Below are 56,446 nucleotides of genomic sequence, written 5' to 3'. Positions count from 1 at the left end.
GGAAATTGGCAAACGGCAGGCCGGAAATGATGACATCTGCCTTGCCAAGCTCCATCTCCTGCAAATATTGTCCGAGTCTCGTCGCTTCCTCCCTGACAGGAAGATCAGGAAAGCGTGATTGAAGGATGGATCGAAACTGGCTGTCACGCTCCACAAGCACATAGTCGGTATCCGGATTGATATTTTGATAAATGGTTTGGGTAAAAGCTCCTGTGCCAGGTCCCAGCTCCAGAATAACATCCGTTGAAGCCCAATTGACGCTGCTCAACATTCGCTCACATAAAAACCGCGAACTCGGGATCACGCTGCCGACACGCCCAGGCTCAGCGATGAACCTTCGCAAAAAGACCATGAAGTCTGCCAAGAATCGTACCTCCTAGGGGAAAAGCAGCCTGCTATACAGGCTGCCTGATTGACACACTCTATTCTACAACCAATCCCCCAGTTCCTGTCCAATCAAGATTGTTCCGGCTGGGCGGACACTGGTTTTTTCTGTTGAAGCGATGCCTTGATGTTTGCCAGTTCTGTATCCAGATCGTCTTTTTCCAACTCAGAAAGCGCGTTCTCCCAAGCGAGGTTTGTCTGGCGCCATTGACCGCTCATTTGCGCTTCGGCTTCCATGCGCAGCACTTTTTCCTCCATGCGAGCAAAGCCGCGGCCTGCGGACTGATTTCCGATTCCCACTACGGCATGATTCACTTGCTTTTGTGTACGAGCTACCTGTGCCCGAGCCATCAGCGTGAATTTTTTCGCACGCATTTTATAGAACTCTTCCTTCAGCTCAGCCAGCTTCTCGCGCATTTGCGTAGCTGCCTCGGATGCTGCCAAGTACAGTGTCTCATACTCTGCTGCACGCGCCTCGTATTGCTTTTTGTCTGCAAGTGCACGGCGAGCAAGTTCATCTTCCCCTTCTGTCAGAGCGAGCTTCACTTGACGATCGCGTTTGTCGATCAGTGTGTTCGCTTCATCCAGTTGTTGGCGGAATTTCTTTTCCAGTGCTACCTGACGGGCGACAGCCACTTCGACTTGTCCGATTTCCACTTCCATATCTCGCATGTATTGATTCAGCATCACTACCGGATCTTCCATGGAATCCAAAGCGTCATTCACCGAAGCTACTGTCAGGTCACGCAAACGTTTAAAAATACTCATGTTTATTTCCTCCTCATCATATCACATCGTGTTATTTCATCCAAAAGCTCTCGCGACTTGAGCAACTCTATGGCTGGCGACGGGTCACATCTTTTTCCCAGGCGTCCAGCGCGTCTTCTTTCAATACTTTTTGGGCCCACTGACGCTCCCAGGCAGGTGGCGCTTCTTTGGGGACATGACTGGGGCGCAGTAAGCGATACCCCAGATAAATCACACCAATGGCCAGTAAGCCGTGGAACAGCAGATGGAGCTTGCCAATCAGCATCAGGAACCCGAAGAGGAAGATCACGATTCCCCAGAAACGCGAACCGGATTGTCCCATAATCTTTCGAGCGCCGTACAGCATGATGACCCCGGGAATCAAAATCCCGATCAGGTCACCGAAGTCGATTCCGATTTGATCCAGCAGAACCAACCCGCCGATTAGCAAGAGAACCAGCCCGAGCAAAACCTTTCCAGACCGTTCACTCATTGCTCGCTTACCTCCTATTCTCTTGTGCATGTGGTGCTTGCTAACTTATGCCCTTATTGTAGCCCCCCGGATAGGCTTTCCATAACGGGCGTGCGGTTGGTTTTTCCCTCCGTCCTTGGACGGAGAGCACTTCCTGCCATAATCGGACGAGCCTGTTTTCGCCCCATTCCAACCGCTCTTGCAATGTCGAAACAAAACGTTACACCTTTAGACAGGATTTTGTGACAAAAATATGAACAAGCAGTCAAAAAAAAGGAAAAATCGGACAAGCAGCGAATCTTCGTAGAGTGCGTGTAAAAAAACATCGAAAAATAGCCGAATTCCGCATGTCGGAAACGGGGGAACCAGTTTTTTGGGGTGAATAGTTGCGTTAGGCAACTTAGGGCGTCCTTTCGACCGAACCCTTCAGCTAACTTCGTAGGCTCACGAAAGGAGCAGTTTCTTTTGCGCAAGGTGGTACTATCTTTATTTATGGCTGGATTGCTTGCTATGGGAGCGGGCGCTGCACATGCGGCGGAGAACACGACACTCGAAGAGGTTGTCGATGATCTGTACGGCGTTCCTTACAAATCTTCAGGCACATCCAAAAAAGGCTTTGACTGCTCCGGTTTCACACGCTACGTATTTGACGCGTTAGGTGTAGACCTGCCGCACAATTCTGCCTCTCAATATGAGTACGGTACAGAAGTTGCACGGAAAGACTTGCAACCAGGAGATCTTGTGTTCTTTAATACAAACGGACGAAGCATCTCTCACGTGGGCATCTACATCGGGGACGGCACATTCGTGCATTCGGAATCCGGCCGCGGAGTCGTCAACACCAAGTTGAACGACCCGTACTACTGGAGCAAGCGTTTTGTTGGTGCCAAGCGCATCAGCTCGCCTGTTCTGGAAGCAAAGGCGGACACTCCGAAAAAGGAAAACGCGGTGCAAGCTGCATCGTTGCCGGAAAATCAACCAAAAAAGAAGTAGTTCGGCAAAAACATAAGAGCCAGGGACAATCGTCTCTGGCTTTTTCTGACGAAATTTAGTACCAGGTCTAAATAGGTGCCCTTACTTATAAGGAAATAAGCATGAATGAAGGGATACTTGTTCCTATTCTGTGAAAGCATGTTATGATAGACAAGGCTGATTCTTTTTTTGCCATGACACTTGTCCACTTATTAATAGAAGTAACTGGGGGTAATTCCGGTGAAAGATCACATTTTAATCGTTGACGACAATCAGGAGATTATTGAACTGCTTGAAGATATTTTGGAAAACGAAGGCTTTCAGGTCTCCTCTGCGGAAAATGGCGAGGATGCACTTGCCCTGCTCAGCCAGGGAGAGCGGCCTAATCTCATTCTGCTCGATATCATGATGCCTAACATGAGCGGCTACGAGCTGTGCTCGCAAATCCGTCGCGAATGGGACTTGCCTATTTTGTTTCTCAGCGCCAAAAGCAAGGCCGTAGACAAAGTAGTCGGTTTTGAAATCGGGGCCGATGATTACATTACGAAGCCGTTTGACACGGAAGAACTGCTCGCCCGCATACGCGCCCATCTGCGCCGCTACGAGCGCATCCGCAAGCATACCGAGGAGCAGCCGGAAAAAGACGCCTCCGGTTCCCCGATCACGGTTTTGAAGTTCAAGGATTTGGAAATCCATAAAGAAACGTATTCCGTCTACGTCAACAACCAAAAGATCGAGTTGTCCACGAAAGAGTTTCAACTGCTGACTTTTCTCGCTGAAAATGCGGGTATCGTCTTCACGCGGGAACAAATTTACGACCGCGTCTGGGGCTATGGCTACGGCTCGCTCAATACGGTGACGGTACACATCAAAAACTTGCGCGAGAAGCTGGAAACAGAGCGGCAATTCATCAAAACTCAGTGGGGGACGGGCTACGTATTCATCGGGGAGAAGCTTTAGATGAGCCTCCGCAAAAAACTGTTTCTTTCTTTTATCGCGTTGATTACGCTCAACATCCTGCTGTTCAAGTTCGTTTTTCAGGACATCATCATCGACCAGTTGAAAAACGACCGTCACAACCAGTACCAGTCAGAAAAGGATGCGGCAGAAAAGGTCCGGGTCAACCAACTGCTGCGCTCCAGCAACTTCAAGGACCCGATCGAGCGCCAGGAGCTGGAGAAGCAGTTGCCAGAAGACGTCATGTACCGGATGGTCGTGAAGGACGCGAGCGGCAACACGATTTACCACAGGCCGTCAAAAGCCTACTCCTTGAAGCTGTCCCTCCCTTCCACCACGAAAAGCGACCTGAAAGTCGTGGCAGAATACCATTTTCAGCAAGAGCCTCCCCGTGAAGGCGAGATTGTCATCTATTTCTACACGGACGATTACGACATTATGGGCACAACCGGAGTCTCGATGATGCTCTGGTTTATTTACGGAAGCCTCGTGCTGGTCGGCTTGCTGTTGCTCACTCTGTTCGTCCGCTGGATTTTGCGTCCGGTTAGCGAACTGGCCCGTGTCACGCAGGAAATTCGCGAAGGCAAGCGGCTGGTGACGTTTACGTATCGCTCCCATGACGAGTTCGGACAGCTGTTTCGCTACTTTGGCGACATGGTCGATGAGCTGCGTTTTTCCGAAGAACGGCAATCGGAGATGATCGCTTCGATCGCCCACGATTTCCGCACGCCGCTGACTACGATCAAAGGGTACGCCTCCTATATCGGCTCTGGCCGCGTCACGGATTTGATGCGCATCCAGAAGCAAATGGGCAAGATCGAAGTGAAGACGAGCGATCTGGAAAAGCTGCTGGACGAGCTGCAAGACTTTACCGTTCAAAGCACAGAGGTGCGGCTCAACATTAGCCGCATTCACGTAAAAGGCTTTTTGAAGGGAATTATCGAGGACTACCTGGCGCGGGTGAAAGAAGCCGGATTGACTTTTCACTGGAAACTGCGCGTCTCCAATGAGCTGCACATCGAGGCCGATGAAACCAAGCTGCGCCGCGTCATGGAAAACTTGATCAACAATGCGATTCACTACAACAAACCGAATGGCTCGATTTTGATTACATGCGATCAGCGAGAAGGTCACGTGCTGTTCTCCGTAATCGACAAAGGCGAAGGAATTGCTGCCGAAGATTTGCCGAAAGTCTTCAACAAGTTTTACCGCGCGGAGAAATCCCGCAACCGCAACAACGGCGGCACAGGGCTCGGACTGACGATCTGCCAGAGCATCGTGCGCCGCCATGGCGGAGAACTCACGGTAAACAGCGAACAGGGAATAGGAAGCAGCTTCTCCTTCACCATTCCCTTTTTCCACGGATAGTTTATTTAGATTTATTGTCAGTTAATTTATTCTTTATATTTCTCTGTTAAAGTATTTCTTGTAAGCATGTTGCTTTCAGTGATAAATAACCCCCAGTTCGGTATCTGACACATCACGGCGAAACCGTAGTGAAAAGATGCCTCTTTTTTTTTGCCTTAATCCCGTTTTTCCAGGCGCATGGGCAGTCCGTTTTTCGGACGCAGCGTAACCAGCGGCTCTGGCTCCACTACCTGTCCAGGCTCGGCAAGCCGCAAGCGATATCGCTGCGCAATCGTCGCAAGCAACAATGCCGCTTCCATCAGGGCGAAGTTGTTTCCGATACAAACCCTTGGCCCGCCCCCAAACGGAAAGTAGGCATACGCAGGGTTGCGTTTCAGCAAGTCGCTGGCGAACCGCTCCGGGATAAACTCATCCGGCTTGTCGTAATACCGTTCCAGACGGTGCATGACAAACTGGCTCATCATCAGCGTCTCCCCCGGCTGATAGGTGTGTTCCCCGATCTTCACTTCTTCGACAACTTCCCGATTGATCGTCCAGGCGGCTGGATACAGTCTCAATGTTTCCGAAACGATAAGGCTCGTATAGGTCAGTTTGGGCAAATCCTCCACCGTAGGCAGTCTGCCTTCCAGCACGGTTGCCAGTTCTTCATGCAGCTTCTGCTCGACGTGCGGATGCGTAGCGAGCAAATAAAACACCCACGACATCGTGTTGGCAGTCGTCTCGTGACCTGCCACGAAAATCGTCATGACCTCGTCTCTTACTTGCTCGTCCGTCATGCCTTGACCGTCGTCCTCGTCTCTCGCAGCGAGCAGCATTCCCAACAAATCGTCTTGCTGAGCTTCCGGATTTTTTCGCCTTGATTCGATCAAAGAATAGATCGCTTCGTCAAGCGTCTCATTCGATTCCAAAAATTGTCGATTGCTTCTTGTCGGAACCGACAGCGGAATGTCGATAAAGGAAGCGGCTTTATTCGCCACATATTTCAGTCCGACGTCGATAGCATGGCCAATTTTGTCAGCGCCCTCCTTGATGCTTTTGCCAAACATCGTCTCCGTAATGATCGCCAACGTTACTTTCATCATGTCGTTGTGAATGTCGCGGACTTCTCCCATCTTCCAATCGTCCATCAGCTCGACCGCATGTCTCACCATCACCTGACCGTATCCGGCGATGCGCTCCCGATGAAAAGCCGGCTGCATCAGGCGTCTTTGCCGCAAATGCTTTTTGCCTTCACTGGTCAAAATCCCGTCGCCCACTACAGCTTTGGCGATCTGCAAGCCTTTGCCCTTCTTGAAGTGATCTTGCTTGGTAACGAGCACTTCTTTGATCTGATCGGGATTGGTCAGCAAGTAAACATGGCGCTTCGGACCAAAGCGAAAATGAACGACCTCGCCATGCTCGGCGACTGCTTCACGGATAAACTGGAGCGGGTTTTTGCGAAAAGCGAGCAAGTTCCCGGAAATCGGCAAACCTCTTGGTCCTGTGATTGTCACACCCATCTGAATCCCCCTCATGTGCTTTGGCTAGGTTATGGATAGTATCCGGCACGAAAAGGAGTTTATGCGAAAAAAAGCCACCCGAAGCAATCAGGTGGCAAATCAGGTATAGCTATTAGCGTGTAACAGGCTGCTCCGTACGCAGCAGACGAAAAGCGATCAGCCGCTCCCTCACCTTGATCCCGATCACGGCGGCGAGTACAGCTTTGATCACGCCTACAACCAAAAACGGCGTAGCGCCGAACGCAACCGCTTTGTCCCAAGGGATATCCAGAACGAATTTGAGCTGGACGGTTCCAAAAGCGAGTGTCACGAACATGCCGATGACGTTGGCAATAACGGCGCTTTTCAGAGTGAAGCCCATCTTTTCCAAATACCAGCCCGTCACAAAAGCAGTCGCGATGAATCCGAAAATGTATCCGCCAGTCTTGCCGACCAATACTTGCACGCCACCGCTCGCTTCCGTAAAGACAGGCAGGCCGACTGCTCCGAGCAGTACGTAAATCAAAAGCGCAAGTGTGCCGTAGCGGCTGCCCAGAATCGTCGCCGTCAAACCGACAGCCAGCGTCTGTGCCGTGATCGGAATGAGCGGCAAAGGAATCGTCACCTGCGACAGCACCGCTGTGACAGCAGCAAAAATGGCGGACAACAGGAGCCATCTCAAACGTTCGTTTCTCATGCGTAGTATCCTCCAATGTTAACTAAAAATATAATAAGGTTAACAAAATGATAATACGCACGAAGAAAAATGTAAATCCCCTATGTTTGATCGACATGTCGTTGCAGACCCGCAAGCGATTGAATCGTGTGCTCGATCAGCTCGCGCAGGTCGTCAATGTTGCCTTCGTCGATCTTGCGGTGAAAATCCAGGGTGATGTGGTTCGTTACTACCGTTGGCGGCCATTCGATCCGATGCTCCGGCAGTTTGGCGGACAGTGTTTGCGTAATGTAGGGGCGCTGACCCCAGATTTCATTGAGCAGCGTGGTGATTTTGTTCGCTTCGCTCGGAATGTCGTCCGGATTTGGCAGCTGCAAATGAAAATGAATGCAGATCGTGCAGCCGACATGCTCCACGAGCGGCTGTTCCAGCTGTTCCGAGGCGATGTCGCCGAGACTCGTGCGCAACTGCATTTGCGCCCGCACGGCTTTTTCGCCTGCCGCCTGTTCGGCCAGCTTGAACTCAATCTGGAACAGCCGCTGGAAAGTAGCCATATCCATGACATCTGATCGTCCGGTAATGGTGATCGCTCCGTCAAAATCGCGGTCGTACACCGCTCCTTCCAGTACCACCCGGATGTTGTCAAAGATGAGTGGATGAAACACGAAGCATCCTCCTTTCCTTTTCCTGACTTGATTGATATATCCTCGAACAGCTCTTCGTATCTAGCATGCCTGCTTTCTTGCGCTTTTGCAAGCGAGAGACGACTTCCCCATAGCGAAAAGCAACCCGGGAATGTTACCATGGAAAGGAACCAACGTCAGAGGTGACCCACATGTTTCTCATTGGAATTTTAGTCGTCGTTGCGATTTTCGGTGAACTCTTTCACAGATTAAACCCTTGGAAAAAGCCCGAGCCGGCCTATGACGAGCTGGTCGCCCAAATCAAAACAACTGATTGGTACAGAGAGCTTGCCAGCGACGAGGCTTGCCGCCGTGTGCTGGAGAACGATCCGCACGTCCAAGCCTATTATGCCAGCACTTACGAAGCCCAGCGCCTTTTGACACAGGAGGGCTTTCAACTGGGCCTGATCGACTACGTCAAGGAACAGGCCGCCAGCACCTCGCCCAAATCGCACTGAACGGCAAAGCGCCGCTGCCAGGAGAGCAGCGGTTTTTTTGTATGTAATTTTATCGAAACGTTGGGAGTGGAGTGGCAGGCAGGAAAAAACCATTGCCTGAGCAGTCCTGCCTGTCCTTTACTTGCCTTTGATTAAGAGGAATTTAATGACAATCGAGACAAAAAGCTTTCTTGAAAAGAAAAAGGTATACCTCCCTGGCTGCCGCCTCGTGGTATACCTGTTCTATCCTGTATTCATCTGCTTACCGTTTTTGGTGGTAGTGCTTGTAAGCATCGAAGGATGCCTCTTCTTGGCAAGTGAAGCACTCGTTTGCGTACGATTCAGCCTGTTCGTTGATGGTTTGGCCGCAAGCAGCGCAGCATTTTGCCTCGAGATTTCGGTAAAAAGAAGTGATTGGCGTCATAATTTTTAACCCCCCGTGTGTTGTTATCTGTATTGTATTACAACAGCACCTGTTTTATAAAAGTTTGTTATAATACATTATGACGCTTTATCTTCATCTCTCGCGCAAATGCTCCCGCTTGCTTCATTTTTCGCTGTATTCATACATTTTTGCAAATTCAGCTTCTGTTGTAACACAATCGCCTTAGATCAACAGGTTGAACAAATACGGATCGTTGGTAATCTCCACATAGCGGATGCCGTGTTGTTTCATCCGGCTGATCAGAGGCTGGTAGTCCTCCTGGCACTTCATTTCAATCCCGACGAGCGCCGGGCCGTTATCCTTGTTGTTCTTCTTCGTGTACTCAAAGCGCGTGATGTCATCGTGCGGGCCGAGCACCTTTTCCATAAACTCGCGCAAAGCTCCGGCGCGCTGCGGGAAATTAATGACGAAATAATGCTTCAGCCCCTCATGCAGCAAAGAACGCTCTTTGATCTCCTGCATCCGGTCGATGTCGTTGTTTCCTCCGCTAATGATACAGACCACATTTTTCCCCCTGATTTGGTCCCGGTAGTAATCAAGGGCGGCAATCGACAAGGCACCGGCAGGCTCTACCACGATCGCACTGCTGTTATACAACTCCAAAATCGTCGTGCATACTTTGCCCTCCGGCACCAGCACAACATCATTCAACACATCGCGGCAAATGCTCATAGTCAGTTGTCCCACCTGCTTGACTGCGGCTCCATCCACGAACTTGTCGATTTCATCGAGCGTCACGACGTCATCTCGCTCCAACGCCGCTTTCATCGACGCCGCTCCCGCAGGCTCCACTCCGATGATTTGCGTATTCGGGCTGATTCCTTTTACATATGTGCCTACCCCGGCAGCCAGACCACCGCCACCGATGCTCATGAACACAAAATCCGCAGGCTCTTCCAAATCGTTCATGATCTCCAGCCCCACTGTTCCTTGTCCAGCCACTACCAGCGGATCGTCAAACGGATGGACAAACGTCCGGTCTTCCTGAATGCAATATTTCATCGCTTCTGCGAACGAGTCGTCAAATGTATCCCCGATCAGCACAACCTCCACGTAGGAGCCGCCGAACCGTTTGACCTGGGACACTTTTTGCCGCGGCGTTGTCGTCGGCATAAAAATCGTGCCGAGGATTTGCAGATGCTGGCAAGAGTAGGCTACCCCTTGCGCGTGGTTGCCCGCACTCGCGCATACAACGCCGCGCTCCCGCTCCTGCAAAGACAAGCTCCGCATAAAATGATAGGCTCCGCGAATTTTAAAAGAACGGACGACCTGCAAATCCTCCCGCTTCAAATACACGTTGCAGCCATAGCGCTCAGACAGGACATTATTTTTTTGCAGCGGCGTCTTCTCGACAACATCTTTTAACCCGTGGTTGGCAACCACAATCTCTTCCACTCTCACTATAGACATATCTCTCTTGCTCCTCCCAAACGTTGGTTGTCTCTTTTTTCACTTGCCCAGTCAAAAGAAAAGCCTTCACCTCGCCAGCGTCGCTTAAATGCGCACGGCTGGCTGAGGCGAAGGCATCGCGGTACCACTCAGCTTCTCTGTCTTCCTCACGAAAAACAGACTTAATAGAAGTTCCACGATGGGAACCCCCGTCCGGGTAACGGAGACGAATCCGTTGTCCTCTACTTGCAGCTTTTTGCGACTGCGTTCTAGGGCACTGCTCCAAGGTGATTTTCAAAACAGGCTGGGCGTCCGTTCTTTCAGCACGGGGAACGGCTCTCTGCACGCTGCTCTCTGCTCCTACTCTTCCTTTTCTACGCAACTGATAACAAACTATTCAAATTATTAGTTACAAATTATAATGCGAGTCTGTTTTCTTGTCAAACAAAACCGATATTCCATTCAGTCTGGTTGCATGCAAAAAGAAGGAGAAAGCCCGCTTGCGAGTGGCTCTCTCCTTCTTTTTGGTGCGTCGCAAATTTATACCGCTTCGTAAATCGCTTCGTAGCGCTTGCCGATTTCTTCATCAGTCAAGCCAGCTTCACGCAGGCGTCCAATCAGTGCATTTGCCCAGATTTCTGTGCGTTGCGCCATTTTTGCGTATTTTTTCGCTTCCTTCACTTTGCGCTTGGAGCGATCTTCACCGTTCGATTTGAGATTGTCCAAGATAAACAGCATGCGCATGCTATCTTCCTCGTTCAACTCTTTCCAGTTGTCGTTCAAAAACGCGACTACTTGTTTGTAGTACCCGTCAAACTCATCAAAGGAAATCTCGGTATCCATGTTGAGATACTCTTTCATTTTGTCGAATAGCTCTTGCATCTAGCGTCACAACTCCCTCAGTATTCTCCGCCCCATTATAACAAAAACAAGCCTGCACAGGAAGTTGCCATTATTTGTGAACATATCGGCAGATCCGATCTGCGCCCTCCCCATGCAACAAGTCCGGGAATGGACTATAATGAGGAGATACTGAAATGCTCTGAGGAGAACAAAATGACTACATCGAAAAAGGAACAAGAAACAAGCATACGCGTCGGTCAGCAAATGACGCTCACCATAAAAAGCCTGGGGATCAACGGCGAAGGAATCGGTTATTTCAAACGAAAGATCGTATTCGTAGAAGGAGCGCTCCCAGGAGAGGTCGTGCACGCAGAAGTGACGGAAGCGCGGGAAAAATTCGCGACAGCCCGGCTGCTTCGCGTGGTGGAAAAATCAAAAGATCGCGCCACTCCTCCCTGTCCGGTGTACAAGGAATGCGGCGGATGCAGCTTGCAGCATCTGGACTACGCGGCACAGCTTGCAAGCAAGCAGGAAATCGTCATCGAGTCGCTGCGCAAGTACGCCCGCCTGCCTGAGCCGCCTGTCGCCCCGACTATCGGGATGGACAATCCGTGGTCGTACCGCAACAAGGCACAATTCCAGGTCGGCAAGCAAAACGGGAAGCTCATCGCCGGACTGTACCAGACAGGCAGCCACAAGCTCGTCGATCTGGAAGGCTGTCAGGTGCAACATGAGGCGACGACGAAGATCGTGCAAGTCGCTAAAAAAATCATCGAAGAGCTGGGCATCCCTGTGTACGACGAAAGAAAGCGGACAGGCGTCATCCGCACGCTCGTGGCGAGGGTCGCTTTTGCCACAGGCGAGACGCAGTTGACGCTCGTAACGGCCACAAAAGAAATTCCCCGCGTCAAAGAGCTGCTCCTGGAGCTGCGCACCCGCCTGCCCGAGCTGGTCAGCATCGCGCAAAACGTGAACGCGCAAAAAACATCGCTTGTCTTCGGCGACCAGACGCTCTCCCTGTGGGGCAGACCTTCTATCGCGGAAAAGCTCGGGGAACTGTCGTTTGATTTGTCCGCCCGCGCCTTTTTCCAACTGAATCCGGAGCAGACGCAAAAGCTGTACGATCAGGTCAAAAAGGCGGCTGCCTTGACGGGCAAGGAACTGGTGCTCGATCTGTACTGCGGCACCGGAACGATCGGCCTCTGGCTCGCCCCGCACGCGCGCGAGGTGCGCGGCATCGAGCTGATCCCGGAAGCCGTAGAAGACGCCAACCGCAACGCCGTGCGCAACCAGGCCACAAACGCAAGCTTCCACGTAGGCCGCGCCGAGGTGCTCATGCCGAAATGGGCCAAGCAAGGCACGCGCCCGGACGTCGTCGTAGTCGACCCGCCCCGTACCGGGCTGGATGACGCGCTGATCCGCTCTTTGCTGGACGTGCGGCCGAAGAAGATCGTGTACGTGTCCTGCAACCCATCGACGCTGGCGAAGGACATTGCGAAGCTGATGCAGCGGTATGAGTTGAAAAGCGTGCAGCCGGTGGATATGTTTCCGCATACGGCGCATGTGGAGTGCTGTGTGTCGCTCGTGAAAAAGCATTGATTCGAAAGCCACATTTACCTAAAAACAGAGCACGTTTCTGAATGTTGACAAATCATTCTTGTTCTTTCTCTCTGTATTCTTTTAACGAGGTTACTTTATATTATAAGTTAAGTTTCTTTGCAAGAATAAAATTCAAGCGGTATTCATTATTTCCATGAGCCACGGCTGACGGAGGGAAATGAGATGAAAGAGAGTAGCATCGAATCGATGCTTCAGTATTCGAGACCCGAGGCGATCCGCTGGTTGGAGAAAGAGATCGAGCATTACAGCAGGGAAGACTTGAGCCGCGGGCAATGGCCAGAACCGGAATTCGACGAGATGAAAAGAAATTGGGCAATCGATTTACTTCTGCTTCGATGGCTCCAGCATTCCGTCGTTTCGGACGACCCGCGCCATCGCCTTGAACTAGAACGCCTGCTTGAAGATTATAATCGACGACACCCGGCAGCGGATTTGCAATTGGATTCGCTTCTTACTCATGGAGCGGTACGAGTTGTCTGGGACTCCTTTAGTGTGCCGCGTAGTATCATTTTCACCCGGGGACATTCCGGTGGCAATTATTCACATTTGGCGGATTTTCTTAAGCAGCTTTCTAAAGTACGGTATTCCGATGAATGCACATTGATTCTACTAGATCCGGAATCAAGTTTGAAAGCACACCGTTCCTATTATAGGCAGACGCCGGATCTCACATGGTTTGAGGAGCAAGAGATTCTGATCCCTCATCAAGGGAGTTACGCGCTGAACGGCAGGTCGGGCCTAATTCACTATTTCGGCGTGTTTCTCTTATCCCGTATGTGGGAAGAAAAGGTAGCGGGTCCCGCAGACTGCGATGAGAGACTGAATTGGTGGATCCGTTATGTCGAATCGATTGATTTTTCCGGGGCTTTGCTGAAGAACCTCTCCCAGCAAAGCCGAGAAGAGTTGCTGGACGCGTCCGTCAATCGACTTCTGCAAGAAGATGATTTGATCGGGTGGGAGAACGAACGAAACAAATGGGTGAGCGAGAGGTTAGACGATTATTCCGATCCTCGCTGGCACGAATATGTTGGCCATCTCTCCCTTCCAGAGGGTGAAATCGATAAACTCTTCTGGCACAAAAGTTCGGACGAGGCGGCTATTACCATGCACGATCCCCGCCAACCTCTGAGCATGCTGTTCCATTGGATCGTGGACGGGGAGTCGATCGGGGGCTTCGGCTCGGATCGTCCCAAAATGCGCGGGTTGCTCACCCACATAGAAAACCGCCCTTTTTTTTATTACCAGCTGAGTCATATTCCTCCTGTGGCGATTCCCGCAATCCTCACCGACCCGGATTTGGCGTCAATCGGAATGGTGCTCTTAGCTAAGTGGGAACCGCACGACCCAAGACATGGGTATTCCAGGGGGACGGAAAATGAAACCCGGCTTGCAGAGCTGCGTATCTGGTCCGACGCACTGCCTTATTTCTTCCACTCCATCCGCATGCTGTATCAGCAGCCTGATCAAGCGGCTCGAATCCTCGAACAAGTGTTGACCTGGTTTGAAAGCGAGATACGGAGGCAAAGCCCTGTTTTGCACCATCGGGCACCGGAAGTAAAGCGCAAGCTCGAGTCGAAACGCGAAGTTTTGAAAGATAGGCTGCAACGGCAATTCGTGAATCGGGACCCTTGGTCCTGGGATGCGGCCATTCTCACGCATTGGACGGATATCCTGCTCGTCAAGACGGAAAAAACTGATGTTCCTTTGGCCCATCCTTCCATACCCCAATTGCTATGGCTGGGTCAATTGAGCATGTTGGGTGCTCCAGTTGAGAACGTGGATGAAATCATGAGCCGACTGATCCGCTATTATAACGAAGCCTACCTAACATGCCGTGACGAATGGGCTTGGATCACAAAAATCGATGGCATAATGAGGGATGAAGGATGGCTGTCCGTTTTGCGATGGGCCGCAGTTCAGGCTGATAACGGCAATTCGGAACATTTCGTTGAATTGTTGCAGCCGTTCTCTGTGGAGTTACTTGCAGCTCAGCAACCTCAAACCGATGAAGATAAATACAAATGGAACCGATCCGTAAGCACTGCGATCTCCGTCCATCTGGACCGCTTGACCCAATGGATGCGAACGGCGAACGAAGCGTTGGACGAAAGACGCGCCCAAGAAGTTCATAACGCTTTTGCCAAAATGCTTGTGGAAGGGATAAAGCGGCATCATGGTGTTGTATTCAATCCCTTCAGCCGCTCTCTCGGTGATAACGTGGTCTTTTTCAGTCAGCCTGCGGACGTCGTGAGTTCGGTGGGAGAAGCCCTGAATTCTCTGCCGGACAAGTTGCGGGAATCGACGTTGAGCGAACTGATCGAAGCCGGGAGTAATATGGGATTGTTGGCCAAGCTATATAACCATTTAGGGAGAGATCGGGACAAGCGCCTTGTTATGGAAGCAATCCGCGAGTTGAAGGATGAGACCGGGGCGGAAGACTACCCATGGATCAACCAAATCCAGGTGAAGGTCATTGAACTTCTTAATACGAGAAACCCGGAATTGGCCGAGATCGCGCAGAAACATCTCGATCGAATGTATAACTTCATGGAGCGGAGAGGGCGAAGGCCGGAAGATGACTGGGTGCTTCGGGAGCAGCTCCGGGTATATCTGATTAAGAGAGAGTACGAGAAGATCCGGTCTTACGATCCAAGCGGCGAAGATTCCGAGGCAAGACGTGACCTCATACGCTATTACCATGCATTATCACTTTTGGATTCGGATCCCCCGACCATAGACACCGCAATCGGGATTCTTCGCGGGTTACTGAAGAAGTATCCATTGAATGTCTCCTATATGGTTAATTTGTATTATGCCTGCGTTTTGGCGACCATTCACGCATATGAAAATGACACTGAATCTTACCCCAGCAGGATTGAAGAAGCGGATAAGGTTTTAGCGGATTTTCAGGGTTTGCCGGAAAAGATTGCTGAGTCCTACTTTTCCTACGTGCAGACCACCCGATTGATGTTCTACCGGGCCGTTCGAGATTCCAGGCGCTTCTGGCAGATATATTACCCGCTTGCAGAGCAAGACAAATATTCTCTCCCCATCGGAATATATGCCGTACTGATGTATATGGAAGAGAAAAGGTGGGAGTATGCCGCCCAGGTTTTGGAGGATTTGAGGGATCGGCATGGGCATTTCGAGCAATATGATCAGCTAAAAGAGGATATTAAGTCGCAAGAAATTATTGAGACGGCAGCCACTCCTAAAGTGGAACCTATGTTGGACCTTAATCAATGGCATTCCATCGGACAAGCGTTTCGAAATCTGGGTCACTTGTCGCCAGAAGATCAAGTCAACGCCATGAAACTTGGGACCGGCGTCCGTCTGGAAGAATTCATTCTGGAAAACGTGCTGGACGTCTGCCGTGAAGTACAGAAGTATTCTCCCAGCATTACTCCTTCCGCGGAAAAGCAGGCCGAGGAAGACCGCTACACGGATTTGTTCGTGTTGCTGTTCAATCAGAGGATGATGGGCTTGAACTGGACGGCGTTTTCTCAATCCCGAGGCGGCTATACCGGAAAGCCGATGAGCGACCGAGGCGGGATAGGGGAACGAGATATCGTCATTCAGAACGGAAGTCGCAAGGAGTTGATGCTAATCGAGGCATTGAATTTATCAACTGCCGATAAGAATAGCATCGAGGAACATTCCCTGAAAATTTTCGGTTACGATATCACCCGGAACTACTCCTATTTGGTCCTTGTTTGGGGATTTAGCGATAATCCGGATCGGACCTGGACACGTTACCGGGAAATTATCCGTTCCCGGTCCGATGGTCCATTTTCCGTTATGGAATCTGGAGATGCGGTGGAGTTTTATCCGCGGGTTAGTTTCCAAGGTGTGAGGGCCTTTTGTTCGATTCATAATACCGACATGGAGGGCATGCGGGCAAAGGTCGTGCATCTGTATGTTGATATTAAGGCAGCGATGCTGAAAGAGATTGCCAGGAAGGCGCGTGAGTGAGACAACATCAAAAAGAATGGTTTGGACGGTTGGTATTAACGGCGACCAACATGATCAACGTCAGCCAGTTGAAAAAGCTTCCGATGTTACGCTACTCACCCGACACATGTGGAGAGTGTGACGTTGCTTACATTGAAATAAACTACATAACAAGGCCAAAACATTTGATATTTAGCCTTGTTTTTCTGTAAGGTTCTATAGGAACCAAACAGTAAATGACCACATTCCGCTTCTATTCAGTAAATCTTAATCATCGTCTGGAAAGTCTTCGTTAGTTGGACAAGCTTTAAGTTCGCCTTTAAAGCTTCCCTCACTAATTCGTTTAGTTGAAATAGATTAGCACTCCATAAATATTTATATAATTATTAAAGGCAATTAGTCCGATAAAAAGTATGAACGACTATTATTAACTAGAAAACTGAAAGGACATTATAATGCTATTGAAAAAGATACAGATTGGATCTGAAAATAATTTTAATGAATTCCCATTAGAAATAGAATTAGAGGGCTCTCAATATTTCTTGACAAAGGATGTAACGGGCTACAAATTATTGTCTACCACATGCCCTCATGCAGGTGGGAAAGTCGTGCACCAAGACTCGTGCTTCAATTGTCCGATACATGGTTGGAAATTTGATTACTCCGGTGAGTCCATTAATGTACCTAGTCAAAAGTTAGGTCATTATAATGTCTTCGTTGAAAATGGCGTGCTTTTCGCTGAAATTCCACAGCCCATAATCACCAATAGACCAAAACAAAACACTTCATTAGAACATGACTTAATCGTAAGGCTTCATTCTCATGCCTGTCTGGAGTTCACGTATAATGATTTCTCGTTGCTTACCGACCCTTGGCTAGTAGGACCTGCTTTTTTAGGAGCATGGCTTCAATATCCTAGTCCGATTGTAGACGCAAATGCATTAACGCCATCTGCAATATGGATTTCACACGAGCACTCCGATCACTTTCATGAACCAACTCTAAAATATTTCAATAGAAAAACACCAATATATTTCCCGGATTTTCCAAATAAAAGACTAGAAGAGAAGCTAACACAATTAGGTTTCCTAAACATCTATCCGATGCAGTTTGGGAGGACCTATCAGATAGGCACTCATTACAAAATTACGTGCTTCGAACCTTCCAGTCTATGGAACGATGCGATCCTGCTAATTGAGATCGATGGATTCAGGGTTCTGAACCTTAATGATGCTGGACTGAATCCGAGGATTGCCCAATATATTGGACCGGTTGACGTTGTAGCTTCCGGATTTTCGCCAGGAGCATCGGGATATCCTTTGACATGGACACATTTGGATGAGGCAAAGAAAGACCAAATATTAGAGAACTCAAGGCTTGGCTTGTTAAAAATGCTTACACAAGCTGTCGATCTTTACGGAGCCAAATCACTCATCCCTTTTGCATCACATTTTAATCTGTGGCATCCAACTCATCGAAATTATGTAAAAAAGTTGAGAAAAAATACTGTGATGGATGTTGTTGAAGCTTTTAAAGATACTGCAATCAATGTCATAGATTTATTGCCTGGTGATTATTGGAATGTAAAGGAAAATAATGTGACTTATGCTAAACGAGACCGTTCTAAATTATATGATCAGGCAGAAGTTTTGGCTTATTTAGATAAAACATATCGTGATGACCACTTTTTAGAACATCATCCGAATGATTATTCTATTTCAACGACAGAAGTAGAAGACTATTTTATGCTTTTAAATAAAACGAGTGAGATTGCTTACTGTGAGGACCTAAGAATATGCGTTAAAGTAACGAATATTGAATCTAATCAACACTGTTTTGAAGTTTATTTAGAAATCGAAAAAGGAATTTTAAAAATTCTAAGATCAGAGAGACAATATGTAAACTTAACGATTGAACTTCCAGCAAACATATTGAAGAAAATTATCGCTGAGAATTTATCATGGGATGAGGCTCATATTGGGTATTGGTGCAAATTTAGTCGAAATCCAGACATTTACCACGCTGGTTTTTGGCGTTTGTTGCAAACCCCCTATCTTCGCAAAAGCCCGCAAATATGGAAGAGCTTTCATCCCCGAACGATTACAGGGGATACGGTGATCGCAGATGTATTGGAGTTTTACGGGGATGATGCGGATAGAATCCTTCGGCGATATGGCTTATATTGTTTAGGGTGCCATCATTCTACTAGCGAGTCTATTTCAATAGGAGCAAGAAATCACGGGCTGAATGATGCTGATATAGATAAGATGCTTCTTGAATTGAAAAAGGCTTTCTTACCGGAGGAAAAGTAAATGGATAACAAAATGAGAGAGTGGGATAGCTCTTACTTAAATCGTGATAATTTTGTATTTTATCCTCACGAAGAGGTAATTCGGTTTACATCTAAATATATACTCAAACAAGTCGGGTTAAATGAATTTAGGTTTGTACGTCCTCTTAGCGGAAAACCAAGTGTATTAGATGTGGGATGCGGCATCGGAAGACATGTTTTTTATTTTCATACAATAGGTTTTGATTCGTATGGAATAGACTTGTCAAACGAGGCAATCAAAGTTGCAAGAGAATGGGGCTCAAACGTAAATATACCTGAAGTAGAAAATAGAATTATACAAGGTGATATACAGAATATGCCATGGGGGGACGAGACTTTCGACTATGCGGTTAGTCATGGGGTATTTGATAGTACTTATTTTATCATTGCCAAGAATGCGTTTAAGGAAACCGCAAGAATCCTTAAGAAAAGTGGCCTATTTTATTGTGACCTTATTTCAGGAGACGATTCTAATCATGCCCGAGAATTCTGGGGCGAAGAAGTGGTTGAAGCGCAGCACGAAAAAGGAACGATTCAAATGTATTATAATTACTCTAAGATTCAAGAGCTTGTCCAGGATGATTTTGATGTTTTAGAATTAAATCTTATCCGACGAGAAAATATTTTGTCCGGATCATTCCATTCAAGATACCATCTTGTGCTAAGAAAAAAGGATAAGTAGTGATGCAGTATCTAACGGCGCACAATAGAGAATATTGATTACAGACAAATAAAAGTAAATTGTTCAGAAATGGCGCATGTGGAGGCAGTGACGCTGCTGACATTGAAAGAGTTGAAAAAGATAAGGCCAAATTCCCTTGATGAACCGGGAATTTGGCCTTATTCATTTGCTAATGTATTAAGATCGATCTAGGAAGAAAACAGGCGTTGACCACAACCTATTGCATCGGATTGGCAAGGTTATTCACGAGAATTTGAGCCTGGTCCCCCAGCTTGATCGTGCCGGGACATTCGACGGCACAAACAATCCCTCTGCGCTTGAATGCCGCTTTTACAAAGCGTCCGGCCAATTTTGGGTGTGCCTCTGCATCGTAATTTTTTTGAATTTCTTCTCCGGGATGGACACAGGGAAGATTTTCTCCCATACAAATAAGACCCGCTCCACTCGGCAGCAGGATTCGCGAGCCCATCGTCAGGCTTGTCAAATCAGGAAATCCGCTTATCAAAAGATTAGCCCCCAGCCACTCGGGCAAAACAAACGGAACTTTCAAGTTTTCGGCGATGATGGCGCAATCCTCTTGGGACACCACCGTGATTTGGCGACGGTTCAAGATTTCGGTTCCACGCGGATACATCGTCTGACGGGAGTCTGCTCCGAAAGTCACGCCAAAATGTCGGTCACCCGGTATGCCTCCGAACTCCAGCTTTGTCTCGGGGATACGGCGTGTGACGAAAGTCTCGGGATTGTCAGCGATAAGTATAGCTTCAACTGATGCTGCGTATGTTTTCATACAATTCTCCTCTCAGTGATCGGCGATTATGCTCCGAATGCTTGCCGCAAATGTTTGAATATTTCCCCCACAGTCTTCTGGCTAACCCCTGTTTCGCCCCATTCCTCACAGTGTATCATGAATGGCTCCTTTTTTAGGAAGAAAAAGCATAATCGTGAAACGATACTCCTCCCTAAGACTGATACAAAATTACATCGGGTGCAGGATGTCCCTCCAACAAATTGGTATATTATGGATTCATATGCATTATTCATGGAGGGCACTCAATGAAACAGCTAATCCAATTCAAAGCCGTCACAAAAGAATACAAAATCGGCGAAGTCCCGATCAAGGCGCTAAACGGGGTTGATTTTTCCATCGCGGAAGGCGAATTTGTCGTGGTTCTAGGGGCAAGTGGCGCGGGAAAAAGCACGATTTTGAACATACTTGGCGGCATGGATACCGCTACTTCTGGCCAGGTGTTTGTCGGCAACCAAGAAATTACGAGATTCGACGAGACAAAACTAACGCAGTACCGGGCTGAAAAAGTTGGCTTTGTGTTTCAATTTTACAACCTGATCCCCAACTTAACTGCGTTGGAAAACGTTGAATTTGCCACGGAAGTATGCAAAAACCATCTGAAGGCCAAAGACATTTTGCAGCTGGTCGGATTAGGCCATCGGCTCAAAAACTTCCCTTCGCAGCTCTCTGGCGGCGAACAGCAAAGAGTTGCCATTGCTAGGGCTGTTGCGAAAAACCCGCTGCTGCTGCTCTGCGATGAACCGACTGGAGCTTTGGACTATGAAACGGGCAAATCCGTCCTGAAACTCCTGCAAAATTTGAACCAGGAAACCAAAAAGTGCGTCGTGCTGGTCACGCATAATTCTGCAATCGCGCCGATGGCCGATAAAATCATCAAGGTAAAAAGCGGAATGATCGAGAGCGTGACCGTTAATCATCGCAAACAAAGCGTTGAAGGGATCGAGTGGTGATGATGAAATTATTTTGGAAGCTAACAAGGGATATCAGGCAATCCATCGGTCAATTTATCGCCTTGATCTTGGTCGTAGCGGTTGGAGCTTTTTTCTATGCGGGGCTGACCACGTACAGCGATAATCTGAGCGCTTTTGTGAACAGCTATTTCAAAGAACATCATGTAAGCGATTTATATGTGTCGTACAAACAAATCTCCAAAGACGAGTTGGCCGATTTAAGCAGCATTGCCGGAATCAAGAAAATCGAAGGACGCTACACCTTTGACGCCACACAAGTGATTGCAGGTCATAACACCTCGCTAAAAATTCACTCCATCCCTGTGCGAAATGAAATAAACACGCCCACTTTGATTGCAGGGCATATCCCGGACAAAAAGAATGAAATCATGCTAGACTCCCATTACGCCAAAGAAAATCAGCTGCAGATCGGTGAGCAAATCCATCTACGTGCGAACGAAAAAAGTGTGAGCTTTACCATCAGCGGCTTGGGCGAGAACGTCGAGCATGCGAAAAAGAACGACATTCAAGATCACCAAGCGTACGGAATCGGCTATATTGCCGAAGCGACGATACCCGAAATCGCAGGCGGCTTTTCTTACAATGAGGTGATAATCGATGCGCAGGATGGCTACGATATCGACAGCTTGGGCAAGTCTATTGAAGCGCAGTCCAATCCCCTTGCTTATGTGGATCAAATCAGTAAAGAGCGGACTTTCAGCTACTCAAAAATTAATCAGACGATTCACAACAACAACTTGATGAGCAAAGTTATCCCTTTTGTACTGTTTTTGATTGAAGCTATTATTCTTTTTCTGACCATGTCGAGACTGGTTGATTCGCAAAGAAATCAAGTTGGCATTATGAAAGCCTTGGGTGTCCCGACAAGAACGATCATGCTTCATTACATGGGGTATCCCGTCCTGGTCGCTATCGCAGGTTCCATCATCGGTTGCGTCGTTGCCGCTATTGTTTTCGTTCCCTTAGTAACTGCTTCGAGCGCGCGAGCCTACTCTCTGCCTGGTATCACCTACTCCATGTCTGTTTTTTCTGTCCTCCCGCCCCTCCTCTTTTCCAGTGTTTTTGGCATGTTGTCCTGTTATTTGAGTGGCAGAAGCATTTTAAAAGAACGTGTAGCCGAAGCCATGCGTCCCAAACCGCCCAAAACGATGCAACAACTGTGGATAGAAAGGTTCCCGGGTGTTTGGAATCGGCTGTCCTACAGCTACAAGCTCATTTTGCGAAATATATTTTTAAACAAGCAAAAGGCTTTGGCAAGCTCGATTGGCGTTGTGATCAGCACGGTGTTACTGATCGCTGCTTTCGGCACGCAGACAGCTTTGCTGCAAGTAGCGAGCCAAATCGAAGAGGTTTACACGTACGACTTGCGCGTAGATTTTGCAAAAGGCACATCCCTTGATCAGCTAAAGTTGCCTCCTGGCAGCAAAAACGGCTATTTTTTGGCAACTTTTCCTGTTGCGTTTAGAAAAGGCACTGAAACAGAAAATGCCACTTTCGTTGTTACGGAAAAGAGTAACAGCCTGCTTCATTTCTTCGACGAAAAAGGGAATAAAATTTCTCTGGAAGATCACGGCGTTCTCGTACCCAAATCGTACGCGGACAAATACCGTATTTCCGAAGGCGATACCATCCAAGTGCAATTCACCGCACCCGAGTTGAAAAAAATGTGGGTAGATATGAAGGTTTTACATGTATCAACACAGTATTCGAATCCGGCGTTTTACAGCACGCCAGCCTATTTGCAGAGCTTTGGCATAGATTACAATCCGAGCACGCTTTTGGTGGAAGGAGCCAGCCCGACAAACCTGGCAACGGTTCGCACCTTTTTTGAACAGGATCATCGGGTAGATGCGATTGCGGATAAAAACGATCTGAAGAAATCGGCACAATATATTTTGCAACAAAACAGTTTTGTCTTTATCCTGTTTATCGTTTGCGCGATCATCCTGTCTTTTGGCGCCATTTACACCATATCCTCCATCAACATTTACGAACGGAACCGCGAGCTTGCGACCTTGAAAGTATTGGGCTATCCGAAACATAAAATCAACCGGCTGATCTTTTGGGAAAACATGATCCTGACCGCCTTTGCGGTCATTGTCGCTCTGCCGCTCAGCGGCTATGTTTATCGGATGATCGTGAAGGCACTGTCCAGCAGCCATCAACAGATTCCTGATCAATTGAATGTATTTGTGCTAGTCGCTTCTGTTGCGCTTGCGTTTTTGCTCACGCTTTTGTCTAACTTGCTGCTGAAACGGAAGGTTGGCAGGATTGATATGATCGGGTCGTTGAAGAGTGTGGAGTAAAAAAGAAAAGGGGGTCGTTGAGATGAAATTAGCAAGTTATTGTCTGATTTTGTTACTCTTGATTGGATGCGAACCAAAAGAAAATACGAATCCCACCTCGCCTGTTCATATTGTAGATCGGGACCAGCTGGTCGAGCGGTTCCAGTTGATTCATGACTTTAATTCTGTCGAAGAATTTGACACAACCAAGCTGAAAAGCCTTGAAAACGATCCCGATCGCAAAGACTACAAAAAAGTATTGCGCACTTTTATCTCTGAGTATTTTCAAAAAGAAATGGAGTCATTTCAAACTATAAGCAAAAGCGAAAATCAGCGGCATATTTTAGTCATCACGAAAGACGGCTGGTTATATAGCGTCAGCTTAAAACAGCGGGCGGATCACAATGATATTTGGACAGTAGATATGTACGGCGATCTTTCGCTGGCTGGCCTGCAACAGTCCTAGAAGATACTTTGCCGGGAGCGTCCGAGTTTAACCAAGCTATTCCCAAACAGTCATAACCGTTTTTGGTTGACCGCAAGCCGTCACATCCAATTTCATGAAAAATACCAGATATTTCTCACAGAAAAAAGCCCAAGCATGATCCCCTGCTTGGGCTTCTCGATCCCCCATCACTTCCGATACTTCGCCACCAGCATATCCGCGATTTCTTCGGCTTGGGCAATCGTCGTGATCGGGTCCCAATAGGAGTAGCGCTCCGATTCGAACCAGTAGACCTTGCCTTCTTTGACCGCTTTCAGCTGCTTCCACATCGGGTTCGATTCAAACTGGCGGTTGTCTTTGCCACTGACGATAAAAATGTGGTCGCCAGCGTATTTGTCCAGCACTTCCTCGGAGATGGACAGTTGCTGGGTGTCGCCCCACAGCTCCTGCTTCACGATCGGTGGCGGGTTCAACTGCAAAATATCGTAGATCGCCTGTCCACCCCTGCCCCATCTGTTGCCGAGAATGCGGAAGTCGGATTCCCAGCGCATGAGCGCAAAAGTCTCTCCGGCGGGGAACAGCCCCTCGACTTTCTTTTTCGCTGCTTCTGCCCGGCGGTCGTATTCGGCCAGCCACGCTTCCGCCTCGGCTTCACGCCCCAACAGCTTGCCGTAATAGCGGACTTCCTCATGATCGTTTTTGAACGTCCCGAACGGAACGGCAACGGTAGGGGCAATTTTCGCGTACTTCTCGTATTCGCTCTTGTCGTTCGTATCAATAATAATCAGGTCGGGAGACAAAGCAACGACTTTTTCCAGCGATACCGTCCATTCCTCACCGATGCTTTCGACACCAGCCACATCCTGGGAGATGAACGGGTTGTCAATGTAAGGCTTTAGTGCGCCGACTGGTGTTACTCCCACAGCTAAAATCGACGACAACAAATTGTTCGTGACAATTCGGTTCGCCTTGGCGGGAATCACTACGTCTCCGAAAATCGTGCTGACCGTTTTCGTTTGCGCCACCGCCTGCTCTGCCGATTTTGTCTGCGCCTCTGCACTGCTCGCGTTTTGACTGCTGACAGGCTGGGCATTCAGGCTTGCCCCGCCCGAGCACGCGGACAGGAACAGCAGCAGGCTCAACAGTCCGGATAAAGGCAAGGAAGATCTCGTCATTTTGTACATGGAGGAAGGGTCCTTTCTTTTCACAAGATAATGATAATGATTCTCGTTATTAACATCATCAATATACCAGTGAGCCGAAAGTGGGACAATAGACGATTCTGACCTTGCAGATGGATTATGCTGACGTTGGGACATTTTAAATTCGATTGGCGACAGTCCTGTGCGTTTTTTGAACAAACGGCTGAAATAATACACATCCTCGTACCCGATGCGCGAGGAAATTTCTTGCAAGGAAGCGTCTGTTTGCGAAAGCCATGTTTTCGCTTGCTGAATGCGAATCTGAATCACGTATTCGATGACGCTTGTTCCTGTACGACTTTTGAAGCGTCTTGCCATGTATCCAGGACTCAAACCGAACATGTCTGCCAGAAACTCGACTGTGATCGGTTGGGCAAAATGCGTTTTCATATACGTCATGGCTTGTGTGACGGGATCGGTTGTCGTGACTCGGTTGTGATCGTCCCGCAGTTGTCCGTATACTTCCAACAGAAATTGATAGAACAACGACTTGATGCGCAATTTTTCCCATTGGCCCTCTTGCCCGACAAGTCCCTGCATATTTTGAACGATATCAAGCAACGCGAGAGGTGAACGCGGCTCCATGGCAAATGGGGCATGAAAAGGCCGATGTTGTTCCAATGCCTGAAGCAGCTCGCTTTTGCAGGAGAGCGGCATTGTCGCCTTGTAGCAAATCAGATAGTATTCCAGTGCCTCAAGCGTCTGGACGATCTCCAGTTGTGTCCCTTTGCCACCGTGCACAACCTTGAACGGTGCAAACATTTGCAAAACCCCGTCCACGGCTGCATAGGCGCGTCCACGAGTGACCAGGAGAAAAAAGCTGGCGGGCAGCCTGTAGGCAGATCGCTTCTCGTGCGGGTCCAGCATCACCTGCCGGACATCCAGTATTTTGACAGTAGCGTGATCCCAAAGCCGCAAATGCTCGTCTATATCCACCAAGGCCCCTCCCCTCAAGTCCACTCGTGTTTCTGTCTGTTTTGCTTCTTAGTCTACTAGACCTTAGCCAGCGCTGTCCAATTGATTGTAACAGCGGCTGATTGGCTGCTCGCATCGCCCAACACAAAGAAAAGGCCAAGCACCGTTGGAAGCGGGGGCTTAGCCTTTTTCTGCATGCATACTTATAGCCTTACAGATTTTCACCAAAGAACGCCGTCAATTTCGTTACCGCTTGCGCGACATACTCAGGAATGTCGTACATCGCGATATGTGTTGCGCCGTCTACCCAAAAGAGTTCTTTCGGCCCATTCGACAAAGCGAAAAATTGCTCGCTGTAGCTGCGCGTATCTGCTTCGCTTCCTGCAATCAACAGGAGCGGCTGCGTCAAAAAGGTGCCGATATTGGTCGTTGCCGAGAACGCCATGAGCTTGTCGAGACTGCTGAACAGGAAGCGGTTTGTAGAATTTGGGTGTTGCGCACGAGGAGTCCGGTAGTAGTCGTAAGCTTCCTGCATGAGCACGGAAGTTGCTTGCGCTCTTTCTTCAAGCGAGTTCGGCGCCCAGTGCAAAAACATCGCTTCGGTGCCTGTTGCTTCTGCCGTGCGCTGTTTCCCTACTGCTTCGAGTGTTTGCAATGCCGCGGCACTGTCTTCCCCGCGGAACATCGCACCGATATCGACCGCACTGACCGTCGTCACCGCTTTGATCCGGCGTTCTGTTTGCGCCGCCGCTACGGCATAACCGCCGCCTGCGCAGATGCCAAGCGCCCCGATTTTTTCCGCATCGACAAACGGAAGCGTGGTCAAATAATCTACCGCGCTGCGAACATCCTCCACTCTGGCAAAAGGATCTTCCAACAGGCGCGGCTCGCCACCGCTTTCCCCTTGATAAGACGCATCAAATGCCAGTGCAACATATCCTTGCTCGGCAAGCTTTTGTGCATACAGGCCAGCCGTTTGTTCCTTGACGCCTCCGCCTGGATGCACAGTCACGACCGCAGCATACTTTTTCGCTTCGTCAAAATCGGTTGGCAAGTACAGATCGCCTGCCATATGCAAAAGACCATTTTTAAAAGTGATCGATGTTTTCATGTCGAAGTCTCCTTATCGTTCGTCTATTATAGAAGGTTTTTATTTGAATACAGTCAAGCTCTTCCAGCGCCCTTCCTTCCGTCAGTAACTTTCGTGCGGCAAAAGATAATAAACGTTGATATATTATTAAACATATGTCTATTATTATAAATATGTCTAGCAAATCTACAATTGTTAGATTCCTGCCGTTTGTTTAGTACTGAACAAATCGATATCATTTGTACATGATCGATAGAAAGATGGGTGACAACTCATGGCGAAGGTGGATAGACGCATCCTCAAAACACAAGAAGCCGTAAAAAAAGCGGTCATTGAGCTGATGGCGGAAAAAAGTTTCGATGCCATTACCATTCAGGACATTTCCGACAAAGCCAACGTAAGCCGGGGCACGATCTACCTGCACTACATGGACAAGTACGACTTGCTGGACAAGCTGATCGAGGCCCACATCGAACAGCTCCGGACACTGTGCGAATCTTCTTCCGAACTGGAGTTTATCGAAGCCACCGAAATCTGGAGCAGATACTTTGAAGAACACTACGCTTTCTTTTCGCTGATGCTCACCAGTAAAGGAGCACCTTATTTCCGCACGCGATTTCTGGACTATCTCATTGATGAAGTAAAAAAAGAAGTGAATGTAACCGAGGGGAAAAATCAGGGGTTTGATCAAGGAGTGATCATTCAGTTTGTAGCTTCCGCCCTGGTCGGGCTGGTGGAATGGTGGTTTGCAAATAATCGGCCTGTCTCGCAAAAGGTTTTGGCTGAACAAATGGGGAGATTGTTGGAGCGGAATTTGTGAGGAAGCGACTTGAAAATGTTGCTGCTGGCTCCTGCGCAGGTCGCCCGTATCCACTCTTGCCCTTGCAGCTATAAGAAAAAGGGAAAAGCAGAAGCCGTCCTCCTGCCTTTCCCTTTTTCTCTGCCAAACTCAATTGCGGCTGGCGTGAAGCTCATCCAGCCATTTCTCAAATTTATTTCCGCTCCATATCTCGTGCGTAACAAACTCTCCGTTGTAGAACAAGCCGAAGGTCGTCCATATCGTAGGGGCTTGTTGCGCCTCTGCCCTGGTGGTAATCCGCTCAGCACGGAAAGGAACATTTTTTCGGCTCGCCACTTTCGCAAGCTCATCCAATACGCCCACAGCAAACGGACATTGCGCCGTGTAGAAAATGACCACGCCTTTCTGCTGTAAAAAAAGCGGTTCCCGCTTCGCAAAAGCTGGAGCGGCAGCCTGCTCGTTCCACTTCCAAGCCAACAATTGAAAATACGGCTCCGCTTCGTCGACGACCGCGAATCCCATATGTGTAAAGAAACGCTTCTCGCTTAAATACGGGTAATTTTTCCGCCCCGCGACATGCACGATGCCGTCCATCCCTCGGCTGACGGCATCCGCTCTGCAATGATCCAGCAACTGCTTGGCGTATCCTTTGCCTTTATACCTGCCTGAAACCCACAAACAGTTGATATACATGTAATTGGGCGCTTCAATCGGTGCCCAGGCCATTTCCGCAGGCAAGTATTCAATAAAAACCTTCGCCCGTTCGTTCAGGCGGTAAAAAACGAGCCCTTCTTCCATGCGCGCGGTCAGCCAGTCCTTTTTTTCCGCAACTGCCTGCTCGTATTGTTTGGCACCCAATGCACAGCAGATGTGTTCAGACTCTATGTTATGTTTCGTCAATGACAGAAACTCCACCGTAATCCGCCTCCCTTGTTTCGCTCCTCATCCATGAGTGGCTAGTCACGAAATGAAAGACTAGAACGAAAAGCGATATGGAAATACAGGGATATTTTAACATAGAGCGAAGCCATCTGAAATCTGCTGCGCAAAGACACGGGGCACCGCGAAATCAATCCATCCATGTATGCTGGAGGGGAACCATCTGCCCGCATTCCCCCAATGCCCTTTCGATACTTCGACAAGCTCAGAATGCTCCAGGTTGTACTTGTCCACTCCCGCCTGCTCTTCCACCAACACTCTCTTCTTCTTCGCCTCAACCTGCGGATCGGGAATCGGAATCACCGCCAACAAAGTCTTCGTATATTCATGCCGATGACGACGTGATTACGTCCAAAGGGTCGAGCCTTTCCCTCAAGTATTGAACTATTTGGCGCACCAATCGGGAGGCATCGTATCCAAGCAGCAAGTGGAGAAAACCAACACGTACGACGTGGCAACTTTTGATAAAAACAAAGACATCCCGTATGGCGATCAAAATACGGAAACGGAAGGCGACAAGTACAACAACACGCTGTACGCAAGTGAAAACAGGCAATGAGCTGAAAGCCGATCCGACAAAAGTGAAGGAGTACCTGACCAAGTATATTGAAAGCGTGAAAAAATAAACGGCGCGATAGGCTGATCGTTTCCCTTTATACCTTTATATATAGAAGTAACCGACTCGCTGGACTTTGGCGGACGGTTACTTCTTGTTTTTTTGAGACACATGGAATGCCGCGCCCTCATTGCAGAGGAAACATCCGCTTCCCGGCAGCCAGGCATTTTCAACCAGTGGCAGCACTTCCCGCCATAATACACCGCTCCCCCTCTTTCCCCTCCTATGTTACTATGTGAGGTATACCTGCCTACTAACAAAGGACAACTGGAATGGAGACACGATCTTGAAAACATTTAAAAAAGTTTATATAGAGATCACGAGTATTTGCAATCTCGCCTGTACGTTCTGTCCGCCGACCGAGCGCAAGGCTACGTTTATCTCGGTGGAAAACTTCGCAAAACGGCTGGATGAGATCAAGCCGCATACCCGGCATATTTACTTGCATGTAAAAGGAGAGCCGCTCCTGCATCCCAAAATCGACGAGATGCTCGACGTGAGCCACGAAAAAGGCTTCAAGGTCAACATCACGACCAACGGCACATTGATCGCGAAAAATCGGCATAAGCTGTTGGGAAAGCCTGCCCTGCGGCAAATGAACTTCTCCCTGCACAGCTTTGACGGCCATATCGGTTCCACCGACCGCGAAGGCTACTTGCGGGAAATTCTCTCTTTTGTCCGCGATGCTGCGGAACACAACGTCATCTTTTCCTTTCGCCTCTGGAATTTGACCCAGGACAACATCACGAACATTCAAAAGAGCAGAAACCGCCAGACGCTGGAGATGATTGAAAAAGAGTTTGGCCTGGACTACCAGATTGAAGAAAAAGTCGTGCCCGGCAGCGGCGTGAAAATCGCCGAGCGCGTATATTTGAATCAGGATCACGAGTTTCAGTGGCCAAGCATGACAGCTCCAAGCGACGAGGGCCGCGGCTTTTGCCACGCGCTGCGCAGTCAGGCTGCCATTCTTGTCGACGGGACAGTCGTTCCTTGCTGTCTGGACGGCGAAGGTGTCATCAAACTGGGCAACATTCAGCAGACAACGTTTACCGATATTGTGGAAGGCGAGCGGGCCAATGCTATCGTCGAAGGGTTTTCACGGAGGGAAGCTGTCGAGGAATTGTGCAAACGCTGTGGGTATCGCCAGCGTTTTGGCGCATAAACACTTATCCTGACACGGATCAGAAGGGGCGATTCGATGAATTTCACAATGCGTGAGGCTACCCGGATGCTGGAGCGCACACCGCAGACGTTGCAGCATACTCTCGGAGGACTTTCGAGCGAATGGCTCAACTGCACGGAAGGCGAAAATACGTGGAGCCCGCTACAAGTTCTGGAGCATCTGATCGAAGCGGAACGAACGAATTGGATACCGAGACTGGAACATCTTTTGCTCGCGGGCGAGAGCGAGCCGTTCCCTCCGTTTGACCGTTTTGCCCATCTGAACAATCAGGCCGAGACATCTTTGGAAGAAAAATTGCAGGACTTCAAGACGATTCGCCTGCAAAATATCGCCAGACTGACCGAGCTGATTGATCCCGACCAGCATCTGGAGCTGACCGGCTTGCACCCGGCATTCGGTCCGGTAAAAGCGCGGGAGCTGATCTCCACCTGGGTCGTCCACGACTTGACGCACATCGCCCAAATCGTTCGCGTGATGGCAAAACGATACACGACAGACGTAGGCCCGTGGAAAGAGTACCTCGGTATTTTGCAGGACAAATAACGGAAAACTTTTTCGTGAGGGGGAGCCGTTCCCCCTCTTTTTTCATGACTCACTCTCTGATCGGAATGTTTTCCATTCTTTCACAACGGCTTCCGCTCTATGTTAAAATGCTAGTTAGTTTCCAACACCCGATGGCTTCAGACAGCCTTGCACCATGCACGCATCATCGAGTCTGATCAAGGAGAGCACAACCATGAAAAAACAAGAGCAGCTGCAATTGGAGCATTTTCGGCAGATGGAGCAGTTGGAGCTTGCCTACTATGACGCCGAGTTCATCACGCCGTACGAGGAAAGCTATAACTGGTATCGCTATCGGCCTGACAGCATCGTCGCCATGGAGGATGACGGACGGATTGTCGCTTTCATGAATCTGCTTCCAGTCAAGAAACACATCTACGAGCAGATCGCAGCGGGGCGTTTCAACGACAGCCTCATGACCACAGCAGATATCGACGATCCGAAGCTGCCTGGCGAGTCAGCCCATTACTATTTGTCCTGCGTCGTTGTCGCCGATGCTTATCGGAAAAGTGGCGCCCTGCCTATCATGCTCCGCCATTATCTCGACGTGCTGGATGAGGTCGAACGAAGCGGCACTCGCGTCCACTCGATCATCATTGATACGTTGACAGCTGCCGGCAATCGGTTTGCCCGCCGTCTCGGGATGACTCTTCTGTGCGAAAGCGACCACGATTCCCATGTATACGAGTGCAGTTATGCGACCTTCAAGCAACATGTGCTTAGCCACTATCCGTTGACGGAAACCCGTCTTCGGTAAAAAACGGCTGCCATTCCTTGGTGATCCGGCAAGATCACGATGCCGTCGCTGAATTTTTACGCACAAAAGGAGCACAGTTATGACAATGAACACAACCAATGAAACCCTGCCCCGACTGGGAGTAGGCGCGGTCATCCGCAATGAGCGCAACGAAATTTTGCTTGTATGGCGCAATCGGAATCCGCAAAAGGACACCTGGAGCATCCCCGGCGGAAAAATCGATCCGTACGAGCAGTTAGAAGCCTGTGTCATTCGGGAAATAAAAGAAGAAGTCGACCTCGATGTGGAAATCGTCGGCCTGCTCTGCATGGCGGAAACGATTCAGGCTGACGCAGGAGAGCATTGGGTGTCCGCCATCTACGAAGTCGTGGTCAAGAACGGGGTCGCTCGCAACATGGAGGAAGGCGGGGCCATCGGGGCAGTCAAATGGTTCGCTCTGGACAACCTCCCCGCAAATCTCGCTTGCTTTACGCTGCCTGCCATTGAAGCGCTGCAAAAAAGAGCGGCAGCGCCAAGCCATATGTAATCGATTGCCAAGCAAAACAAGGCAAAGCAAAAAGCTGCGCCAGTAAATCAGCGCAGCTTTTCCCAAACAAATCCGAGCCTTACTCCGCTTGTCCAAGCAATTGAGCGATCTCTTTTTCCTCGCGTTCAAGGGCAATATCGAGCGGAGTCTGACCACGATCGTCCTTTTGCGTTTTATCCGCTCCGTGCGCAAGCAGCACCTCGATGACATCCAGCCGTTCCTCCCCGTCAGACACTTGTGTGTGCAGCGGGGCACTTCCGTCATGCGCCGCAGCGTTGACATTCGCCCCATGCCGAATCAGCAGGGCGGCAATCTCCGGGTACAAGACGATGTGCAGCGGCGTGATGCCCTCATCGTTTTTGGCGTGAACATCGGCACCTTTTGCGATCAACCATTCAAGCAACTGTTCGTCTTCAGTCATCACCGCCGCATGCAAGATGGAAAACTCATACTCGTCCTTGCCATGAATCAAATCGGGCTGCTTTTGCAAGATCCGTTTGACCTCATCGAAATCGTCTATTTCTGTTGCTTCGTACAAATCTTCGAATGTATATGCCATTGCGCTCTCTTCCTTTTCCTTTGGACTTCTTCTGCAAAACGCTTCGGCAAAAAAATGCAATATCCTGTTTTTTCCACAAAAAAACCGACTCCCATTACAAGAGTCGGCCTTCCTGTTTGATTTCCAGCAATTCTTCGCTCGGTTCTACCTGGCCAAAGCCGATGCTGTCCATGACATCTGCCAGCGTATACCGCTCGAGGAACAAGATTAGCTGCTGCTCAGCCTGATTCATCAATGACTCCAAATGCTGATCGAGCTGCACGCCAACCTCGCCGCAATCCAGCTCTTCCTGACTGTCTTCCTCACGTTCTTCCGGGAGAGAGCGGTAAATATCGGCCAGCGTCAACTCTTTCGGGCACTTCGTCATATAGTAGCCGCCGACGCGCCCCTCTTTTGCCTCCACAATATCGGCACGGGTCAACTGGGCCATGACACGCCGCAAAAAAGTTGCATGTGTCTTGACTTGGGCCGCAATCGTAGCACTCGACAGCACTCCGCCACTCTGGGCGAGCCAGACCAGTACGTGAACAGCAATCCGAAAGCGCGGCTTGGCTATCTGATCAATTCGATTCAGCTTCATGCTCACACAACCTGTCGTTTACAGCTTGCAGGAACCGTCCGCGCAATTGTCCCCGGCTGTCTTTTCTTTTTCATCCTGGCCGACAAACTGGAGAGGGGCAGCAGCCTGTTCTTCCTCCCATACTTTGTTCAGCGCTCCCAGGAACACTTCTCCAGGCTGTGCGCCGGATACCGCGTATTTGTTGTTGAAAACGAAGAACGGCACGCCGTTGATGCCAAGATCGGCACCTCTTTGCTTGTCTTCCTGCACCTTGTCTTTGTATTCGTCACCGGCCAGCATGGCGAGCGTCTCCGCTTTGTCCAGTCCAACCTCGGAAGCGAGCTGCGCCAATACTTCGTGATCTCCCAAGTGCAGCGATTCCGTGAAGTACGCTTTCAGCAGTCTTTCCTTCATCTCCGTCATTTTGCCGTGAGTAGCCGCGTAGTGGGCGAGACGGTGCGCATCAAACGTATTCGTCGGAATCATCGTGTCAAAGTAATAGTCCAGACCGACACCTTTTGCCTGTTGAGCTACACGGTCATTCATGCCTTTTGCTTGCTCAAGCGACATGCCGTATTTGGACGCCAGCACCTGATGCATGTCCATGTTCGTATCGCGCTCCATGGTTGGATCGAGCTGGAAGCTGCGGTAAACGACCTCGACCTGATCCTTGTTCGGGAACTGCGACAAAGCTCCTTCCAGTTGACGCTTGCCAATATAGCAAAACGGGCAGGCAAAATCAGACCAAACTTCTACTTTCATCGTACATCCTCCTCTTATTCAACGGCTCTTGCCGACAGGCCAACCGTAAACTGCAATCGTTACAAGCACATTATACACCATCTATTTGCTGTATGCTGCACTTTTGAGGAGAAAGCGACACTTTGCCCGTCACCGAGCCAGTCGGATGATCCGGTCACAAATCGTTTCCGCATCCTCCTTGTCATGGGTCACCAATATCGTCGTGATGTGCGCGTGGCGAAGCAGCTGCTTCAAATCTTCCCGTATTTTCTTTTTCAAATCCGCGTCCAGGTTGCTGAATGGCTCATCCATCAATAAAATCGCGGGACGGGGCGCCAAAGCCCGGGCAAAAGCTACCCGCTGCTGCTGTCCGCCGCTCAGCTCGTGCGGATACCGCTTTCCGTAGCCCTCCATCTGTACAAGAGACAGCATTTCCCCCAGACGTTGTTCCCGTTCCCTTTTGGTCAGCCGATGCAGTCCAAACAAAATATTTTGCTCGACGGTCAGATGAGGGAACAGAGCGTAATCTTGAAAAATCATCCCGACCCCACGATGCTCAGGCTCGACAAACTGCCGCGGATCGACCAGCACTTTTCCAGCGATCAAAATCCGCCCTCCCGCAGGAGCTTCCAGCCCGGCGATCAAGCGCAGCAACGTGCTTTTTCCACAGCCGCTGCTTCCCAGTATCCCGACGATCTCCCCTTGCTCCATGCGCAGCGAAAAATCGCGCACGACAGGCCCGCTCCCCGTATCATAGCCAAATGTGACGTTCTCCAATTGAAAAAAGCTCATTTTGCCTGCCTCTCCCCCAGCCAGTGATAAAAGTAAACCGAAACGATGCCGACACCGATGATGAGCAGCGAAGGAATCGACGCCTGATGAATCTGCTCATCGCTGGCGTATTGGTACGCTTTCGTCGCCAAAGTTTCGAAGTTGTAAGGACGAAGCAGCAAAGTAAGCGGCAGCTCCTTGACGATCTCCATGAACACGAGGATGAACCCGGTAATTACTGCGCCCTTGATCAACGGCAAATCCACTTTGAAAAAAGTGCGCGTCATCCCCATGCCGAGCAAGCGGGACGCCTCCGCATAACGGTTTCCCGTCTTTTCAAACCCCGCTTCCACTGCGTTGTAGCCGACCGCGAGAAAGCGGATGATGTACGCGAAAATGAGCATGAACAGCGACATGCTGATGACCAGCTTGCCTTCCGCGAAGCCCAGCCAGGCGTACAACGGCGCAAGCTCTTTGTCGAGTGAAATCACGACGGCAAGCACGCCGATGGACAATACCGCTCCCGGGATCGAATAGCCCATGGAAATCAGCCTGGTCATGACCAGCGAAAATACGGAAGTTCGCGAGTAGCGAATGACATTTGCCACTGTGACAGCCAAAATCATCAAGAGCGTGATGGAAATACAGGAAATCAGCAATGTATTGGTCAAAAGCTGCACAAATACGTCGTTCAGCACTTCCTTGTACGTCCACGTCGCCCAAACTGCCAATTGCGCGACCGGAATGAAAAAAGACAAAGCTGCGACCGTGACACAAAAGCACAGCACCGCGTACTTGGGCAGTCCCTTCAGCTTTCTCCTGCGCAATGGCGTCATGCGGTTGGTCGGGGAACTGAACTTTTTGCGTCTGCGCACCAGCCGTTCGACCACAAAAATCCCGATAATCAAGCTCATGAGCCAGGCCGCCAGACGAATTGCAGAATCGACGTCATACATGCCGAACCACGTCTTGAAAATGGCAGCCGTAAACGATTGAATGCCAAAGTGCTTCGTGACGCCAAAATCGTTCAGCACTTCAAACGCAACGAGACTTGCCCCGCCGGCAATCGCAGCCTGCGAGAGTGGCAGCACGATGCGCCAAAAGATGTGCAACGAATTTTTCCCCAGCAAGAGGGCGTTCTCGATGAAAGCCGCGCTCTGCTTCTCCATGAATGTTTTCGCAATCAAATACACGTACGGGAACAAAAACAGCGTGAAAATAAAAATAGCGCCCTTCATGGACATGATGTCAAAATAGCGCTGATCGGGAGCCAGCCCCCATTCATTTCGCAAAAAAGTTTGAATACTCCCCGTATAGCTCAGCATGTTGCCGTACGTATACGCGGCAATATACGGCGGGATCGCCAGCGGCAGTACGAAAGCGAACGAAAAAAAACGCCGCAGCGGAAAGTCGTAGGCAGCTACCAGCCAAGCCAGCGAAACGCCTACGACGATCGTACAGGACACGGTTCCCAGCACAAGCAAGAGCGATTGCAGCGCGTAGTCCAGCAGCATGTATTCCTGAATATGCTGCCAGTTCTCGGTTGTTCGAGCAAACAGTCCGAGCAAAATATAAAGAGACGGGAGAAGGGCCAAAACGGCCCCTGTCACGCTCAGCGCTACCCACCCGTTCCACTTTCGTTTCAGGCTTCTTCGCAACGCAGCTCCCGTCATCTTTTATTTCCACCCTGCCTTGTTCATCAGTTCAACGGCTTTTTTGTTGTTCTCGCCGAGCTTGGCAAAGTTCAGTTCTTGTGTTTTAAACTCTCCCCACTCTTTCAACAGCGCTGGCTGCTCTGCCTCGGCGTTGACAGGAAATTCAAAGCTGCCTTGTGTCAACATCGTTTGGCCTTCTTTGCCCGTGATGTATTCCACCAGCTTGATGGCATTGTCTTTGTTTTTGGCGTGCTTGGTCAGGCCGATGCCGCTGATGTTCATATGTGTGCCAGTCGTAGTTTGGTTCGGGAAAAATACGCCGATATTTTCTGCGACCTTCACTTCTTCGGCGTCTTTGGAGTTCAGCATTTGCCCGACGTAGTAGGTGTTCATGATCGCAACATCGCCGATCTTGGCAGCGATGGCTTTTGCCTGATCACGGTCGCCGCCCTCTGGCTTGCGAGCCAGGTTGTTGACGAGGCCAGTTGACCAGTCCTGGGCAGCCTGTTCGCCGTTCAGCTCAATGAAAGAAGCGACCAGCGATTGGTTGTACAAGTTGGAAGAAGAACGCACCAGCACTTTGCCCTTCCATTTGTCGCTCGCCAAATCTTCATAAGTAGACAGCTGCTCCGGCTTCACGCGGTCTTTTGCATACACGATGACGCGAGCGCGGGTCGCCATGCCGATCCACTCATTGTCGGAATCGCGCCATTTGCTCGGCACGTTTTTATCTACCTCGGCGGAAGTAATTGGTTGAAGAACGCCATTTTGTTTGGCATAGTTCAGCACGCCGCCATCCACGGTGATGAACAAATCCGCTTCCGAGCTTTCCCCTTCGCGCTTCAGGCGTTCAACCAGCTCCTCGGCAGTTCCTTTTACTTCGTTGACCTTGATCCCGGTTTGCTTGGTAAACTCGCTGAACAACTTGCTGTCGATCTCGTAGTGTCTGGCCGTAAATACGTTGACAACCTGATCCTTGCTTGCCTTCTCGTCCGCTTTTGGCGCTTCCGTGCTGGCTTGCGGCTGATTCGCGCTGCCTTCGCCTTGCCCTTGTCCGGCACCGCAGCCTGCCATGAACGGCACGGTCAGCATCGTAAAAAGCATGAGACCGAGCATGCTTGTTTTTCTCATCTTGATTCGTCCCCTTTACTCCGGTTGTTTTGATAATGAATATCATTTCCAATCGACAAGGCTTATTCTAGCGAAACAAAATGAGAAAACGATGAGAAAATCAAAAAAACATTTTTCGTCCTCATTGCACGCCCGCGCGAATCGGCAAGAAGACGTTTACAGTCGTCCCTTCCTGCTCGATGCTCTCGATGGACAAAGCCCCGTTGTACCGCTCGACCAGCCGCTTCGCGATCGACAAACCAAGCCCGTTCCCTTCTGCGCTGCCGCTTTTGCGGTTTCGTGCCTTGTCTACCCGATACAGGCGATCTGTGACAAAAGGCAAGTCTTTTGCCGGAATGCCAATCCCTGCATCCTTGATGGCGAGACACACTCTTTCTTTTTGCACCGTCGCCTGCACAGCGATCCGTTTTCGTTCCCGCGAATACTTGACGGCGTTGTCGAGCAGGATCAGCAAAATCTGCTCCAGGTGCTCCACCGATATCGCAAGCCTCACTCCTGACAACTCTCGCAAGTCACGCTCCATGATGAAAGCCGGATGCAGCACATTCACTTTTTTGATCGTCTGCAAAATGACTTGCTCCGGCTCGCACACAGCCGTTGCTTCATCCATTTGCAAGTTTTCCGCCCGCGTCAGTGCCAGCAGTTCTTCTACCAGCGCTTTTAACCTCGCCAGCTCCTGAATCGAGATTTGCAAAGATTCCTCCAGAACGGCAGGGTCATGCTTGCCCCAGCGATGCAGCATGCCCAAATGCCCTTCGACGATCGCGATTGGCGTCCGCAATTCATGCGAGGCATCCTCGACGAATTGCCGCTGCTGTTGAAAAGAACGTTCGACCTTGTCCATCATGACGTTAAACATGTTCATCGTCGTAGCGATCTCATCGTGGTTATCGTAAAAGGCGATCCGCTCAGCCAGCCCTTTTTGCTTCACATTTTTCATCGTCTGATTCATCGCCTGCAGCGGCTTCACCAGCTGGCGAGCCAGCATCCGCCCCCCGAGGCCGCTGATGATAACCGCAACGAGACAGCCGATCGCCATAAATTGAAACAGCGCTCCGCTCAGCTGCTCAAATTCGTTGATGTTTTTTACAATCTCCACCGTGCCGTCAAACTGAAAAATCGTGATCGGCCGCTCCATCAACAGCAGATTGCCTTTGACGTGCATGCTCCGCCACTGTTCATGCGGGGAGCCAGTGATCGTAGCTGCCAGGCTGTCCTCGATGCCATTGGACACGACAGCGACCGGGTTTCCTTGTTCGTCGAGGATGCGGATTCGCTGGTCTTGCTGGTTGATTTTTTGCAGGAAGCCGCGCATTTCGTCGAGATCGGCCCCCTCAAAGGAAATCTCCCTTTCCAGAGCAAAATTGAGAATCTCGCGCATCGTTTTTTCGGTGGCTTGTTCCTCCTGATGGATCATCCATTTTTCCACAAAAAAGTATTGGACGGTATTGTAGACGATGAACACACAAAACAGCAGCACGGACGACCAAAGGGTCAGCTTCCATTTGATCGGAAGTCTGGACAGGCGCGACGGGGTGTATTTTTTCATTTGCGCATCACGTATCCGATTCCGCGAACGGACTGAATGTAGCTGCCTTCCTGTGCCGAGTCGATTTTGTTGCGCAAGTAGCGCACGTACACGTCGACCACGTTCGTTTCCACCGCCGACTCGTATCCCCATACCGTGTCCAGCAGCACATCGCGGGGCAATACGCGGTTGATGTTTTTCATGAACACCACCAGCAGATCATACTCTCTTTTCGTCAGCTCGATGGTTTGGCCGGCTTTTGCTACCGTGCGGGCTTCCAAATCTGCGACAAGCTCGCGAAAAGCAAGCTTCGTCCGCGTCAGGTCGGTCTGTTCCTCCTGTCTGCGGAACACGACCCGCATTCGCGCAAGCAGCTCCTCAATGGCAAACGGCTTCGGGATGTAGTCGTCTGCGCCGCTGTCCAGACCCGAGACGCGATCATCGATACTGTCCCTGGCCGTCAGCATGATGATCGGCGTTTTTTTGCGTTCGCGAATGGCGCGGCACACTTCGATCCCATCGATTTCCGGCAGCATCAAGTCGAGCAGTACGAGATCCCACTCTTCCTTTAGCGCAAGCTCCAGTCCTGTTTTTCCGTCATCAGCGACAACGACGGAAAACGATTCGTGGCGCAATTCAAGCTCGATAAATCTTGCCATGTTTTTTTCATCTTCAATCAAAAGCACTCTTTTCATCGTTTACTCACCTTTTGTCCCTCATGGGGAAGTCCATCTGATTGTAGATGATAATAATTATCAGCGTCAACATAAGCGACTCGTTCGTCGATGAACCATCCGCCCATTTGCTACATAGGATGATCATCGTAACCATTCCATCATGAGGGGGATGTGGAAATGAACGGGTATTCGCCTTATTTTTACGACGCGAGAATGATTTCTTCCTCATACCCGGCTGCGCCGACACAAGCCTATGCGCAAATTCAGGGCGGGCCGCTGGCTCCGAACCTGAACGGCTATGTCGTCTTCACGGACGTTCCGTACGGGACAGAGGTGTATGTGGAAGCGATCGGTTTACCGCCCTACAAGCCTGCATCCGGCAATCAACAGCCGATCGGTCCTTTTGGCTTTCACCTGCACGACCACGGCGTGTGCACTGTCGGCAATGCCGACGATCCTTTTACCGCAGCGGGAAGCCACTGGAACCCGACCAACCAGCCGCACGGCAACCATGCCGGCGACTTCCCCGTACTCTTTTCCAATGACGGGTACACGCGAATGAGCTTTTTTACCAACAAGTTCAGGGCAGCAGATGTCGTCGGAAGATCAGTGATCATTCACCAAAATCCCGACGACTACCGGACACAGCCATCCGGGAATAGCGGCAAAAGACTCGCCTGCGGCATCATCATGCCCGCCTAGCCCCATCACAGCTCAACTCCATGACAAAAGCAGCGCTTCTCCGCAATCTCTCCCCCGCCCTTCCTGCCATGGACGCCAAAAAGCACAGAGACGCAGCCCCTGTGCTTTTCGTTTTCTTTTTTCCTTGCCTGTCTATCCGCGCAGCAGCGACAGATCGAAGCGAGGGACAAGCCCTTCCTCGGCTGCACGACCGAGCAAGGCAGTAATCGCCGCATAGCCATCTTCGCCCAAGTCTCGGGTAAATTCGTTTACGTACAAGTCAATATGTGCCTTGGCAACCTCAACAGACAGCTCTTGCGCATGGCACATGACATACTCCTCGGATGCTGTCGGGTTCGCCCAGGCGTACTCCACCGATGCCCGCGTCCAGTTCGCCAGCGACTCCAAATCCATCGATCTGCGCGCGATGATCGCTCCCAAAGGAATAGGCAGATTCGTATCCGCCTCCCACCAGTTGCCGAGATCGGTCATGAGTGAAAGACCGTAGTTTTGATAAGTAAAGCGCGCTTCGTGGATGACCAGCCCCGCGTCGATTTTGCCGTCTCGTACAGCTGGCATGATTTCATGGAACGGCATCACGACGATTTCTCCGACGCCTCCCGGGACGTTTTGCGCTGCCCATAAGCGGAACAACAAGTAAGCTGTGGAACGCTCGCTCGGTACCGCCACCCGTTTGCCGGACAGCCGGGCCGGATCGTTGGCACTCGCGCCGGAATCGCCTTGCGTCAGGACAAGCGGGCCGCACCCTCTGCCCAAAGCCCCTCCGCACGGAAGCAGCGCATACTTGTCCAGCACCCACGGCAAGGCGGCGTAAGAAATTTTCATCACTTCCGGGCCTTCCGCCCGCGTCGCAAGCGTATTCGTAATGTCAATATCTGCGTACATGATGTCCAGTTCCGGTGCGCCAGGGATCAAGCCATGCGCCCAGGCGTGAAAGACAAATGTATCGTTCGGACACGGTGAAAATGCAATCTTCATCTACAGCACCTCCCGCAATACTGCGCTTCCTTTTTGTAAAGCTTCCAGAGCGTCTTTGATCCGCCAAGCCGACTTGTCGCGCGGGCCGATCGCATTGGAAACTGTTCTGATCTCCAGTACAGGCACTCCGCTTGCTTGCGCGGCGATGGCAACGCCGTAGCCTTCCATTGCCTCCGCGAGCGCCCCCGGCATTCTTTCTGCCAGTGCCTGCGCCGTTTGCGCCGTTCCCGTCACCGTAGACAGCGTCAAAATTTGCCCGCGATAAGCAGGCAAGCCCGCCTGCAACATGGCTTGCTCCACCTGCTCTGCCAGCTCATCCGGGACTGGTACGCGCGCAGAACCAAACCCTAGCTCGTCCACACTGTGAAAACCATCCGGTGTCTCGGCCCCCAAATCGGCGCACACAATCTCGCTGGCAACCACGAGCGAACCGACATCTGCGCGTCCGACGAATCCGCCGCATATTCCGGCACATACGACCAGATCGTAGCGAGCTTCGGTCAAAGCCCGTGCTGTGCTGGCAGCCGCAGCTGCTGGCCCCACGCCTCCGATCAAAAAGGTGAACCGCTCATCTTCACCAATACCTGCGATGACCGCATCCCGTTCAACCGCTACCGATGTAACGATCAGGATGCGCTGCTTTTTTTGCTGATCAAGCATCTTTTCGCCTGCCCTCCTTCCGCTCTCCCTGCTTGTTTTCATCCTGTTTGAAAAAACTTTTTCCTCCTCCACGTTATCGCTACTTTTCTTTGCTGTAAAGTGTTTGACTTGTTTGTATAGCGAAAGGAAATTACTTACACTGAGATTGGGAATACTGATAGTGAAACTGCAACTTCCTTGCCGGAAAGGTATTGACAATGTGCTTCTAATAAAATATATTAAGTTACGAAATGTAAGTTAATTATGTTGAATAAGTTCAACTTTTTTCATCCACTATGTAAATAAAACACAATCTCCTGGAGGTAAATGATCATGAGCAAAGACTTTTTTACAGCCGTTAAAGACAGAAGAACTTATTATGGAATCAGCAAGGAAGCCGTTGCTTCTGACGAGCGCATCCGCGAGCTTGTTGAAGAAGCCGTAAAGCATACTCCATCTTCCTTTAACTCGCAAAGCGCCCGCGTTGTTGTGCTTTTGGGCGAACAACACGATAAACTGTGGAACCTCACAAAAGAAACATTGCGCAAAATCGTTCCAGCCGAAAACTTCGCTCCTACGGAAGAAAAAATGAACGCATTTGGCAATGGCTACGGCACGGTTCTGTTCTTCGAAGACCAAAGCGTAGTGAAAGGTCTGCAAGAAAAATTCGCAGCCTACAAAGACAACTTCCCGGTTTGGTCCGAGCAATCCTCCGGCATGCTGCAATTCGTCGTGTGGACTGCCCTGGAAACAGAAGGATTCGGTGCATCCCTGCAACACTACAACCCGCTGATCAATGAAGAAGTCCAACAAACATGGAACCTCCCAAGCGAGTGGAAGCTGATCGCGCAAATGCCGTTCGGCAAGCCAACCGCGCAGCCTGGCGAGAAACAGTTCCAGCCAATCGAAGAGCGCGTGAAGTTCTTCGCCTAATTTTTTCACGGCTCATGACAAGACGGCGCGAAGCCATTTCAGCTTTTCGCCGTCTTTGTCTATATTTTACCGGGAAGATATTAAAGTAAGCGATTGATTTCCGCATTTGTCTGTGGTAGTATTAACTTAAACAAAAGATGTTTCAAAAAAGCGTTCACATATTGTAAAGGGTTTACAGTTATGTTTGAACCTTTCACAATGTGTGAATTTTATTTTATCCACAAATAAAAGTTGCATATTCATTTTAATATTGTTGGAGGTAACACCCATGCAAACAGGTACAGTAAAATGGTTCAACGCTGAAAAAGGTTATGGTTTCATCGCAGTTGAAGGCGGAAACGACGTATTCGTTCACTTCAGCGCAATCACTGGCGACGGCTTCAAAACTCTTGAAGAAGGCCAACGCGTTGAGTTCAACGTAGTAGAAGGCAACCGCGGCCCACAAGCTGAGAACGTTGTAAAACTGTAATTGACTCACGAAGCTGCCCTTGCTGCATAGCGGGGCGGCTTTTTTTACTGCCTTTTTCAGGCGGAAAAAGTCGTTTTTTGTCGATCGGCGTTATAAAATTCGGACTTTGTCCCTAAAGAGCTGTTGACAATAGTCAACGCTCCCCATATAATCACGTTATAATGCAGCGAAAAGCAATGGCGCTTTCCAGCATGAAGTTTTCAAAATTTTACGCAATGATAGTGATTCCTTCGCTTATTTTCTAACTTTGTTTGAAAGCGGTTCCAGATGGTTAGCAATCATAAAGCTGTTTAAACAAGTCCATACAAAATAAGCAAAGGCGCTTAGGTACATCCTGTTTTCAGGGATTCCTAAGCGCTTTTATTGTTTACATCTTTCAAAAAGGTGGGGTTGTCCATGGAGCACATTGGAAGTGTCATTATTTACATCATCATGCTATGCGCAGTCATCGGTGCGATCGCAGCAATCCGCAACAGCGATGAAGGGCTTGGCAAGGAGTTCATGGAAGGGATTCACTCAACCGGTTACATCTTCGTACCTGCTGCCGGTATCATGGCCTCTCTCCCTTATATTTCCTGGTTTGTAGAAAAAGCCGTATCGCCGATTTTCCACAAAATTGGCGCCGACCCTGCCCTGGCAGCGACCGCGATTTTGGCCTCTGACATGGGTGGATACCAATTGGCGAACATTTTGAAAAGCTCGACCGAGGGTTGGGTAATGGCAATGGTAGTCGGTCTGATGGCTGGTGCCACGATCGTATTCTCCATTCCGATGGGACTTGCCATGCTGGACAAGCGCGACCACAAATACATGGCGCTTGGCGTCATGTCCGGGATTTTGACTGTTCCGATCGGCGCTTTTATCACCAGTGCCATTCTCTCTTTGACCAATGCGCAAGTGCGTGCTGAAATCTCTACGAATGCTGACTCCACCTACGCTTTTGCAATCGGAATCGGCCAGGTTTTGCTGAACTTGTCTCCTATCCTCATTTTCGTAATAGCGATTGCCGCTGGTCTGCGCTTCATGCCTGACCTGATGATTCGCGGATTCATGATCTTCGGTAAAACAATGGACGCTGGTATCAAACTCGTACTCGTGTTCTCGATCGTGCAATACTTTACTGGCATCTTTACTACCCTCTTTGGCGCTTGGGGCTTCGATCCGATCATCGCCGACCCGAAAGACCAGTACCGCGCCCTGGAAACAGCCGGTTATATCGGTATCATGCTTTGCGGTGCGTTCCCGATGGTATACTTGCTGCGTAAATACGCGGCGAAGCCACTGGAAGCACTCGGTAACAAGCTGGGTCTTAGCCCAACAGGCAGTGCGGGGCTTCTGGCAACTGTCGCAAACATTTTGGCGATGTTCCGTCTCGTGCGTTCCATGCCGCCAAAAGACAAAGTGGTAAACATCTCGTTTGCCGTATGTGCAGCGTTCTTGCTGGGTGACCACTTGTCCTTCTCTGCGAACTTCCAGCCTAACATCATCTTGCCTGTCATGCTCGGCAAGCTCGGCGCAGGTGTCATTGCAATCGCGCTCTCTTACTGGCTGTCTGTGCCAAAAGCACTGGAGCTGGAGAAACAAGATCGCGCAGCTGGCATCATCGGCCCTGATGAATACAAGGATCACCATGCATCCAATAAAGCTGCTTCTGAAGTAGCTGCTACGAAAGAATAAAAAGCAAGGCCGTCCATCAAGGGCGGTCTTTTTGCTGTTTGTATGCAGTATGTATGTCACGTCATCGTCGCGGCGCCCGCAAAAGGACGCTCACACCGCCAAGACAGCCTCATGACACCGAGCCAGTCGGACAAATCCGCTGCTTTTTTTGTCGCCCAGTATTCTCGTCCCTTTCTGCCGGACGCATGGAACGGTTGCGCCATGCCTTTCGCAAAAAAGCAACACGTCTCAGAACGTCCTGCTGTACATACGCTGTACTGTATTGACAAAAATGCGACAAGGAGCTGATTTCTGGATGCATTCCCCTGTCTATTTGGGAAACAATCGGCTTTTGCTCACGACTTGCTATGGCAAAAAGCTGCTTAGTCCCTCGGAAGACTTGAGTGTGGGCGTCGAGCTTGCGGCAAACGGAACCCATGAGAGCCCGCTGACCCGCTATTTTTGCCAGCAGGTGAAGCCTGGTCAGGTCGTTGTAGAGCTGGGTGCCCACATCGGCTATTTTACCATTTTGCTCGGTCAATTGATCGGACCGACCGGAAAGCTGTTTGCGCTAGAGCCGCACCCGCGCTGCCATGCCTTTCTGCTGGACAATCTCTCCATCAACTATTTTCACGACCGCGTACAGAGCTATCGGCTGGCGGCCTTTTCCCGGAAGTCGCGCATTTCGTTCTACGCCTCCCGTCGCTTCCTCGGCAACAGCTCGCTGCAACAACACAATGAAGCTTACCACAAGCACTATCTGGATGAATTTGACCAGCTCGAAGTGGACGCTGTCGCCGTCGACGATCTGCTTCCGCCAGACCAGAGCATTGATTTTGTCAAAGTCGATATTGAAGGCGGCGAATACCAAGCTTTTCTCGGCATGGAACGGGTACTCTCCAGCCAGGCGAAAAACGTCGTCTTTGAGCTGAACCGCAACATGCTGCAAGCCGATTGGGAGCCGTTCGCCCAACTGCTTTGCCACTATCGCCAGACGTTCTCCAAGCGCTTCTTCGTCCTCAATAGCGAAGGCTCAACGGTAGAAATCGACCTCGATATCGTGCTGGCGACCGGAGAGTGCCCTTATTTGATTATGACCGATTGATCTGCGGCCAAAATTCAATTATACATATCAGAATTTGCTTATTTTTTTTGTGTAATGTGCAATTGAGCAGTAGTCAAGCAAAAATGAATGTTATAATAAAAAGGTACAAAATTTCACAATGGGGAGAGAAACGATGGAACAACTCAATGCACAATCGACTCATCAAAAATTACCCATTGGAAAGTTGCTGAAGAGAATCTTCTTTATTCTCGTCGGTGCTTCCCTTGTATCTGTGGCTCTGGAGATTTTTCTGGTGCCGAACAAGATCATCGACGGAGGAATCGTAGGTATCTCCATCATTGCCTCGCATCTCACATCTCTGTCTCTTGGCATCTTCCTATTCTTGCTTAACTTGCCTTTTCTCATAATCGGCTATAAGCAAATCGGAAAGACCTTTGCAATCTCTACGCTTTTCGGGGTAAGTATCATGTCCCTCGGAACCACTCTGCTGCATCCCGTTCCCGGACTGACGGATGATCCGCTGCTTGCTGCGGTATTCGGCGGTATTATCATGGGGATTGGAGTAGGACTTGTTCTGCGCTACGGCGGCTCTCTGGATGGTACGGAAATTATCGCGGTACTGTTTAACAAAAAGTCTCCGTTCTCCGTTGGTGAGATCGTCATGTTTATCAACCTATTCATTTTGAGCAGTGCCGGATTCGTATTCGGTTGGGATCGCGCGATGTACTCGCTGATTGCCTATTACATTGCTTTCAAAATGATCGATCTGACCATCGAAGGCTTCCAGGAATCCAAATCCGTTTGGATCATTAGCGAAAACCACAAGTTGCTGGGAGACGCCATCGTTGCCCGTTTGGGACGCGGTATCACCTACTTGAAAGGGGAGGGTGGTTATACCGGAGATGACAAGAAAGTCATTTTCTGCATCATCACCCGTCTGGAAGAAGCCAAGCTGAAGCTGATCGTCGAGGAGCTTGATCCGAATGCCTTCCTGGCAGTCGGCAACATCCACGATGTACGCGGCGGGCAGTTCAAGAAAAACGCCATTCACTAAGAAGCTCTGCAAAAAAAAGTGCCGCCTGACTATCAGCGGCACCTTTTTTATGTCTTTGTCGGCAGGCTGCCATGACTTGCTGTCTGCGTCTGGCAAGGAAACATCATCACTACCTCTGTTCCCTTCCCTGGCTCGCTTTTGACCTCGATGTTCCCGGCGTGGGCGAGAACAAGCTGTTTGGCGATAGCCATCCCCAGTCCGGTTCCGCTCGTATCCTCTTTGGTGTGCCCCCCGCGATAATAGCGTTCAAACAAGCTCGCTTTTGTTTTTTCGTCCATCCCCGGACCATTGTCCGCGATGCGAACTGCAAAGCTGTCAGGGGCAGCAAGACTGACCTCTACGCGCACAAGCGTCCCTTTGGGCGTATGCCGGATCGCATTGGTCAAAATGTTGATGACGATCCGCGAAAACCATTTCGGATCGAGCAGCGCCACGATTTTTTCCTCTTGAGCCTCAAACTCGATCTCGTGCCCAGACGCGCTCGGCTCGTTTACCAGGTCAGCTGTCATTCTGCGGATCGCCTCCACGACAGACACTGGCTCTTTCATCAGCGGCAGCGCGTGGTTTTTTAAGCGGTACGTCAAATTCAAGTCTTCGATCAAGCCATTCATGTAATCGGCTTTCTCCCGGATCGTTCGGCCAAACTGGTTTACTTCCCCTTTTCCCCACTCGTACTGCTCCGACTCCAGCATGGTCGCATAGCCAAAAATCGAGCTGAGTGGCGTCTTCAAATCATGGGAAAGCCCGGATATCCATTCTTCGCGCGTTTTCTCGATGTCTTTTTGCCGTTCTTCATTGGTCTGTAAAGTATGGCTCAGCTTCGCCAACGCGTCAAAAATGTCCTGAAAGACGGCGAACGACTTTTTCCGCTTGCCTTTTCGCGTCGTTCCGATGCGCCGACCGTTTTTGCCAATCGGCTCTGCATAGCGTCCTTGCGCCAGGTTGCCCAGCCAGTTCACCATATGCAAAAGCGGTTTCCCGACCCGCAGCGCATACCAGCTGCCCGCCAGCAGCACAGACACAATCAGGACGGCGCCCACCTGCAAAAACGAATAGGCAATCATGTTGTCGACGGACTCTGCCGCAGCTCCCGGGCGATACCACGGGTTGGCAACACCCACGATATACGTAAAACCGCTCGTCTTGTCGTAGCGGCTAGTGGTGATGACAGGGACGTTTCGGCTTTCTTTGCCGTTCTGTAAAATCGGGATCAGATCGAGCTGCTTGGCTGCATCTGCTGCGTTGTACTCCGCGACGAGCTTGCCTTGCCGATCATAAATGGCGTACCAGCCCTTTTCTAGGGAGAAGCTGTTCGCAAGCTCGGCAGGAACCGGGGAGCCAACTGTCGGTTTTGCTGCCAAAAGCTGCGCCATCAAGGCGTTTTCCGGAGCTGGCGTCCCGTACAGCACGATTACTTTTTGCTCCGACAGCTCCTGTTCTACCACCCAATGCTTCACGTAGTAAGCCGAAGCCTGGTCGTTTTGCGTCTGCGTGATCCACTCTCCCGGCTCATACGCTTGCGGGATAGTCGCCGGGGTGCGATACGCATACAAAAGCTTCCCTTTCGGATCGATAATCTGCAGCCAGCCGTTGTGGCTATCGACGCTTTTTTTCACTCGGTCGTTGACACTTATCTTGTCTTGCTCCCATTCGAGCTGCATGCGCAAATCGGAAGCGACCAAGCGGGACAGATCCGTTTCCAGCTCCTCGTTCATGAGGCGATAGCCCAAAACGATGAGCGAGCCGATCAGGCACAGAAGCAAAACCAGCAAAAAGCCGAAAAACTGGCGAACGTATTGGATGATCAGCTTTTTGCGCAGATTCATGCCTGTCTCCCTGGCGTCACCAGCTTGTATCCCAATCCTCTGACGGTAAGCAAATACTTCGGTTGTCCCGGATTTTCCTCGATTCGCTGGCGCAGCTTGTGGATGTGCACCATCACCGTATTTTCATCGAACAGCCCATACTCGTCCTTCCAGACGTGATCGTAAATTTGTTCTTTGGTGAACACGCGATTCGGATTTTGGCAAAAAAACACCAGCAAAGAAAAGACTTGCGCCGGACAGTCAACCTGCTCGTTGTTCACGGTTAACTCGGCTGCCTCTGCATTGACCTGAAAACGGCCGAAGTCGTAAATTTTCGCTTCCGGCGCAGGTGCTGGCCCGCCCAGCGTTCGGCGCAAGTGCGCCTTCATCCGGGCGACGACTTCCAATGGATGAAAAGGCTTGGTGATATAATCGTCTGCCCCGTGAGCAAAGCCGCTCAATTTGTCAAAGTCGGTTCCTTTCGCCGTCAGGAAAAAAATCGGCGCTTTCGTGCGCTGGCGAACAGCGGAGCAAAGCTCAAAGCCGTTTTTGTCCGGCAGCATGACGTCGAGAATCAGCAAGTCATATTGGCGTTCCTCGACCATCCGCAGCGCCTGTTCGGCTCTTGTGCATGTATCTATATGTACGAAGCCTTCTTTTTGCAAAACGGTTTTTAGCATGTGCAAAATCGCTTCCTCGTCATCTACCAGCAAAATTCTCGCTTCTTGTTCCACATTCTCACTCCCTTTTCCCCCTCATCATATCACGAGCGGGGGCAGCCATTATAAAAGATAAGGTAATGGTAAGGTTGCGTTTTCGTAGAGGAAAGATTCATCCTTTATGCTGTAGGAGAAAGGAGCGAATAACACTATGTGGGCTATTTGCAGGCATGAATATTTTCGTTTGTTCAAAAGTATCAAGTCACTGATTACGATCGCCTTTATCGTCGGCGTGTCGTATTGGGTTTCCGATCTGGTCAATCAAGCGGCAACTTTGATCCCCCAACAAGAACTGGCGAAGGGACACGCCTTGGGCGTTTTTGTATTGATTATGCTTTTGGGACCGCTCTTCGTCTTTAGTCTGTCGCATGACGTCATCAACCGTGAGCTGGCAGGCCGGACGATTCGCTTTCTCGTCACCCGCACTTCCCGGAACAAGATCATCCTGGGGAAATTTCTCGGAATCCTCTGCTTCTGGCTGAGCTGTCTCGTGATTACTTTTGGCGTCGTACTCGCTACTGTGCATACGTTTGACGCCAAAACCTTTTTGCACTGCTTGTCTCTGCTCGTCTACTGCATTTCGCTGGCTCTCTTGCTGTCTCTCGTAGTTCCGCGCCCGAGCTACACGATGTTTCTCGGAATTGTCGTGGCGATGCTGCTCCCGGGACTGGGATTGTGGAGCACGTTTTCCGAGCAGCCTGCTGCACAATGGATCGCTTACTTGACTCCGTTTACTTACCTGGAAAAAGGCGGCGCGTGGGTCGGAGTCATCTGGGGCTATGTCGTCCTGTTTCTCGGCGCTTCCATGTACTTGTTCCAAAGGAGGGATTGTTAATGGCCGTCTTTCAAACGATGGAATTGAGCAAACGTTTCGGTGACCGCACCGTCGTCGATCAAGTAAGCCTGTCTGTACAAGGCGGGGAAATCTTCGGGTTTCTCGGGCGAAACGGAGCCGGGAAGTCTACTTTTATCAACATGCTGACAGGGATTATTCGCCCGACTTCCGGACAAATCGAGATGTTTGGCCAGGACGTCCGCGATGAACAATGGAAACGGCGCATTGGCGTCTTGCCGGACTATTCCACTTTTTACGACTCTCTGTCGGCTGCCGATCATCTGCGCTATTTTGCTCGTGTCAAAGGAGTTGCCTTGACGAATGAGGAGTGCATGCGCATCCTCGGAGCGGTAGAGCTTGCTGAACATGCTTCGCGCAAAGCGAAAACTTTTTCTTTCGGGATGAAAAAGAAACTCGGAATTGCCCAGGCAATGATCGGCGATCCGGAAATTTTGTTCCTCGATGAACCTACCTCTGGCGTTGACGTCGAATCCGCCCTGCACATTCAGGAGCTGCTGCGCCGTCTGCACGAGAAGGGCAAAACGATTTTTATGACCTCGCACAACTTGCATGAGGTAGAAAAGATTTGCACCCGCATCGCCATCATGAAAAGCGGAAAAATCGCTTCGCTCGGCAGCCTCGACGAGTTGCAGGCAGCGCAGCAGACATGGCGGCAAGTACAAGTTCGCCACTCCGCTTTTGCCACTGACGAGCACCCTGCATTGCGCACATTTATCGCATCGCTCGGTCGCAACCTCAGTTGGGGGGATGGTCGCTTTTCGCTTCAAGTGGATGAGGAACAAAAAGTCGCCGCGCTGGTACGCGCGCTCGTACAGGAACGCGTGGATATTTACGGTGTGAATGTGGAAGTTCCCTCTCTGGAAAAAATCTTTATGCAGGATGATGATACCTATGTCTAGCAAAATGATTTTATTGATTTTGTCCACTGTCTTTGTCTATCGGATTATCTTCAAAAATGACGACTTGTGGACTCCCTCCACATGGCTCCTGATCGGAGTGATTACCGTGAACTTGATCATCATCGTCCGGAAGAAATGGACAGAACGCGGTACAGGCGAGTAAACGAAAAAGACAGCTTTTATCCCGACATTTTGCCGGGACGAAGCTGTCTTTTTCGGCGCAACAGATCACATGAATGATAAGTAAGACGGCAGTTGATCAAGGCGTTCGATCACGGCCAGCGGCTTGTGGTCTGTGGTCGCCGTCTTTCCTTTCGGGTTGAGCCAGATCGCGCTAAAGCCGGCATCGATGGCTCCGGCGACATCTGCTTCCCACGTATCGCCGACAAACAAAACTTCGCCGCTCGCTGCTTCCAGCCGTTCCCGTGCCGTGGCATAAATGCGCGGGTCTGGCTTGTGATAGCCCAAAAGCTCGGAAATAATCACCCGATCTTGCGGAAAATAGGAGGACAACCCTAAACGTTCGAGTTTGATAAACGCCATATCAACCGGGCCGTTGGTGACGATGCCAAGCTTGTGCTGCTCCGCCAGCTGCGCAACGATTTGTTGCACGGATGGATCAGGCTGTACGGCATCGAGACACGCCGCCTGGTACGCACGCTGAAAATCGTCCACGTCCCGGGCTTCGATGATCCGGTTGAAATCAGCCATTGCCCTTTGCATCCGCAGCTGGCGATACTGCGTGAAATCGTATTTTTTCGCAATGACGTCGATCCACACAGCGCCGAGAGCAGTCCGGCAGCATCCATGCCTGCTGTTAATGCATGAGTGGCAATCGTTTGCTGCATCCCCTGCTCCCAGCAAGCGGAAAAGTCAAACAGCGTATCGTCGAGATCAAACAGGATCGTACTGAATCGAGACAATGTAGGTCACTTCCTCTTCCATTTTTCCTCTAAATAATACCTGCGCAAGGCTCTGTCTTTTGCTAAGATCATTGTAACGGATTATGAGAGCCGCCATCACGTTTTTGGCATCATTTGCGAAAAAGGAGGAGGATTGACATGTCAGAAGAGAAGCTTGACCAGCTGCTGGAAGGAATGAATGAGCTTCGTTTGGTTACTCGCGCTCTTTTGGATCGAAAGGATAAAACAAACGCCAAACTGGATGCTTTGATAAAGGAAGTGCTGGAGCTAAGGGCACTGTTTCGGAGTTGAAACAAGATATCCCTGTGCTCAAGCAGGATTAGCCTAGCTGATCGGCTTTTTCATCGCCGATTGCCGTACGGTTTACTTCACAGCCAGTTCTTTTTCCAGAGCTTCTTTCAATTCCTCCGGCAGCAATATGGACCGCCTCGTGTTGGCATCGATCATCACCATCGTGACATCCGCATCGGCCACCAGCTCGTCATGTATGTTGAACAGCTCATGGCGAATCACGAAGCTTTTTTCTTTCACCCGCAGCGCTGTCGTAATCGCATAAACCTCTTCTCTCATCCGCAGCTCTTTGCGATAGTTGATATTAATATTCACGACTACAGGCATAATGGCCCGCCGCTTCAATTCATCGAGTGTAAATCCGAGCTGCCAGATCCAGTCAAAACGCGCCCACTCCATATACTCCAAATACTTGGCATTATTCACATGACCGATTACATCAATATCCGTAGACTGCACGGTAAACGCAAAGCGATGGGCCATTTTCTCTCACTCCTTGGCTGTTGTTTTCTTTAGTATAACGAAAATCGGCAACTGAGTGAACATTCATTCAAAATTTTCCGAATGATCACGCTGTTCTTTCCCGTTGATTCTCCTATAATAAAAGAAAGGACAAGCGCCTATTACGGTACGTGAAAGGATGGTTCCATGTTCGAGCAAGAATTGCTGCCTTCTCTGCAAACAGCCCGTTCCCGCTATTTGAACACACTTTCGAACCTTAAGGCTGACGAGCTGCCATTGAAGCTCGCTCCCGAATCAAACTCCATTGGCTTTTTGATTCGCCATATCGCCGAGGTCGAATTTCGCTTCTGTACCATGTTTTTTGCGCGTCCGCTTCCTGATTATATCTCCTCTCTGGCCACGATTGGTCCAGTCAAGGACGAAGGCAATTTTACTGATATGAATGAGCTTTTAGCTATTTGCGAGGCGTCTTACGATTATCTCGTCGATGCTTTGACCACTCTGCCACAGGATGCCTGGGATGTGGCATGCGAAGCTCCCATCGGCACGCTGACTCCCCGTCAGGCTCTCGGTCGCCTGATTTATCATATGGGGTATCATGGCGGACAAATCGGCCTGATTCGCAAATACGGCGGCGCAAGATGACCTTGTCCTTTTCCGGAAAACAACTCGTCATCCGCGAGATGCAGCGTGCTGAGCTGCCGTACGTGCTCGATATGTACAACAGCAATCCACAGTACAACTTGCTGCGCTCCCGTACCGACACCATGAACCTTTCCGAGTTGGAAGCGGAGTACCATTCTGCGCTGGCGATTCCCCATGGCTATTGGCTCCTGCTGACGGTAAAGGAAGCTCCCGTCGGTGTGATGCACGTCGTCCTCTCCAGCGAGCACGATGCGAAAAGCTGGGTCAGTTTGCTCGTTCTGCATGCGTCCTGGCAACGAAAAGGGCTGGGAACAGAAGCGGTGAAGCTGTTTGAAGACTTTTGCCTATTGCGCGGCACCAAACACATTCACCATGGTATTATCGCGTACAATGAACCAGCGCTGCTTTTTTGGGGCAAGCTTGGCTACGAGCAGTATCGTCAAGTAGAAGCACCTGTCGGGCAGTTGACACAGCCTGTCCTGCTGGTCGCCAAATGGCTTGAAGCTTGAACCCTCATCCCGCTAACAAGGAGGTGAATCACAATGAAGCGCCACCTGTATGAATGTGATGTGCCTGTCCTCGCCTAGTCGGTGAGGAAGCGTCTTTTTTACTGCCTCCCGGCTATACAAGCCTATTTGTACGGATCAGATCATTCCGGGAGGGATTGTTGTTATGTCGTATTCACCATGGAAACAGTCATTGCTTGGCGCCATCTGCCTGACACTTGCGGCAGCGATTTGGGGCGGCGTGTATGTCGTGAGCAAAGTCGTACTGGAAGTCATTCCGCCGTTTACTTTGTTGATCCTGCGATTCGGCATCGCTTTGCTCGTGTTGGGGGCATTCGCTTTGGCCCGCAAGGAAGTCGTTCAGAAAAGAGATTATCCGTTGCTCATGGGCATTGCTTTTGTCGGGGTCACGATCTCGATTGCAGCCCAATTTCTCGGCACCAAGCTCTCTACGGCGCATATGGGCGCCCTGATTACTTCCGCATCTCCAGCTTTTATTGCGATTTTTGCCGTCTGGCTGCTGAAAGAAAGCATTCACTTCAAGCAAGCCGCCGGAATCGTGCTTGCAACGGTTGGCGTGATTATCGTAATCGGTGTGCCGGATCAGGCGGATGCCCAATCGTCATTGACGGGAAACCTGATTCTGTTGGTCGCAGCAGTAAGCTGGGGGCTGTACACCGTCCTTAGCAAAAAAGCGACGCAGCGTTATTCCTCGCTGCTTGTCACAACGTATGTCGCTTTGTTCGGGCTCATCTTCACAAGTCCTGTCATGCTCTGGGAGCTATCTGTCACCCCGATATCGTGGCAATTTGGCGGGGAGATTTGGGCGGGCGTCCTGTATATCGGGCTAATCTCGACTGCCGGAGCGTTTTATTTGTGGAACAAGGGCTTTGAGCTTATGCAAGCTGGCAGTGGCGCAGGCTTCTTTTTCGTCCAGCCGATTGTCGGAGCTTTTCTCGGCTGGCTGTTGCTCCACGAACACCTGGGCACCAGCTTTTTCGTTGGAGCTGCCTTCATTTTTCTCGGCGTAGCCTTGTCCAATCTGCGCAAGCGCACTGCCACTGAAGCCGCCGATTTAGCGAAAAGATCATAAACAAACGCGAAAAAGGACAGCTGGCAACTCGCTCGCTGTCCTTTTTTCCATGCCGCTACGGGCAAAAATGTTGCGTAACCTTCGCTCTTCCCTCAGCCATATCGACCGTGGCTCTCGCTCCATTGACAAACGTCATTTGCGGAGGCATATGTCCGCAATCAATATCGTACAAAATCGGGATTCGCAGCTCATCCGCCAGCTCCTGGTACACGTCCTCTGCTGTATAGCCCTGAACAGCGTGATTCGCTGCACTGCGTCCAAACATGATCCCGGCACAGTGAGCGAACCAGCCTGCCAGCTTCATCTGGACAAGCGATCTGCGCAAGTCGGCAGCCGACAATTCACAGTTTTCCAAATACCACAGCAGTTGTTCATTTTGAATCATCGCTTGTTGAAACCGCGCTACATCCCCGTAAGGTGTTCCGATCACATGCCGGATCGTGTCTATGCAACCGCCAAGCAGCCTCCCCGTCACATGTACTGGCTCTGATTCGGTCGTTTTCCAACGAGTCGGCTCAGTAAGGTGAAACACATAAGGTGATGGATTGTCGTGCTGCCACTCTGCCTGGTAGTATTCGGACGCCTCTTGTACA

General features: G+C 50.1%; 58 protein-coding genes, 1 pseudogene and 1 riboswitch (2 of these 60 only partly in view). Of the genes and pseudogenes, 30 read left to right on the top strand and 29 right to left on the bottom strand.

What is annotated here, in order from left to right:
- The 3 genes from HP435_RS05100 to HP435_RS05090 all read right to left on the bottom strand — a co-directional run.
- Window positions 1–364: the 5' portion of a class I SAM-dependent methyltransferase gene (locus HP435_RS05100; protein WP_173597081.1), read on the bottom strand. 215 nt of this gene lie to the left of the window's left edge; 364 of the gene's 579 nt are visible here — the first part of the coding sequence; its start codon is at window positions 362–364; its stop codon lies beyond the left edge, outside the window.
- Window positions 365–456: 92 nt separating this feature from the next.
- A complete protein-coding gene (locus HP435_RS05095; protein ID WP_063228773.1) occupies window positions 457–1,152 on the bottom strand; it encodes a PspA/IM30 family protein in 696 nt (231 codons plus the stop codon).
- A 67-nt stretch (window positions 1,153–1,219) separates the two neighbouring features.
- A complete protein-coding gene (locus tag HP435_RS05090) occupies window positions 1,220–1,624 on the bottom strand; it encodes a LiaF transmembrane domain-containing protein (RefSeq protein WP_173597082.1) in 405 nt (134 codons plus the stop codon).
- A gap of 303 nt (window positions 1,625–1,927) precedes the next feature.
- Window positions 1,928–2,061, top strand: a riboswitch (cyclic di-AMP (ydaO/yuaA leader).
- Between the two features lie 7 nt (window positions 2,062–2,068).
- Here HP435_RS05090 and HP435_RS05085 point away from each other — a divergent pair.
- The 3 genes from HP435_RS05085 (at window position 2,069) to HP435_RS05075 (ending at window position 4,900) form a co-directional block, all read left to right on the top strand.
- A complete protein-coding gene (locus tag HP435_RS05085) occupies window positions 2,069–2,596 on the top strand; it encodes a C40 family peptidase (protein ID WP_122966162.1) in 528 nt (175 codons plus the stop codon).
- A gap of 219 nt (window positions 2,597–2,815) precedes the next feature.
- A complete protein-coding gene (locus HP435_RS05080; protein WP_173597083.1) occupies window positions 2,816–3,535 on the top strand; it encodes a response regulator transcription factor in 720 nt (239 codons plus the stop codon).
- A complete protein-coding gene (locus HP435_RS05075; protein ID WP_173597084.1) occupies window positions 3,536–4,900 on the top strand; it encodes a sensor histidine kinase in 1,365 nt (454 codons plus the stop codon).
- 155 nt (window positions 4,901–5,055) lie between these two features.
- Here HP435_RS05075 and HP435_RS05070 read toward each other — a convergent pair whose 3' ends face one another.
- The 3 genes from HP435_RS05070 to HP435_RS05060 all read right to left on the bottom strand — a co-directional run bounded on the left by HP435_RS05070 (window position 5,056) and on the right by HP435_RS05060 (window position 7,719).
- Complete coding sequence (locus HP435_RS05070; RefSeq protein WP_122966165.1) at window positions 5,056–6,399, bottom strand: cytochrome P450; 1,344 nt, start codon at window positions 6,397–6,399, stop codon at window positions 5,056–5,058.
- A 112-nt stretch (window positions 6,400–6,511) separates the two neighbouring features.
- A complete protein-coding gene (locus tag HP435_RS05065; protein WP_122966166.1) occupies window positions 6,512–7,075 on the bottom strand; it encodes a biotin transporter BioY in 564 nt (187 codons plus the stop codon).
- An 80-nt stretch (window positions 7,076–7,155) separates the two neighbouring features.
- Window positions 7,156–7,719: a hypothetical protein gene (locus tag HP435_RS05060; RefSeq protein ID WP_173597085.1), complete on the bottom strand. Its 564-nt coding sequence runs from the start codon at window positions 7,717–7,719 to the stop codon at window positions 7,156–7,158.
- Window positions 7,720–7,889: 170 nt separating this feature from the next.
- On the opposite strand from HP435_RS05060, the gene HP435_RS05055 reads away from it, so the two are divergent.
- Window positions 7,890–8,195, top strand: coding sequence for a hypothetical protein (locus tag HP435_RS05055; protein WP_173597086.1), 306 nt, complete (start codon window positions 7,890–7,892; stop codon window positions 8,193–8,195).
- 241 nt (window positions 8,196–8,436) lie between these two features.
- Here the strand turns inward: HP435_RS05055 and yhfH are convergent, their stop codons facing one another.
- The 3 genes from yhfH to HP435_RS05040 form a co-directional block, all read right to left on the bottom strand.
- Entirely contained in the window at window positions 8,437–8,598 is a 162-nt protein-coding gene (gene yhfH / locus HP435_RS05050; RefSeq protein WP_083955695.1) for a protein YhfH, read from the bottom strand.
- Window positions 8,599–8,781: 183 nt separating this feature from the next.
- On the bottom strand, window positions 8,782–10,029 hold the full coding sequence (ilvA, locus tag HP435_RS05045; protein ID WP_122966169.1) for a threonine ammonia-lyase IlvA: 1,248 nt from the start codon (window positions 10,027–10,029) through the stop codon (window positions 8,782–8,784).
- A 519-nt stretch (window positions 10,030–10,548) separates the two neighbouring features.
- Window positions 10,549–10,890 carry a hypothetical protein gene (locus HP435_RS05040; protein WP_063228784.1) on the bottom strand — a complete coding sequence of 114 codons (342 nt, stop codon included), beginning with the start codon at window positions 10,888–10,890 and terminating at the stop codon, window positions 10,549–10,551.
- Between the two features lie 174 nt (window positions 10,891–11,064).
- Between HP435_RS05040 and rlmD the strand changes: the two genes are divergently transcribed.
- From rlmD to HP435_RS05020, 4 genes are all read left to right on the top strand, one after another.
- Window positions 11,065–12,450, top strand: coding sequence for a 23S rRNA (uracil(1939)-C(5))-methyltransferase RlmD (rlmD, locus tag HP435_RS05035; protein WP_173598644.1), 1,386 nt, complete (start codon window positions 11,065–11,067; stop codon window positions 12,448–12,450).
- Window positions 12,451–12,633: 183 nt separating this feature from the next.
- Window positions 12,634–16,443: a hypothetical protein gene (locus HP435_RS05030; RefSeq protein WP_173598645.1), complete on the top strand. Its 3,810-nt coding sequence runs from the start codon at window positions 12,634–12,636 to the stop codon at window positions 16,441–16,443.
- A 434-nt stretch (window positions 16,444–16,877) separates the two neighbouring features.
- Window positions 16,878–18,734 (top strand): Rieske 2Fe-2S domain-containing protein, encoded by a 1,857-nt coding sequence (locus HP435_RS05025; RefSeq protein ID WP_173598646.1) that lies wholly within the window; start codon window positions 16,878–16,880, stop codon window positions 18,732–18,734.
- Window positions 18,735–19,436: a class I SAM-dependent methyltransferase gene (locus HP435_RS05020; RefSeq protein ID WP_173598647.1), complete on the top strand. Its 702-nt coding sequence runs from the start codon at window positions 18,735–18,737 to the stop codon at window positions 19,434–19,436.
- Window positions 19,437–19,653: 217 nt separating this feature from the next.
- Here the strand turns inward: HP435_RS05020 and HP435_RS05015 are convergent, their stop codons facing one another.
- On the bottom strand, window positions 19,654–20,226 hold the full coding sequence (locus HP435_RS05015; protein WP_122966185.1) for an MOSC domain-containing protein: 573 nt from the start codon (window positions 20,224–20,226) through the stop codon (window positions 19,654–19,656).
- 266 nt (window positions 20,227–20,492) lie between these two features.
- Here HP435_RS05015 and HP435_RS05010 point away from each other — a divergent pair, with 266 nt between their 5' ends.
- The 3 genes from HP435_RS05010 to HP435_RS05000 are packed head-to-tail and all read left to right on the top strand — an operon-like array spanning window position 20,493 to window position 23,969.
- Window positions 20,493–21,197 carry an ABC transporter ATP-binding protein gene (locus HP435_RS05010; protein WP_122966186.1) on the top strand — a complete coding sequence of 235 codons (705 nt, stop codon included), beginning with the start codon at window positions 20,493–20,495 and terminating at the stop codon, window positions 21,195–21,197.
- The gene (locus HP435_RS05005; protein ID WP_370641097.1) at window positions 21,197–23,524 is read left to right on the top strand and encodes an ABC transporter permease; all 2,328 of its coding nucleotides are present in this window, start codon (window positions 21,197–21,199) and stop codon (window positions 23,522–23,524) included. Before HP435_RS05010 ends, HP435_RS05005 begins: the two co-directional genes overlap by 1 nt.
- A 22-nt stretch (window positions 23,525–23,546) precedes the next feature.
- Window positions 23,547–23,969, top strand: coding sequence for a hypothetical protein (locus HP435_RS05000; protein WP_173597090.1), 423 nt, complete (start codon window positions 23,547–23,549; stop codon window positions 23,967–23,969).
- Window positions 23,970–24,136: 167 nt separating this feature from the next.
- Here HP435_RS05000 and HP435_RS04995 read toward each other — a convergent pair whose 3' ends face one another.
- Together HP435_RS04995 and HP435_RS04990 are read right to left on the bottom strand one after the other, a co-directional pair.
- Complete coding sequence (locus HP435_RS04995; protein WP_173597091.1) at window positions 24,137–26,086, bottom strand: AraC family transcriptional regulator; 1,950 nt, start codon at window positions 26,084–26,086, stop codon at window positions 24,137–24,139.
- Between the two features lie 190 nt (window positions 26,087–26,276).
- On the bottom strand, window positions 26,277–27,176 hold the full coding sequence (locus HP435_RS04990) for an alpha/beta hydrolase (RefSeq protein WP_122966188.1): 900 nt from the start codon (window positions 27,174–27,176) through the stop codon (window positions 26,277–26,279).
- 253 nt (window positions 27,177–27,429) lie between these two features.
- Here HP435_RS04990 and HP435_RS04985 point away from each other — a divergent pair, with 253 nt between their 5' ends.
- Window positions 27,430–27,975: a TetR/AcrR family transcriptional regulator gene (locus HP435_RS04985; protein WP_122966189.1), complete on the top strand. Its 546-nt coding sequence runs from the start codon at window positions 27,430–27,432 to the stop codon at window positions 27,973–27,975.
- Between the two features lie 129 nt (window positions 27,976–28,104).
- Here HP435_RS04985 and HP435_RS04980 read toward each other — a convergent pair whose 3' ends face one another.
- Window positions 28,105–28,869, bottom strand: coding sequence for a GNAT family N-acetyltransferase (locus HP435_RS04980; protein ID WP_122966190.1), 765 nt, complete (start codon window positions 28,867–28,869; stop codon window positions 28,105–28,107).
- A gap of 96 nt (window positions 28,870–28,965) precedes the next feature.
- A complete protein-coding gene (locus tag HP435_RS04975) occupies window positions 28,966–29,202 on the bottom strand; it encodes a hypothetical protein (protein WP_229049829.1) in 237 nt (78 codons plus the stop codon).
- A 52-nt stretch (window positions 29,203–29,254) separates the two neighbouring features.
- Here HP435_RS04975 and HP435_RS04970 point away from each other — a divergent pair.
- From HP435_RS04970 to HP435_RS04950, 5 genes and pseudogenes are all read left to right on the top strand, one after another.
- A pseudogene (locus HP435_RS04970) lies at window positions 29,255–29,437 on the top strand (hypothetical protein); the annotation flags it as partial.
- A gap of 358 nt (window positions 29,438–29,795) precedes the next feature.
- Window positions 29,796–30,671 (top strand): radical SAM/SPASM domain-containing protein, encoded by an 876-nt coding sequence (locus HP435_RS04965; protein WP_122966191.1) that lies wholly within the window; start codon window positions 29,796–29,798, stop codon window positions 30,669–30,671.
- A 36-nt stretch (window positions 30,672–30,707) separates the two neighbouring features.
- On the top strand, window positions 30,708–31,235 hold the full coding sequence (locus HP435_RS04960) for a DinB family protein (RefSeq protein ID WP_122966192.1): 528 nt from the start codon (window positions 30,708–30,710) through the stop codon (window positions 31,233–31,235).
- Between the two features lie 193 nt (window positions 31,236–31,428).
- Window positions 31,429–32,010 (top strand): GNAT family N-acetyltransferase, encoded by a 582-nt coding sequence (locus HP435_RS04955; RefSeq protein ID WP_122966193.1) that lies wholly within the window; start codon window positions 31,429–31,431, stop codon window positions 32,008–32,010.
- 79 nt (window positions 32,011–32,089) lie between these two features.
- Window positions 32,090–32,536 carry an NUDIX domain-containing protein gene (locus tag HP435_RS04950; RefSeq protein ID WP_370641095.1) on the top strand — a complete coding sequence of 149 codons (447 nt, stop codon included), beginning with the start codon at window positions 32,090–32,092 and terminating at the stop codon, window positions 32,534–32,536.
- 79 nt (window positions 32,537–32,615) lie between these two features.
- Here HP435_RS04950 and HP435_RS04945 read toward each other — a convergent pair whose 3' ends face one another.
- The 8 genes from HP435_RS04945 to HP435_RS04910 all read right to left on the bottom strand — a co-directional run bounded on the left by HP435_RS04945 (window position 32,616) and on the right by HP435_RS04910 (window position 40,175).
- Entirely contained in the window at window positions 32,616–33,095 is a 480-nt protein-coding gene (locus tag HP435_RS04945; protein ID WP_173597096.1) for an ankyrin repeat domain-containing protein, read from the bottom strand.
- Window positions 33,096–33,189: 94 nt separating this feature from the next.
- Window positions 33,190–33,675, bottom strand: coding sequence for an RrF2 family transcriptional regulator (locus tag HP435_RS04940; protein ID WP_173598648.1), 486 nt, complete (start codon window positions 33,673–33,675; stop codon window positions 33,190–33,192).
- 18 nt (window positions 33,676–33,693) lie between these two features.
- Window positions 33,694–34,416 carry a DsbA family oxidoreductase gene (locus HP435_RS04935; RefSeq protein ID WP_063230443.1) on the bottom strand — a complete coding sequence of 241 codons (723 nt, stop codon included), beginning with the start codon at window positions 34,414–34,416 and terminating at the stop codon, window positions 33,694–33,696.
- Window positions 34,417–34,545: 129 nt separating this feature from the next.
- The gene (locus tag HP435_RS04930; protein ID WP_122966197.1) at window positions 34,546–35,187 is read right to left on the bottom strand and encodes an ABC transporter ATP-binding protein; all 642 of its coding nucleotides are present in this window, start codon (window positions 35,185–35,187) and stop codon (window positions 34,546–34,548) included.
- Window positions 35,184–36,839: an ABC transporter permease gene (locus tag HP435_RS04925; protein ID WP_173598649.1), complete on the bottom strand. Its 1,656-nt coding sequence runs from the start codon at window positions 36,837–36,839 to the stop codon at window positions 35,184–35,186. The genes HP435_RS04930 and HP435_RS04925 overlap by 4 nt, the downstream gene beginning before the upstream one ends.
- A gap of 3 nt (window positions 36,840–36,842) precedes the next feature.
- A complete protein-coding gene (locus HP435_RS04920; RefSeq protein ID WP_122966199.1) occupies window positions 36,843–37,952 on the bottom strand; it encodes a Fe(3+) ABC transporter substrate-binding protein in 1,110 nt (369 codons plus the stop codon).
- Window positions 37,953–38,073: 121 nt separating this feature from the next.
- On the bottom strand, window positions 38,074–39,501 hold the full coding sequence (locus HP435_RS04915; protein ID WP_173598650.1) for a HAMP domain-containing sensor histidine kinase: 1,428 nt from the start codon (window positions 39,499–39,501) through the stop codon (window positions 38,074–38,076).
- Entirely contained in the window at window positions 39,498–40,175 is a 678-nt protein-coding gene (locus tag HP435_RS04910) for a response regulator transcription factor (protein WP_173597101.1), read from the bottom strand. Before HP435_RS04910 ends, HP435_RS04915 begins: the two co-directional genes overlap by 4 nt.
- A 159-nt stretch (window positions 40,176–40,334) precedes the next feature.
- Between HP435_RS04910 and HP435_RS04905 the strand changes: the two genes are divergently transcribed.
- Window positions 40,335–40,859 (top strand): superoxide dismutase family protein, encoded by a 525-nt coding sequence (locus HP435_RS04905; protein WP_122966202.1) that lies wholly within the window; start codon window positions 40,335–40,337, stop codon window positions 40,857–40,859.
- Window positions 40,860–40,991: 132 nt separating this feature from the next.
- On the opposite strand, the gene HP435_RS04900 is transcribed toward HP435_RS04905, so the two are convergent.
- A complete protein-coding gene (locus HP435_RS04900) occupies window positions 40,992–41,837 on the bottom strand; it encodes a 1,4-dihydroxy-6-naphtoate synthase (protein ID WP_122966203.1) in 846 nt (281 codons plus the stop codon).
- Window positions 41,838–42,497, bottom strand: a complete 660-nt coding sequence (locus tag HP435_RS04895; protein ID WP_173598651.1) for a futalosine hydrolase — start codon at window positions 42,495–42,497, stop codon at window positions 41,838–41,840.
- Between the two features lie 312 nt (window positions 42,498–42,809).
- Here HP435_RS04895 and HP435_RS04890 point away from each other — a divergent pair, with 312 nt between their 5' ends.
- The 5 genes from HP435_RS04890 (at window position 42,810) to HP435_RS04870 (ending at window position 47,654) form a co-directional block, all read left to right on the top strand.
- Entirely contained in the window at window positions 42,810–43,409 is a 600-nt protein-coding gene (locus tag HP435_RS04890; RefSeq protein ID WP_122966205.1) for a nitroreductase family protein, read from the top strand.
- 268 nt (window positions 43,410–43,677) lie between these two features.
- Window positions 43,678–43,878 (top strand): cold-shock protein, encoded by a 201-nt coding sequence (locus HP435_RS04885; RefSeq protein WP_063230452.1) that lies wholly within the window; start codon window positions 43,678–43,680, stop codon window positions 43,876–43,878.
- Window positions 43,879–44,274: 396 nt separating this feature from the next.
- Entirely contained in the window at window positions 44,275–45,555 is a 1,281-nt protein-coding gene (gene eutH, locus HP435_RS04880; protein ID WP_063230453.1) for an ethanolamine utilization protein EutH, read from the top strand.
- A gap of 295 nt (window positions 45,556–45,850) precedes the next feature.
- Complete coding sequence (locus HP435_RS04875) at window positions 45,851–46,639, top strand: FkbM family methyltransferase (protein ID WP_173598652.1); 789 nt, start codon at window positions 45,851–45,853, stop codon at window positions 46,637–46,639.
- 133 nt (window positions 46,640–46,772) lie between these two features.
- Window positions 46,773–47,654: a YitT family protein gene (locus HP435_RS04870; protein ID WP_173597104.1), complete on the top strand. Its 882-nt coding sequence runs from the start codon at window positions 46,773–46,775 to the stop codon at window positions 47,652–47,654.
- Window positions 47,655–47,701: 47 nt separating this feature from the next.
- Here HP435_RS04870 and HP435_RS04865 read toward each other — a convergent pair whose 3' ends face one another.
- Window positions 47,702–49,480 carry a sensor histidine kinase gene (locus HP435_RS04865; protein ID WP_173598653.1) on the bottom strand — a complete coding sequence of 593 codons (1,779 nt, stop codon included), beginning with the start codon at window positions 49,478–49,480 and terminating at the stop codon, window positions 47,702–47,704.
- A complete protein-coding gene (locus HP435_RS04860) occupies window positions 49,477–50,193 on the bottom strand; it encodes a response regulator transcription factor (RefSeq protein WP_122966210.1) in 717 nt (238 codons plus the stop codon). Before HP435_RS04860 ends, HP435_RS04865 begins: the two co-directional genes overlap by 4 nt.
- A gap of 136 nt (window positions 50,194–50,329) precedes the next feature.
- Here HP435_RS04860 and HP435_RS04855 point away from each other — a divergent pair, with 136 nt between their 5' ends.
- The 3 genes from HP435_RS04855 to HP435_RS04845 are packed head-to-tail and all read left to right on the top strand — an operon-like array spanning window position 50,330 to window position 52,096.
- The gene (locus HP435_RS04855; protein ID WP_122966211.1) at window positions 50,330–51,013 is read left to right on the top strand and encodes an ABC transporter permease; all 684 of its coding nucleotides are present in this window, start codon (window positions 50,330–50,332) and stop codon (window positions 51,011–51,013) included.
- Window positions 51,013–51,933, top strand: coding sequence for an ABC transporter ATP-binding protein (locus HP435_RS04850; RefSeq protein WP_173598654.1), 921 nt, complete (start codon window positions 51,013–51,015; stop codon window positions 51,931–51,933). Before HP435_RS04855 ends, HP435_RS04850 begins: the two co-directional genes overlap by 1 nt.
- The gene (locus HP435_RS04845; protein WP_167470373.1) at window positions 51,926–52,096 is read left to right on the top strand and encodes a hypothetical protein; all 171 of its coding nucleotides are present in this window, start codon (window positions 51,926–51,928) and stop codon (window positions 52,094–52,096) included. Before HP435_RS04850 ends, HP435_RS04845 begins: the two co-directional genes overlap by 8 nt.
- Before the next feature lie 65 nt (window positions 52,097–52,161).
- Here HP435_RS04845 and HP435_RS04840 read toward each other — a convergent pair whose 3' ends face one another.
- Window positions 52,162–52,713: an HAD family hydrolase gene (locus tag HP435_RS04840; RefSeq protein WP_229049828.1), complete on the bottom strand. Its 552-nt coding sequence runs from the start codon at window positions 52,711–52,713 to the stop codon at window positions 52,162–52,164.
- A 281-nt stretch (window positions 52,714–52,994) separates the two neighbouring features.
- Here HP435_RS04840 and HP435_RS04835 point away from each other — a divergent pair, with 281 nt between their 5' ends.
- Entirely contained in the window at window positions 52,995–53,147 is a 153-nt protein-coding gene (locus tag HP435_RS04835) for a hypothetical protein (RefSeq protein WP_229049827.1), read from the top strand.
- Window positions 53,148–53,219: 72 nt separating this feature from the next.
- Here the strand turns inward: HP435_RS04835 and HP435_RS04830 are convergent, their stop codons facing one another.
- A complete protein-coding gene (locus HP435_RS04830) occupies window positions 53,220–53,630 on the bottom strand; it encodes an acyl-CoA thioesterase (RefSeq protein WP_173598655.1) in 411 nt (136 codons plus the stop codon).
- Between the two features lie 165 nt (window positions 53,631–53,795).
- On the opposite strand from HP435_RS04830, the gene HP435_RS04825 reads away from it, so the two are divergent.
- From HP435_RS04825 to HP435_RS04815, 3 genes are all read left to right on the top strand, one after another.
- Window positions 53,796–54,254 (top strand): DinB family protein, encoded by a 459-nt coding sequence (locus tag HP435_RS04825; RefSeq protein ID WP_122966214.1) that lies wholly within the window; start codon window positions 53,796–53,798, stop codon window positions 54,252–54,254.
- Window positions 54,251–54,763 carry a GNAT family N-acetyltransferase gene (locus tag HP435_RS04820; RefSeq protein ID WP_122966215.1) on the top strand — a complete coding sequence of 171 codons (513 nt, stop codon included), beginning with the start codon at window positions 54,251–54,253 and terminating at the stop codon, window positions 54,761–54,763. Before HP435_RS04825 ends, HP435_RS04820 begins: the two co-directional genes overlap by 4 nt.
- 163 nt (window positions 54,764–54,926) lie before the next feature.
- Complete coding sequence (locus HP435_RS04815) at window positions 54,927–55,853, top strand: DMT family transporter (RefSeq protein WP_173598656.1); 927 nt, start codon at window positions 54,927–54,929, stop codon at window positions 55,851–55,853.
- Window positions 55,854–55,908: 55 nt separating this feature from the next.
- On the opposite strand, the gene HP435_RS04810 is transcribed toward HP435_RS04815, so the two are convergent.
- Window positions 55,909–56,446, bottom strand: the 3' portion of a protein-coding gene (locus HP435_RS04810; protein ID WP_173598657.1) for a S66 family peptidase. The gene runs 479 nt beyond the window's last position; the window shows 538 of its 1,017 coding nt (coding positions 480–1,017); its start codon lies off the right edge, out of view; its stop codon occupies window positions 55,909–55,911.

The sequence above is a fragment of the Brevibacillus sp. HD3.3A genome (assembly GCF_013284375.2).
Lineage (GTDB): Bacteria > Bacillota > Bacilli > Brevibacillales > Brevibacillaceae > Brevibacillus > Brevibacillus parabrevis.
The sequence above is the reverse complement of the archived record's forward strand: the minus strand, read 5'-3'. Positions and strand labels throughout refer to the sequence as shown.

Excerpts from the sequence above, each read along its gene's own strand:
- HP435_RS05095 (WP_063228773.1), bottom strand. The coding sequence starts at position 1,152 with ATGAGTATTTTTAAACGTTTGCGTGACCTGACAGTAGCTTCGGTGAAT.
- HP435_RS05090 (WP_173597082.1), bottom strand. The coding sequence starts at position 1,624 with ATGAGTGAACGGTCTGGAAAGGTTTTGCTCGGGCTGGTTCTCTTGCTA.
- HP435_RS05075 (WP_173597084.1), top strand. The coding sequence starts at position 3,536 with ATGAGCCTCCGCAAAAAACTGTTTCTTTCTTTTATCGCGTTGATTACG.
- HP435_RS05070 (WP_122966165.1), bottom strand. The coding sequence starts at position 6,399 with ATGGGTGTGACAATCACAGGACCAAGAGGTTTGCCGATTTCCGGGAAC.
- HP435_RS05065 (WP_122966166.1), bottom strand. The coding sequence starts at position 7,075 with ATGAGAAACGAACGTTTGAGATGGCTCCTGTTGTCCGCCATTTTTGCT.
- HP435_RS05055 (WP_173597086.1), top strand. The coding sequence starts at position 7,890 with ATGTTTCTCATTGGAATTTTAGTCGTCGTTGCGATTTTCGGTGAACTC.
- yhfH (WP_083955695.1), bottom strand. The coding sequence starts at position 8,598 with ATGACGCCAATCACTTCTTTTTACCGAAATCTCGAGGCAAAATGCTGC.
- ilvA (WP_122966169.1), bottom strand. The coding sequence starts at position 10,029 with ATGTCTATAGTGAGAGTGGAAGAGATTGTGGTTGCCAACCACGGGTTA.
- HP435_RS05040 (WP_063228784.1), bottom strand. The coding sequence starts at position 10,890 with ATGCAAGAGCTATTCGACAAAATGAAAGAGTATCTCAACATGGATACC.
- rlmD (WP_173598644.1), top strand. The coding sequence starts at position 11,065 with ATGACTACATCGAAAAAGGAACAAGAAACAAGCATACGCGTCGGTCAG.
- HP435_RS05030 (WP_173598645.1), top strand. The coding sequence starts at position 12,634 with ATGAAAGAGAGTAGCATCGAATCGATGCTTCAGTATTCGAGACCCGAG.
- HP435_RS05025 (WP_173598646.1), top strand. The coding sequence starts at position 16,878 with ATGCTATTGAAAAAGATACAGATTGGATCTGAAAATAATTTTAATGAA.
- HP435_RS05020 (WP_173598647.1), top strand. The coding sequence starts at position 18,735 with ATGGATAACAAAATGAGAGAGTGGGATAGCTCTTACTTAAATCGTGAT.
- HP435_RS05015 (WP_122966185.1), bottom strand. The coding sequence starts at position 20,226 with ATGAAAACATACGCAGCATCAGTTGAAGCTATACTTATCGCTGACAAT.
- HP435_RS05010 (WP_122966186.1), top strand. The coding sequence starts at position 20,493 with ATGAAACAGCTAATCCAATTCAAAGCCGTCACAAAAGAATACAAAATC.
- HP435_RS05005 (WP_370641097.1), top strand. The coding sequence starts at position 21,197 with ATGATGAAATTATTTTGGAAGCTAACAAGGGATATCAGGCAATCCATC.
- HP435_RS05000 (WP_173597090.1), top strand. The coding sequence starts at position 23,547 with ATGAAATTAGCAAGTTATTGTCTGATTTTGTTACTCTTGATTGGATGC.
- HP435_RS04990 (WP_122966188.1), bottom strand. The coding sequence starts at position 27,176 with ATGAAAACATCGATCACTTTTAAAAATGGTCTTTTGCATATGGCAGGC.
- HP435_RS04985 (WP_122966189.1), top strand. The coding sequence starts at position 27,430 with ATGGCGAAGGTGGATAGACGCATCCTCAAAACACAAGAAGCCGTAAAA.
- HP435_RS04960 (WP_122966192.1), top strand. The coding sequence starts at position 30,708 with ATGAATTTCACAATGCGTGAGGCTACCCGGATGCTGGAGCGCACACCG.
- HP435_RS04955 (WP_122966193.1), top strand. The coding sequence starts at position 31,429 with ATGAAAAAACAAGAGCAGCTGCAATTGGAGCATTTTCGGCAGATGGAG.
- HP435_RS04950 (WP_370641095.1), top strand. The coding sequence starts at position 32,090 with ATGACAATGAACACAACCAATGAAACCCTGCCCCGACTGGGAGTAGGC.
- HP435_RS04945 (WP_173597096.1), bottom strand. The coding sequence starts at position 33,095 with ATGGCATATACATTCGAAGATTTGTACGAAGCAACAGAAATAGACGAT.
- HP435_RS04940 (WP_173598648.1), bottom strand. The coding sequence starts at position 33,675 with ATGAAGCTGAATCGAATTGATCAGATAGCCAAGCCGCGCTTTCGGATT.
- HP435_RS04935 (WP_063230443.1), bottom strand. The coding sequence starts at position 34,416 with ATGAAAGTAGAAGTTTGGTCTGATTTTGCCTGCCCGTTTTGCTATATT.
- HP435_RS04930 (WP_122966197.1), bottom strand. The coding sequence starts at position 35,187 with ATGAGCTTTTTTCAATTGGAGAACGTCACATTTGGCTATGATACGGGG.
- HP435_RS04925 (WP_173598649.1), bottom strand. The coding sequence starts at position 36,839 with ATGACGGGAGCTGCGTTGCGAAGAAGCCTGAAACGAAAGTGGAACGGG.
- HP435_RS04920 (WP_122966199.1), bottom strand. The coding sequence starts at position 37,952 with ATGAGAAAAACAAGCATGCTCGGTCTCATGCTTTTTACGATGCTGACC.
- HP435_RS04915 (WP_173598650.1), bottom strand. The coding sequence starts at position 39,501 with ATGAAAAAATACACCCCGTCGCGCCTGTCCAGACTTCCGATCAAATGG.
- HP435_RS04910 (WP_173597101.1), bottom strand. The coding sequence starts at position 40,175 with ATGAAAAGAGTGCTTTTGATTGAAGATGAAAAAAACATGGCAAGATTT.
- HP435_RS04905 (WP_122966202.1), top strand. The coding sequence starts at position 40,335 with ATGAACGGGTATTCGCCTTATTTTTACGACGCGAGAATGATTTCTTCC.
- HP435_RS04900 (WP_122966203.1), bottom strand. The coding sequence starts at position 41,837 with ATGAAGATTGCATTTTCACCGTGTCCGAACGATACATTTGTCTTTCAC.
- HP435_RS04895 (WP_173598651.1), bottom strand. The coding sequence starts at position 42,497 with ATGCTTGATCAGCAAAAAAAGCAGCGCATCCTGATCGTTACATCGGTA.
- HP435_RS04890 (WP_122966205.1), top strand. The coding sequence starts at position 42,810 with ATGAGCAAAGACTTTTTTACAGCCGTTAAAGACAGAAGAACTTATTAT.
- HP435_RS04885 (WP_063230452.1), top strand. The coding sequence starts at position 43,678 with ATGCAAACAGGTACAGTAAAATGGTTCAACGCTGAAAAAGGTTATGGT.
- eutH (WP_063230453.1), top strand. The coding sequence starts at position 44,275 with ATGGAGCACATTGGAAGTGTCATTATTTACATCATCATGCTATGCGCA.
- HP435_RS04875 (WP_173598652.1), top strand. The coding sequence starts at position 45,851 with ATGCATTCCCCTGTCTATTTGGGAAACAATCGGCTTTTGCTCACGACT.
- HP435_RS04870 (WP_173597104.1), top strand. The coding sequence starts at position 46,773 with ATGGAACAACTCAATGCACAATCGACTCATCAAAAATTACCCATTGGA.
- HP435_RS04865 (WP_173598653.1), bottom strand. The coding sequence starts at position 49,480 with ATGAATCTGCGCAAAAAGCTGATCATCCAATACGTTCGCCAGTTTTTC.
- HP435_RS04855 (WP_122966211.1), top strand. The coding sequence starts at position 50,330 with ATGTGGGCTATTTGCAGGCATGAATATTTTCGTTTGTTCAAAAGTATC.
- HP435_RS04850 (WP_173598654.1), top strand. The coding sequence starts at position 51,013 with ATGGCCGTCTTTCAAACGATGGAATTGAGCAAACGTTTCGGTGACCGC.
- HP435_RS04845 (WP_167470373.1), top strand. The coding sequence starts at position 51,926 with ATGTCTAGCAAAATGATTTTATTGATTTTGTCCACTGTCTTTGTCTAT.
- HP435_RS04835 (WP_229049827.1), top strand. The coding sequence starts at position 52,995 with ATGTCAGAAGAGAAGCTTGACCAGCTGCTGGAAGGAATGAATGAGCTT.
- HP435_RS04830 (WP_173598655.1), bottom strand. The coding sequence starts at position 53,630 with ATGGCCCATCGCTTTGCGTTTACCGTGCAGTCTACGGATATTGATGTA.
- HP435_RS04825 (WP_122966214.1), top strand. The coding sequence starts at position 53,796 with ATGTTCGAGCAAGAATTGCTGCCTTCTCTGCAAACAGCCCGTTCCCGC.
- HP435_RS04820 (WP_122966215.1), top strand. The coding sequence starts at position 54,251 with ATGACCTTGTCCTTTTCCGGAAAACAACTCGTCATCCGCGAGATGCAG.
- HP435_RS04815 (WP_173598656.1), top strand. The coding sequence starts at position 54,927 with ATGTCGTATTCACCATGGAAACAGTCATTGCTTGGCGCCATCTGCCTG.